This window comes from Actinokineospora auranticolor, assembly GCF_002934265.1.
GTDB lineage: Bacteria > Actinomycetota > Actinomycetes > Mycobacteriales > Pseudonocardiaceae > Actinokineospora > Actinokineospora auranticolor.
Genome location: NZ_PTIX01000003.1, coordinates 227,317 through 284,987 on the forward strand (window position 1 = coordinate 227,317; position 57,671 = coordinate 284,987).

A 57,671-nucleotide genomic window follows, 5' to 3' on the forward strand; every position below is an offset into this window, starting at 1 on the left:
CCAAGGGCGCCGCGCTCTCCGGCTGCTTCATCGGCACACCGGCGAACCTCAACCCGCTGCTGGAGCAGTTCACCAAGCAGGCGGGCAAACCCAAGAGCCGCTTGGTGCAGCAAAAGGGCTACCTGGAAGCCATGCGCTACTTCGCGGGCTGCACCCAGAAGGGCGGCGACTGCCCGCCACCCAACCAACCCCGCAACGCCTTCGTCGCGTCCTCGCGGGTCATCACCGCGCCCCTCGACGCCCAGGGCCTGGTCGCCACCCTCGACGGCAGGCCCGACATGACCCTGCTCCTCGACGCCCTCGGCGGCGCCGTGGCCAAGTTCGGGCCGGAGGAAACCGCCTTCCCGCACCGAAAAGCCCTCGGCACGGTGCAGATCTACCTGAACACCAAGGTCACCGACGTCGAGGCGGCCAACCGCTCGGTCGCCGAAGTCCGCGACGCCCTGGCCCGCCTCGGCGCCCGCGGCGGGTACGTGAACTACATCGAGGCGGCCATGCCGGACTGGGGTCCCGCCTACTACGGCCAGAACCTCAGCAGGCTCGACAGCGTGGTCCGGCGCTACGACCCGGACGCCGTCTTCACCTTCCCCCAGTCCATCCACCGCACCTGACCCTTGGTCGACCACCCCACCGAGAACAAGATCATCGGCAACCCGGTGGGCCCGGTGGTCCAAGCGGGCACGGTGGTCCTCACCACCCGACCCCCGTCCCGGCTGGAGGCCGCCCGCACCGAACTGGCCACCCTCGTCGCCGACCAGTGGCGCCGCGAAGCGGTCCGCCGCGGCCTCGACGACGTCACGGGCATCCCGATCCACTGGACTCCCTCAACCCCGCTCGGTGCTGACTGGGTGGCTGCCTTCCGCGCCGCCCCGCGCAAGCGCTGGGCCGTGCTGGGCGACGCGGGCACCGGCAAGACCTCGTTCGCCATCCAGTTCCTGCTCGCCCACCTCGCCCGCCGCGTGGACACCGACCCCGTACCGGTCCTGCTGCCGATCGCGGGCTGGAACCCGGAAACCCACCCCGACGTGCGTTCCTGGGTTGTCGACCAACTCGCCCGCACCTACGCCAAGAGCGCGCGACTCACCCCCGCCCTGCTCGCCGAGCTGGTCGCGGACAGGCACGTCTTCGTCATCTACGACGGTGTGGACGAACTGCGGCCGGCACTGCGCCGCCGAGCGCTGGCCGAACTCGCCCGCACCCACTCGTCGGCCGACCCGCTGCTGATCTGCTGCCGCACCGCCGACTTCCCCGACGCGGGCCGCGCTCTCGGCCCCCTGGTCACCATCCAGCCGGAACCCCTCACCCGCGCCGACGCCATCACCTACCTGCGCGGCATCCTCGGTACCCCCACCGACCCGTGGCGGCACTGCCTCGACGACCTGCGCTCCGGCCGCGCCCGGGGCCTCGCCGACCTGGCCCGCACCGCCTTCGGCCTCTGGCTGATCGGGGTGGCCGCCACCGATCCAGCGACCGACCCCGAGCGCCTCGCGAACACCCCGGATGAGGTGTCCACCCGATCCGCACTGCTCGACCTCGCGATCCCGGCGCTGGTCCGGCGCGGCGCACCCGACCGCGGCCGATCCGCCTGGCACCGCTTCCTGCGCCGCCGCGCCGCCCCACCCTCCACGACCCGTCGCGAGTACCACCCCGACCAGGTCACGGCCTGGCTAAGCGCAGTGGCCCGCCGGATGAACGCGGGCCACGCCTTCGCGTGGTGGGAGTTGGCCGCGGACGTCGACCGGACCCGCTCCAGCCGCCGGGTCGCCCTGGGCTTCGCGGTGAGCCTCGGCCTGCTCGGGCTGGCGGTGGGCTTGGGCTTCACGGTCCTCGCGGGAGCGGGGACGACGGAATTGGTGCTGGGTGTCCCGTTGTCCACCACCTGCGGAGCGGTGATGGGCCTGGTGATGGCGAGGGAGAGCCGGGCGGGGGAGTTCGACCGACCGCGGTACCTCGACACCAGCAAGCTGGACAAGGTCAACAAGACGGTGGGGACCGTGTTGTTCACCGCGACGATCGGTGTGCTCTACGTGATCACCGGGAGCGTGGCGTTGGTTGCGAGCGCTGCCATCGGAAGCGGGTCCGTCGCCGTCTTCTCGCTCTACGCGTGGTTGGACACGCCCGCGACCCAGCACGGGCCCGCGACCCCGATCGCCACGTGGTCGGCTGATCGCGGGATGAGCCTGTTCCGCTTGGCTGTGGGCGTCGGCGGGCTGGCGGCCCTCGCGGCCTACCTCGCCACGACGGTCACGCCAGGCAGCTCGTGGCTCGGCGCGGTGCTGTACGTGTTGAAGGTGGGGGTTGTGTGGGGAAGTTTCATCGCACCCCGGGGGGCGCGCGCGTGGTTCGCGTACAAGCTCGCCACCACCCGGCTCGCCATGGCCGGTGAGCTGCCCGGCGCGCTCGTGGCATTCCTCGACGACGCCCACCGCATGGGGCTACTGCGCGCCGTGGGGCCCGTCTACGAGTTCCGGCACGAGTTCCTCCGCCTGCACCTGGCCCGAGGGCGGGGACCAGGCGAACCCCCGCCCGGTCCCCGGCCGGTCACAGCTCCAGGCCCGACAGGACCATGATCTGCTCCTCGGTGAAGTCGTCCATGGCGGACTTCAGTCCCTCGCGGCCGGTGCCGGAGCCCTTCACGCCGCCGTAGGGCATCTGGTCCGCGCGGTACGACGGGACGTCGCCGATGACCACGCCGCCGACCTCCAGTTCCGCTGACGCGCGGAAGGCGATCTGCAGGTCGCGGGTGAACACGCCCGCCTGCAGGCCGTAGTCGGTGCCGTTGGCGATCTCGAAGGCCTCGTCCACGCTGTCGACCACGGTCACCACCAGCACCGGGCCGAACACCTCCTCGCACGACACCTTCGCCGACGCGGCCACGCCGGACAGGACCGTCGGCGCCACCGTCGCGCCCGTGCGGGTGCCGCCGGTCAGCAGGGTCGCGCCCGCGCCCACCGCCTCGTCGATCCAGTCCGCGACGCGCTCGGCGTTGCGCTCGTCGATCAGCGGGCCGACGTCGACCGACGGGTCGTGCGGGTCGCCGGTCTTGAGCGCCTCGACCGCGGTCACCAGCTTCGGGATGAACTCGTCGGCCAGCGAGCGGTGCACCACGACCCGCTGGACCGAGATGCAGGACTGGCCCGCCTGGTAGTTGCCGAAGGTGGCGATCCGGGTCGCCGCGAAGTCCAGATCCGTCCAGTCCGGACACAGGATCGCCGCGCTGTTGCTGCCCAGCTCCATCACCACGTGCTTGCGCGGGGCCGCCGCCGAGATGCCGTGGCCGACACCGGTCGACCCGGTGAACGAGATGACCGGCAGCCGCGGGTCCTCGATCAGCGTGGACATCGCCGAGCCGCGCACCGGCAGCACCGAGAACGCGCCCTCGGGCAGGTCGGTCTCGGCCAGGATCTCGCCGAGCAGCAGCGCCGAGAGCGGGGTCGCCGACGCGGGCTTGACGATCACCGGGGCGCCCACCGCCAGCGCCGGGGCGACCTTGTGCGCGACCAGGTTCAGCGGGAAGTTGAACGGCGCCACCGCCAGCACCGGACCGCGCGGGCGGCGGCGGATCAGACCCAGCCGACCCTCACCCGCGACGTCGGTGTCGAGCCGCTGGAGCTCACCGATGTGCCTGCGCGCCTCCTCGGCGGCGAAGCGGAAGACCGACACCGCGCGCCCGACCTCGGCGGTGGACCACTTCAGCGGCTTGCCGTTCTCCGCGGTGATCGTCTCGGCGATCTCCTCCTTGCGCTCGGCCAGCGTCAGCGACACGTGCTCGAGCGCGCTCGCCCGCAGGTGCGCCGGGGCGGACCGGAACGGCTTGGCCGCGGCGGCCGCCGCGGCGATGGCGTCCTCCACGTCCGCCGCCGTCGGCACCGACACCGTCGCCACGTCCGTGCCGTCGTACGGGTGGCGCACGTCGATGGTATCTACGCTGGTCCGCGGTCTGCCCGCCACCCAGAAGGGCCGCGGCTTGGCGACGATGGCCTCCTGGCCCGGCAATGGTTCATCGGTCATGGCTCAACGGTATGCCCGCTCCGGCCGAGAAGCTTGGCCAAGAAGGCCCCGGGTTAGGATGTGGGGGCTGACCGACGATGGTGACTAGGGTTCCGCCGCGGGTGAACATGAACGCGGGTCTGGTTCGAGCGTCACGGAAAGCCCGCGCGGACAGGCGAGCGGGCAGGCATCTCCGGGAGAGAAACCCAGGGAGGGACCGGTCGGCGCACGGTGCTGGGCACCGGTGCGCCGGGTCCGGAAACAGCCCTCGGCGTCCCCGTGGTCCGCAACACCCAGATGAGGTTCGACGATGACCGACACGCAGCGCCCCGTCCTCGTGGTGGACTACGGCGCGCAGTACGCCCAGCTCATCGCCCGCCGGGTGCGCGAGGCGCAGGTCTACTCCGAGGTCGTCCCGCACACGACGAGCGTTGCGGACATGCTGGCCAAGGACCCGGCCGCGATCGTGCTCTCCGGCGGCCCGGCCAGCGTCTACGCCGACGGCGCCCCCGCGGTCGACCCGGCCCTGTTCGACGCCGGTGTCCCCGTGTTCGGCATCTGCTACGGCTTCCAGGCCATGGCCCTGGCCCTCGGCGGCACGGTCGAGCACACCGGCACCCGCGAGTACGGCCGCACCGACCTCAGCCCCGCTGAGGGCGTCCTGCACGACGACCTGCCCGCCCGGCACCCGGTGTGGATGAGCCACGGCGACTGCGTCACCAAGGCACCCGAGGGCTTCACCGTCACCGCGACCAGCGAGGGCGCCCCGGTCGCGGCCTTCGAGGACACCGCGCGCCGGTTCGCGGGCGTGCAGTACCACCCCGAGGTGCACCACTCGCCGCACGGCCAGGAGGTGCTGCGCCGCTTCCTGCACGACGTGGCGGGCATCCGTCCGCAGTGGACCACCGCGTCGATTGTCGACGAGCAGGTCGCGCGGATCCGCGCGCAGGTCGGCGACGGCCGCGCGATCTGCGGCCTCTCCGGCGGCGTGGACTCCGCGGTCGCCGCCGCGCTCGTCCAGCGCGCCATCGGCGACCGGCTGACCTGCGTGTTCGTCGACCACGGCCTGCTGCGCTCCGGCGAGCGCGCCCAGGTCGAGCGCGACTACGTCAGCGCCACCGGCGTCCGCCTGGTCACCGTGGACGCCCGCGAGCGCTTCCTCGGCGCGCTGGCCGGGGTCACCGACCCCGAGCAGAAGCGCAAGATCATCGGCCGGGAGTTCATCCGGGTGTTCGAACAGGCCGAACTGGACCTGCAGGCCGAGGCGGGCGGCGACAAGTACCGCTTCCTCGTGCAGGGCACGCTCTACCCGGACGTGGTCGAGTCCGGTGGCGGCACCGGCGCCGCGAACATCAAGAGCCACCACAACGTCGGCGGCCTGCCGGACGACCTGGAGTTCGACCTCGTCGAGCCGCTGCGCGCGCTGTTCAAGGACGAGGTGCGCCGGGTCGGCGCGGAGCTGGGCCTGCCGGAGACGATCGTGCACCGCCAGCCGTTCCCCGGCCCCGGCCTGGGCATCCGGATCATCGGCGAGGTCACCGCGGACCGCCTGGAGACGCTGCGCGCGGCCGACGCGATCGCCCGCGAGGAGCTGACCGCGGCGGGCCTCGACCGCGACATCTGGCAGTGCCCGGTGGTGCTGCTCGCCGACGTCCGCAGCGTCGGGGTCCAAGGGGACGGTCGCACCTACGGCCACCCGGTGGTGCTGCGCCCGGTGTCCAGTGAGGACGCCATGACGGCCGACTGGACCCGGCTGCCCTACGACGTGCTGGAGCGGGTGTCCACCCGGATCACCAACGAGGTCCCGGAGGTCAACCGGGTCGTGCTCGACGTGACCAGCAAGCCGCCGGGCACCATTGAGTGGGAATAGCGACGAAAACGGCCCGGTCACCAGGTGACCGGGCCGTTTCGGCGTGTGAGTGGTGGTGGGGCTACTTCCGCTTCCCCTTGTTGCGCAACGAGGAGCCGAGCAGCAGCAGGCCGACGAGCACCGCGCCGCCCGCGAAGATCCAGCGCAGGTCCAGCTGCGGGAACCACAGCCGCCCGTCGCTGAGCACGTAGCCCGAGGCGAACAGGGTCAGCAGGCCCAGCACCAGGGTGATCGGGTCCAGCCGCCGCGAGGTCTGCCGGTTGTCAGCCACGGTTCACCGCCAAGCTCCCAGCTCCTGCCTCGACCTGCAGGAAGATCTTCAGTCCGCCCGGACCGTCCGGGCCGTTGTCGGTCAGGGTGGTCGACTTGTTCACGCCGTCCAGGTTGTCGTGCAGGCAGGTGATCTCACCGACCTTGCTCTCGCAGGACACCTCGACGTCGGCGTTCGCGGGCACGGTCACCGTGATCTCGCCCGCCCCGACCGAGGCCGACGTGCGGATCGACCCGGTGCCGGGCAGGTCGGACAGGTCCAGGGCGATGTTGCCGACCGACAGCGAGTAGTCCGGCTTCACCTGGTCCAGCGTCGTCGGGTGGGCGGTGAGCTCGCCGACGCCGCCGTGCGCGCCGTTCGGCCAGAACGTGGTCATCGCGACGCCGACCGCGGCCAGCGGCACGGCGAGCCCGATCAGGCCCCGGCCACCGCGGACGAACGAACCGGCCACCATGCCCAAGCCCAGGATGCCCAGCACGATCCCGATCACGTGCGGGACGCTGAGCCAGGCCGCTCCGTGCGACTCGGCCAGCACCGCCCCACCGATGGTCAGCAGCGACACCGCCACCGCGATCGGGCCCACCTTGGAGCGCCTGCGCGGCTCCGGCGGCTCGGGCTCGTAGTCGGGCACCAGCGAGCGGCCCGGCTCGGGCAGGTCCCAGGCGAACGGCGCCGCGCCCAGCGGGTCCCACGCGGGGGGCTCGGTGCGGAAACCGTCCTCGTCCACCGCGGGCTTCGGCACCTCCGCGGTCGCGTCCGCCGGGGCCCCGGCGGGGGTCTCGGTGGTGCTCGTCGGCATGGTCACCGGGGCCCCCTGGGGCGTCGGGTAGGGCTGGTACGGCGGGGGCACCGGCGGGCCGTGCTGCACCGGCACCCACATCGGCACCGGTCCCGCCTCGACGGGCGCCGGGCCGGTCGGCACGACACCCTGGTCGCGGCGGCCGCGGTGCAGCAGGAACACCAGCCCACCCACGATCGCCAGCCCGAGCCAGCCGTTGAAGGCGTGGTCGAACAGGAAGCTGAACGAGCCGAGCACGCCGAGGCACAGCAGCAGCGCGAACGGCGTCGAGCTGGAGCTGCGGCCCCGGCCCACCAGTCCCTCGGCGGGCGAGACCTCGTCGTCCTCAGCCGCGAAGAACAGCCAGCCGAGCAGGTAGAAGACGACGCCCGCGCCGCCGTAGAAGGTGGCGACCGCGAACGCCACGCGGATGATGACCGGGTCGAGCCCGTACCGGTTGGCGATGCCCGCCGCGACGCCCGCCACCTTGCGGCCGTACCTCGGCCGCCGTGGGCGGGTCGCCCAGAAGTCCTTGAGCGTGTCCTCCACGCCGGCGCCGTGCGCCTGGTTCGATGTGCCACTCACGTTGATGAGGATCGCTCCCCGACACCGCTCACGACATCGGGGAACGACCCTGACTTTGCGTTCAGGGTCCAACCCCGATGTGGCGCGGCGGCCCCCGTGTGAGCATTCTTGTCGTGGAAGCAGCTGTCCAGGAACGCCGGACCGCGGAGACGGACCCCATGTCGAGCCCGAGCGCGAGCCAGAGCACCGCGGTGGCCGAGCCCGCCGCGCCGCGCCTGCGCAGGCGCAGGCAGGGCCGCGCCATCGCGGGGGTCGCGGGCGGCCTCGCCGACCACGTCGGCGTGCCCGTCCTCTACGTCCGGGTCGCCTTCGCCGTGCTCTCCGCGCTCGGCGGCGCGGGGGCGATGGCCTACGGGCTGCTCTGGATCTTCGCCGCGCAGGCGTCGACCGACGACCCGGCCCCCGAGGTGTCCGCGCGCGAGCGCCAGCAGGCGTTCGGCCTGATCGCGCTGGGTGCCGGGCTGACCATCGGGGCGGGCACCCTCTCCGGCACGGTCAACGGCTGGTTCGCCGGGTCCATCGGCGTCACCCTGGTCGGCGCGGCCCTGGTCTGGCGCGAGGCCGACCAGTCGCAGCGCCGCCGGGTCAAGGGCGCCCTGCTCGGCGGCGGTGGCCGCTCCGCGCTGGTCCGGGTGCTCAGCGGCGGCGCGCTGGTGGTCACCGGCATCGTCATGGTGCTGATCAGCAGCATGGGCCTGGACCAGGTCCAGTTCACCCTGCTCGCGGTGGTCGCCGCGCTGGTCGGCGTGGCCATGCTGACCGTGCCGTGGTGGCTGCGCATGGTCCGCGACCTGGGTGACGAGCGGCGCGCCCGGATCCGCACCGAGGAGCGCGCCGAGATCGCCGCGCACCTGCACGACTCCGTGCTGCAGACGCTGGCGCTGATCCAGAAGCAGGCCGACGCCCCGCGCGAGGTGCTGCGGCTGGCCCGCGGCCAGGAGCGGCAGCTGCGCAGCTGGCTCTACGGCCCCGCGGGCTACGGCGGCGTCGGGGGCGCGGCGGGCGGCTCGCTGGCCGAGGCGCTGGCCCGGGCCTCCGGCGAGGTCGAGGACACCTTCGCGATCAAGGTCCAGCACGTCGTGGTCGGCGACTGCGAGCTCGACGCCAAGCTCACCGCCGTGGTGATGGCCGCCAGGGAGGCGATGGTCAACGCGGCCAAGCACGCCGGGGTCGCCGAGGTCTCGGTGTACGCCGAGGTCGAGCCGGAGACGGTCACGGTGTTCGTGCGCGACCGCGGCAAGGGCTTCGACCCCGAGGAGGTGCCGGAGGACCGGCACGGCCTGGCCGACTCGATCCGGGGTCGGATGGAGCGCAACGGCGGCGAGATCAAGCTGCGCACCGCGCCGGGGGACGGGACCGAGGTACAGCTGCACATGCCACGTGCGAAAGTGGCCGCATGAGCGAGCAAGCAGGCGAGCCGGAGGGCACCCCGGCCGAGAAGCGCCCGGTCCGGGTGTACCTGGTCGACGACCACAGCATGTTCCGCGCGGGCGTGCGCGCCGAACTGGACACGCTCACCGACGCCATCGAGGTCGTCGGCGAGGCGGGCACCGTGGGGGAGGCGGTGGCGGGCATCGGCCACCTGCGCCCCGACGTGGTGCTGCTCGACGTGCACATGCCCGACGGCGGCGGCGCCGAGGTGCTGCGCCAGTCGCGCAAGCCGCACCCCGAGGTGGTGTTCCTGGCGCTGTCGGTCTCCGACGCGGCCGAAGACGTCATCGCGGTCATCCGGGCCGGTGCCCGCGGCTACGTCACCAAGACGATCTCCAGCCAGGAGCTGGTCACGGCGGTGCTGCGGGTGTCCGAGGGCGACGCGGTGTTCTCGCCGCGGCTGGCGGGCTTCGTCCTCGACGCGTTCGCCGACCGGCCGGGCGCGGCCCCGATCAACGACCCCGAGCTGGACCTGCTGACCCCGCGCGAGCGGGACGTGCTGCGTTTACTGGCCCGCGGCTACGCCTACAAGGAGATCGCCTCGGAGCTGTTCATCTCGGTCAAGACCGTGGAGACGCACGTGTCCAGCGTCCTGCGCAAGACCCAGCTGTCCAACCGCTACGAGCTGTCCCGCTGGGCCTCCGACCGCAGGCTGGTCTGAGCTCGGCTCACCCCGCCGGGCTGGTCCAGCGGCTCACGCCGCCTTGGTGAGCACGCCGGTCGGGTCCTCGGCCACGACCGGCGACGGCGTGCGCCGCTGCCAGCGCGTCATGCCGACGCCGATGAGCACGACGACCATGCCGACGATCACCCGGGCGTTGATGCCCTCGTCGAGGAAGATGGCGCCGAGCAGCACCGACACGACCGGCAGCAGGTAGCCGACGGTGGTGGCGTTGGTCGCGCCCTCGTCGGCGATCAGCCGGTAGTTGATGGCGAAGGCGAACCCGGTGCCGAACACGCCCAGCACGCCGATCGCGATCAGCACGGTCGCGTTCAGGTGCACGGTCTGCAGACCGCTGACCGGCACCGCGACGGCGCTGAGCCCGGTCGCGGTGATCAGCTGCGCGGCGGACAGCGCGATCGGCGCGGTGCCGCGCCCGGCCAGGGTGCGGCCGATGTAGGTGTAGCTGACCGCGTAGCTCGCCGCGGCCGCGAGGATCGTCAGCGAGCCCCAGCTGGCCAGCCCGGCCTGCGCCCACGGCGCGAAGATCAGCAGGGTGCCCGCGAAGCCGAGCAGCAGCCCGCCGAGGCGCACCGGCTTGAGGCCGCGCTCGGTGCCGATCAGGATGCCGATGAGCAGCGCCCACAGCGGGGTGGTGGCGTTGAGCACCCCGGCCACGCCGGAGGAGACGGTCTGCTCGCCGACCGCGAACAGCGCGAACGGGATGGCGTTGCCGAACAGCGCGGCGACCACCAGGTGCCCCCAGGTGCGCCGGTCGCGCGGCAGCCGGTTGCGGCCGAGGTAGCAGAGCGTGACGACCACGACGGCGCCCAGCGCGCACCGGGCGACCGTGATCTGCACCGGGCTCAGCCCGGGGAGCGCCAGCTTGATCCACAGGAAGCTGGAACCCCAGAGCAGGGCGAGGATGCCCATCCGGACCAGCGTCCCCCGGTTCCCACTGATCACGGCCGTTCCTCCATCTCGGTGGTCTTCTGCCACTCACTCTCACCCGGCGCTACCTCAAGAACAAGTGAAATGTCCTTGAGGGACCATTAAGCTCAGCTACATGCTCGACGTCCGTCGCCTCCAGGTCCTGCGCGCCGTGGTCACCAGCGGCTCGATCACGGCCGCGGCGACCAACCTCGGCTACACGCCGTCGGCCATCAGCCAGCAGATCGCCGCCCTGGAGCGCGAGGCGGGCACCTCCCTGCTCGAACGCGTCGGCCGCGGCGTCCAGCCGACGGCGGCCGGGCTGCTGCTCACCGAGCACGCCGCCATCATCGGCAAGCACCTGGCCGAAGCTGAGACGGCGCTCGCCGACCTGCGCGCGGGGCGCACCGGCCGGATCGCCATCCGCTGCTTCGCCACCGCGGGCGCGGCCCTGGTGCCCCCGGCCCTGGCCCGGTTGCGCGCCGAGCACCCCGGTGTCCAGGTCGACCTCAAGCTGTTCGACCCGGAGGACCCGCTGCCGGAGGTGGTGGAAGGACGGGCCGACCTGGCCATCGTGGCCCGCTCACGGGACGTGATCCCGGACGGCATCCAGATGACCCACCTGCTCGACGACCCCTACCGGGTCGTCCTGCCCAAGGGCCACCGCCTCGCCGCGAAACGGGTCATCGACCTGGCCGACCTGGCCGAGGAACCCTGGGTCAACGAGTGGACCTCGGCCCCCTGCCGCCAGATCGTCTACGACGCCTGCGCGTCGGCGGGCTTCACGCCGAACGTGGTCGTGGAGAGCGAGGACTACACGAACTCGCAGGGCTTCGTCGCCGCGGGCCTGGGCATCAGCCTGATCCCGATGATGGGGCTGGGCAACCGGCACCCGGGGGTGGTCGTCCGCAAGGTCCGCCGCCCCGAACCGGCCCGCGCCATCCACGCCGCCGTCCGCGTCGCGTCCCTCGGCCAACCCGCCCTGGTGTTCCTCCTGGCCGCCCTCCGCGACGCCGCCGCGGCCCAGCTGGACGGCTGAGCAGCCACCGGTTCCGCGCTATTCCTCGCCGGGATCGCCTTGGAATCGCATCGGCAAGAACACCTTGGTGCGTTCGATGTTTCCGTGTTGCTCAACGGGTCCTCCCAGCTCAGGACCGCGTATTCGACTTGTGCCCGCTGGTGTCCATGACATCAGTCCGACGCCTGTCCAAGTGGACGTCCATCAGGGTGTCCTGGGTTCGGGACGCGGAGGGTGGTCGGCGGAGGCCGACCGGGGCTGGGTCGGAAGACGGTTCCGGGTCAGCCGTTCTGGGCGCGGGTGTAGCTGTCGATCTTGAGCTTGCCGTCCTGCTCGGCGAAGGTGAACGAGTAGGACTCGACGCTGGTCTCGCCCTTCTTCGTGACGAACTTGATCTTCGCCGCGACCTTGTCGTCCTTGGCCTTGGCCTCGGTCACCTCCACCGACTCCTGCCGCTTGTAGAAGTTCTCGAAGTCCTCGTAGCTCTTCGAGGCTTCCTGCGCCCGCGAGGTCAGCAGCTGCCACGCGGCAGGCGGGTTCGCGGGCAGCAGCTGGTAGTAGTTGCGCAGCGCGGCCTCGTAGTCATCCGGCGAGGGCTTGTCGTCGTCGGTCGTGGTGACCGCGGTCGTCGACGACGTGGTGGTCGGCGTCGTGGACTTCTTCGTCGTGGTGGTCGGCTTCGCGGACGTGGTGGTCTGCGGTGCCGCCGCGGTGGTCGTCGTCGACGGGTCGCCGCCGCCTGCCTGGGTGGAGTCCTTGGTCACCAGGCTGGCCACCAGGATGCCCAGCAGCGCGGCGGCCACGATCGCCAGCACGGTCAGCATGATCGACCGCGCGTCGCGCTTCTTCTTCGGCTCCGGCTGCGGCGGCGGGCGGCGGACGCCCTTCGCGGGCGTGTGGCTCATCCCGCCCGTCGGCTGGCGCGTCCCACCCGCGGGTGTGCGCATGCCCCCGGCGGGCGTCGGCGGGCCGAACCCGCCCGGCGGCGTGCCGGTGTAGCCCTGCGGCGGCATCCCGGGCCGCGGCGGGGTCTTGGGGCCGCTCTCGGCGAACGGGTTCATGTCCAGCCGCGTGCCCGGCTGCTGGGGGCGCGGCGGCGGGAGCGGGGCGGGCACCGTGCGCTGGTCCAGCACGGACGGCAGCGGCTTGCCCGCCGCGACCGCGGCCAGCGCCTCCTTCGCCGCGGTCATCGACGGCCGCTCCAGCGGATCGGCCCGCAGCAGCTGCATCAGCAGCGCGGTCAGCGGGCCCGCCTGCCGCGGCGGCGTCACCTTCCCGGCCGCCACCGCGTACAGCAGCGCCAGGGTGTTCTCGCTCAGCCCGAACGGCGAGTGCCCCTCGACGGCCGTGTACAGCGTCGACCCGAGGGAGAACACGTCCGCCGCGGGCGTCGGGGCCTCGCCCTTGGCCACCTCGGGCGCCAGGTACGCCGGGGTGCCCGCCAGCATGCCCGTCGCGGTGACGGTGATGTCGCCGGTGGCCCGGGAGATGCCGAAGTCGGTGATCTTGACCGTGCCGTCGTCGCCGAGCAGCACGTTCGCGGGCTTGACGTCGCGGTGCACGATCCCGGCCGCGTGCGCGGCGACCAGGGCGGCGGCCACCTGCGTACCGATCCGGGCGGCCTCGACCGGCGGCAGCACCTCGCGCTCGTTGAGCACCGCCGCCAGGCTCTTGGACGGCAGGTACTCCATGATCAGCCATGGCTCGTTCTCGTGCTCGGCCACGTCGTAGACGGTGATCGCGTTGGGGTGCGCCAGCCGGGCCGCGATCCGGCCCTCGCGCATCGCCCGCTGCCTGCCCTCCTCGGCCTGGTCCGCGGTGAGCCCGGGCTGGGACAGCAGCTGCTTGACCGCCACCGTCCGGTGCAGCCGCTCGTCGCGGGCCTGCCACACCACGCCCATCGCCCCGCTGCCGATGCGCGCGCCGAGCCGGTAGCGCCCGGCCACCAAGGTCTGCTCGCTGGTCATCGCTACTCCCGGCTTACTGGACGGGCGTCGCCGACGCGCTCGGCACACCCGTGGTCGTGGTCGTCGGTGCCACCGTGGTCGTCGTGGTGGGCGGCACCGTGGTGGTCGTCGTCTCCGCCGTGGTCGTGGTCGTCGGTGCCACCGTGGTCGTGGTGGTGGGCGGCACCGTAGTCGTGGGCTGGTTGGGCGGCGGCACCGCGGTCCGCGTGGTGGGCGCGGTGCTCTCCGGGCGCTCGGCGGTGGTGGTGGGTCGCACGAACGCGGTGGTCGTGGTGTCGGCCGGACCGGACGGGCCCTGCGGTTTCGCGTCGGTGTCCCGGTTGAAGATCATGATCGCGCCCGCGGCCAGGATCGCGGCCAACCCCACGCCCGCGACCACCAACGGCACCCGCGAGCGCGGTGGCAGCGGTTGTCGCGGTGGCGCGGTGCCCACCCGACTGCCGCCGCCGACCACGGTGGTCCGCGCGGCCGGGTTGGACGGCGTCGGGTCCGCGCCCGGCGCGGCGACCAGCCGGGTGTGCGCCTCGGCGACCGCGACCGGCACCGGCGGCACGTTCGGGTCCTCGCCGCGGGCCACCGCGTTGAGCATGTCCCGCGCCTTGGCGGTGGACGGCCGGTCCTCCGCCGTCGCGGCCAGCAGCGCCACCAACACGTCGGTCAGCGGGCCGGAGCGCTCCGGCGGGTTGATCTTGCCCGCGGCCACCGCGTGCAGCAGGGCCAGGGTGTTGTCGCTGAGCCCGAACGGCGGCTCGCCCTCGGTCGCGGCGTAGAGCGTGGAGCCGAGGGAGAACACGTCCGAGGCCGCGGACGGGTCGCGCCCGACGGCGACCTCGGGGGCCAGGTAGGCCGGGGTGCCCGCGATGAGCCCGGTCTTGGTGACCGTCACGTCGTCGGTGGCCCGGGAGATGCCGAAGTCGGTGATCTTCACCGAGCCGTCGTCGCCGAGCAGGATGTTGCCCGGCTTGATGTCGCGGTGCACGATCCCGGCGGCGTGCGCGGCGGCCAGCGCCGCGGCCACCTGGGTGCCGATCCTGGCCGTCTCGACCGGGTCCAGCGGCCCGCGCTCGGCGAGCGCGATGGCCAGGCTGACCGACGGCAGGTACTCCATGATCAGGCAGGGCACGCCGTCCTCGTCGACCACGTCGAAGACCGCGATGGCGTTCGGGTGGTGCAGCCGCGCGGCGATGCGCCCCTCGCGCATGCAGCGGGCGACGGCCTCTTCCGCCTCGTCCTCGGGCAGCCCCGGCGACAGCAGCAGCTTCTTCACCGCGACGGGCCGGTTCAGGCGCTCGTCCACGCCCTGCCAGACCACGCCCATGGCGCCGCTGCCGATCCGCCGCTCCAGCCGGTAGCGCCCGGCGACCAGCCGGCCATCGTCGCTCATCCCGACCGGAACCTCCCCTGCCCGCGTCAGGTGGTCGCGGGCATCGTCTAGGCGCACACCCCAGTCCGGCGCCTCGGTGACGCCGTGCTCTGGCCCGGGGTTGGCCGACCGTTCCAGGCTAGGCGTTCACTCAGTGCGCATGAACGCAAGTCCCACTTGTGCGGGCCCGGCCTGGCAACGGCTACATACTGTCACAATCGTCCCCCAATCGGGGGTCGGTCGAACTAGTCGCGGACTCCGGCGCGGTTCAGTCCAGTTGCGCGGAGACCAACTCCGCGCCGACGATGCGTTGCGGAGCGCTCACCGTCACCTTCAGTAGCTGCTGTACCCGCAAGTGGGCGCCGTCACCCAGGTGGATCCGGACCACCGCGAGCACCCCGTCCGGCCGCTCCACCACGTCCAGCACCTGGATCCAGCGCACCGTCTGCCACGAGCCGACGAACTCCGCCAGCGTGGTGCCCAGCCGCTCGCCCGCGACCAGGTCGAACGCGAGCCGCGGGTTGACCTCGACCAGGTGGTAGTACTCCAGCACCAGCTCCCGGCTGGAGGTGACCCCGCGCTCGGGCACCCGGGAGGACCCGGCCGGGCTGGTGTCGCTGTCCGAGCCGCGGCGGTGCCCGCTCGGGAGGGTCTGCTTGACCGCGCGCATCGACGAGTCCGGCCGCGTGTCCGGCGTCACGTTCCCGAACGCCGACCCGGTGGCGGGCACGTCCAGCAGCTGGGACGGTACGAACACCGTCGACGAGGTCACCGTGCGGTCCAGCTCGTGCGGCAGCAGCGCCTGTTCGCCGGTGATCTGCAGCGGGGCCCGCTCGGCACCCGCCGCGGCCTGGTTCGTCCGGTCCCGCGACACCACGGTCGCGGTGACGATCGCGCCGCACAGCGTGACCACGGCCACGCCGAGGCCCGCGAGCTTGGCCGCGTGCGCCACCCGCGAGCGGTCCGCGGGCACCGCCGCGGTCGCCTGCCGGGCCTCGCCGGGCTCCTCGGGTACCCAGGGCGCCTCGGTGGGTTCGGGGTCGATCCGGGGCAGGGTCTCGGTGGGCTCCGCGCACACCCGTTCCGGCTGGGGCGTTGCCGCTGCCGCAACGGGTGGGGTCGTGGTCGCGGGTTGCCTTCGGATCAGCTCGGCGACACGTACCGAGCCGGAGCGCACCCGCCGCCTGCCGGTCGTCGGACGATCCACTGCCGCTTTCCTCCGCCTGAGTCGCGCAACGGGGCAACTCGTACCGTGCTGCCGGGGGCCCACACCACTCTTTCTCGGCTCATCACCCGATCGAGGCGATGGATGGCGACGAGATTCACCTGAAAAGAGCAACATGTGCCATCGGCGGTGGCCGATATCCGCCGGGGCGGGTGCGATCGGCGCAACACGGCGGGTCAGGTGGTCCATCACGTCCGCCCACCTTGGTCATCACCCCGGTGGTCTCACGCGCACATCATTCACCACGCGGACGGCGAAGAGAATCCCCGCGCGGTGAGAATCGCGGCATTGGTATGGCCCCGCGCGCCGATCGGGTGATCGGCGCGGTCCGGCCTGGTCAGGGCGTCGCCCGCTCCGCGCTGATCCGCGGGTCGGCGCCGAAGGTGAAGGTCAGCTCGCGTTCCTCGGTGGTCACCGAGCCGTCCCGGCGGACCAGCCTCAGCAGCGCCTTGGTCCGCGCCCGGCTCGGGTCGACCACGATCCGCACCACGTCGACCCGCACCACGTCGGCGTAGTGGCGGCGCAGCTGCTCCTGGCCCTCGCGGCGCAGGTGCCCGGTGGTCAGCGCGTAGGCCGCGCCCGGGTCGCCCGGCATGGCCCGGTAGAAGGCCTCGGTCCGGTCACCCATCGTGTTCGGGTCGTTGGGCGGGACCACCAGCATCGGCGTCACGACGGTGCTGCGCGGCGCCGCGGTGACCTGGGGGGCGGGCACCGACCCACCGTTGAAGTAGTCACCCGGTCCAGCGGCCGCCACCCGGGTGGTGGTCACGGGGGAACCGTCCGCGGACGACTCGCTCGTCTGGTCGCCGTCCCCGGCGTCCGGGCCGGGGGACTCGGGCGCCGAGGTCGGCGCGGGCGCCCCGCTGCTCGGCGCCCCGCCGGGGCGCGGGGCGGCGGACGGGGTCCCGCCCTGGCCGTCGACCAGCGGCTCCGGCAGCCTGCTCGGCATCCCCGGCAGGCCGGGCAGCGCGTCGATCACGTCCGGCCTGCGCGGCCCGGTCATCAGCGTGACCGCCGCGTACGTCAGGCCGAACACCACCAGGATCGCCGAGGCCACCGCGAACCACGCGGCCCGCCGCCACGAGACCGGCGGGGTCACCGAGGCCGGGATGGTGCCCAGGTCGAACTTGGCCAGCCCGGTCGCGGGCCCGTCCACGTGCACGGTCGGGCCGACCACGGGCAGCACGTCGGTGTCGCCCGCCGCGCGCGCGGCGCCCTCCAGCGAGTGCGCGCCACCGCGCCGGGCGCGCCGCGGCCGCCCGTCCACCCGGTGCCTGCCCTGGTCGTCGGCCCCCGGGAACTCGGGGTCGGGGGAACTGGCCATCTGCTCCGGACTCCTCCTCCTGCGCGGCGGGCGCCTGGTCGGCGGGCTGGTCAAGCGGTGTCGACGAGCTGGAACTCCTCGGCCAGGCAGTCCCGCGGCAGGCCGTAGCGGGCCGCGGTGTCGGCGAAGTGGCCGCGCATCCCCGCCTCCAGGCCCGGGTTGCCGCCGACCTGGGACACGTGCGAGCGCAGCGCGGCCATCCGCCGGTCGAAGCGCTCGGTGATCTCCACCGCGTGGTTGCGCAGGTGCCGGGGCGCGTCGGCGATCCACAGCTCGCGCACGGTCCACGGCTCCAAGCCCTCCTCGCGCAGCAGCGCGGGGTGGGCGTTGGGGTTGCGCGCGTCCGGGTAGACCGCCGCGAAGGTGGCCGCGCCGGTCGCCCGGTGGTCGGGGTGCGCGGTGGGCACCATGTCCCAGTTGATCTCCGGCGACCAGGTCAGCACCCGGTCCGGCCGGAACCGGCGGATGACCCGGGTGATGTCGCGGCGCAGCGCGATGCTCGGCTCGACCGAGCCGTCCGGGTGGTCCAGGAAGGTGATCCCGCCGACGCCCAGCACGTCGGCCGCGGCCCGCTGCTCGGCCCGCCTGGTCGCGGCCACCTCGGCGGGCGGGCGGGAACCGTCACCGCTGGCCTCGCCCGAGGTGACCAGGCAGTAGGCGACCTCGATCCCGGCGTCGACCCAGCCCGCGACGGTGCCGGAGGCCCCGAAGTCGACGTCGTCGGGGTGCGCGCAGACCACGAGGGCCCGCCGCACGTCATCACGGGGAGTCGCACCGATCACGCGGAGAAGAGTAAGCGTTTCCGACCGGTTCGTACGCCCGAGCACGTTTATCGCGCGCAAACCACACTTTGGCGTGAAACCGCCACGCCGGATTCCCCGCTGGGTGCACCGGTCGCCGCGCGCCGGTGCGCTTCCCGCGCCCTACCGGTTGCCGCGGTAGCGCTCCACGGTCTTGGACAGCGAGCTGCCCGCGACCGCGCCGGAACCGGCGGCCAGCAGGATGGCCACGGTGTCGAGGAAGCCGCCGCCGCTGGTCAGCAGCAGGGCCAGCGCCGCACCGGCGGTGGTGACCCCGGCGACCGGCCAGCGACCGCGCACGTACTCGGCGACCGGGTTGCCGCTGACCCCCCGCTTGCGCGCCGCGGAGTTCAGCAGGGCCAGGTAGGCGGTGTGGCCGAGGGCGGCTACCAGGGCGACGACGGCGACGAGGACCGCGATGAGATCGAACATGCCCCAAGTCTGCCGGACGCGGGGCCACCCGTGATGGGGGAGAACCCGGAGTCGACCCTGGTCCGCGCGCCGCCACCCGCCGCGCCCCGGCGGTGGGCCGGGGCGGTCGGCGGTCGCGGGCTAGCGGCCGAGCTGGCCGCGGCCCAGGTCCAGCAGGGCCATGGCCAGCATCCGGCCCGCCGGGCCCAGCTCGCGGTAGCGGGCCAGCACGTCCATCTCGCGGTTGACCACGATCCGCGGCCCGCCCGCGGCCATCCGCGCGGCGCCGATCGTGCGGGAGACCTCCGCGCGGCGTTTGACCAGCCGCAGGATCTCCTGGTCGAGCACGTCGATCTCCTTGCGCAGCTCGGCGACCTCTTCGGGGGCGGGCAGCTCGAGACCCGCCTTGGTGTCCTCGGCGGTCGCGTTCTCGGTGGTCTGGCCTTGGGTGATCGGGCTCATCGTCATCCTCGCCTGGTTCTCGCGCCTGGTCCCCTGGTCCCCGTGAAGCGGCGAAGCCCCGGGGTCCGAGGACTCCGGGGCTTCGCTGTGGGTTCTTGACCTACGCCGCTGTAGGCGAGTCCACGGGAGCCGGAGTCCGGGTCCCGTAAAAAAACTCGTAGCAGCGCAGCACGCCCCGAGTCTGGCACAAACCGGCCGTGGCAGTCGAGTGCGTCAAGCGTGACCTGCATCCGGATTGTCGGTGCCCCCCGGTACCGTGGACGCCACGATGGAAGCTCTCTTCGACCTCCCCGCCGACCTGCCCGCCGAGCCCCCCGCGCGGGACCCCGCGCCGCATGCGGTTCCACACGGCGCCGCCGCGCTCGTGGCCGACCTCAACGACGCGCAGCGCCGGGCCGTGGAGCACGCCGGTACCCCGTTGCTGGTGGTCGCGGGCGCGGGCTCGGGCAAGACCCGCGTCCTCACCCGGCGCATCGCCTACCTGCTGGCCCAGCGGCACGTGCACCCCGGCCAGGTCATGGCCATCACCTTCACCAACAAGGCCGCGGCCGAGATGCGGGAGCGGGTCGCCGAGCTGGTCGGCCGCCGGGCCAACGCCATGTGGGTGTCGACCTTCCACTCGATGTGCGTGCGGGTGCTGCGCCGCGAGGCCAAGGCCCTGGGCATGACCTCCAGCTTCTCCATCTACGACGCCGACGACTCGCGCAGGCTGATCACCCTGGTCGCGCGCGACCTCGACCTCGACCCGAAGCGGTACCCGGCGCGCACCCTCTCGATCCACATCTCGAACCTGAAGAACGAGCTGCTCGACGCCGAGACTGCCGCGCAGAACGCGGGCAACGACCTCGAGCGCCGCGTCGCCGAGGTCTACGGGGAGTACCAGCGCCGCCTCGGCGAGGCGAACGCGATGGACTTCGACGACCTGATCATGCGCACGGTCGAGCTGCTGCAGGTCTTCCCGGACGTGGCGGAGTACTACCACCGGCGGTTCCGGCACGTGCTGGTCGACGAGTACCAGGACACCAACCACGCCCAGTACACCCTGGTCCGGGAGCTGGTCGGCAAGGGCACGGACGGCCTGCCGCCCGCCGAGCTGTGCGTGGTCGGCGACGCGGACCAGTCCATCTACGCCTTCCGCGGCGCGACCATCCGCAACATCGTCGAGTTCGAGCGCGACTACCCGGACGCCACCACGGTGCTGCTGGAGCAGAACTACCGCTCCACGCAGAACATCCTCACCGCGGCCAACGCGGTCATCGCCCGCAACACCGACCGCCGCGACAAGCGGCTGTGGACGGCCATGGGCGACGGCGAGAAGATCGTCGCCTACGTCGGCGACAACGAGCACGACGAGGCCAACTTCGTCGCGGGCGAGATCGACCGCCTGGTGGACAGCGGCGCGGCGAACAACAGCGACGTCGCCGTCTTCTACCGGACGAACAACCAGTCCCGCGTCTTCGAGGAGATCTTCATCCGGCTGGGCCTGCCCTACCGGGTGGTCGGCGGCGTCCGCTTCTACGAGCGCCGCGAGATCCGCGACGCGCTGGCCTACCTGCGCCTGCTGGCCAACCCCGACGACACGGTCAGCCTCCGCCGGGTGCTGAACGTGCCCAAGCGGGGCATCGGCGACCGCGCGGAGGCGTGCGTCGCCGCGTTCGCCGACCGCGAGCGGGTCTCCTTCGCCGCGGCCCTGCGCGCCGCCACCGAGGGCCGGGTGCCGATGCTGAACCCGCGCTCGCAGCGGGCCATCTCGGGCTTCGTCGAACTGGTCGACGGCCTCCGCCGGTTCGTCGAGGACGGGCAGGACGTCGCCGAGGTCCTCGACGCCGTGCTCGACCAGACCGGCTACCGCGCCGAACTCGAAGCCAGCGACGACCCGCAGGACGCGTCCCGGCTCGAGAACCTCAACGAGCTGATCACCGTCGCCCGCGAGTTCACCGAGCAGCCCGACGCCACCCCGGCCGACGACGCCCCGGGGGGCTCCGCCCCCATCGAGCCCACCGGCCCGGTGGCTGGTTCCCTGGACGCCTTCCTCGAACGCGTCTCCCTGGTCGCCGACGCCGACTCGATCCCCGACGCCGAGGACACCGGCGGTGTGGTCACCCTGATGACCCTGCACACCGCCAAGGGCCTCGAGTACCCGGTCGTCTTCGCGACGGGCTGGGAAGACGGCATCTTCCCCCACATGAGGGCCCTGAGCGACCCGGTGGAGCTGTCCGAAGAACGCCGCCTGGCGTACGTCGGCATCACCCGCGCCCGGGAACGCCTCTACCTCTCCCGAGCCCTGGTCCGCTCCGCCTGGGGCCAGCCCATGACCAACCCGGCCTCCCGCTTCTTCGACGAGATCCCCCCCGACCTCATCGACTGGCGCCGAGTCGGCCCGGAGCGCTCAAGCCCCACCCGGGCCACCACGTGGGGTGGCACCCGCTCCACCACCGCCACCCAGACGAACCGCCTGCGCTCGGCCCCGGGCAAGGGCTGGCAGGACACCCCGGCCCTGTCCCTGAACGTCGGCGACCGCGTCAACCATGACAAATACGGCCTGGGCACGGTGGTCGCCTCCGACGGCCAAGGCCCCCGTGCCACGGCCACCATCGACTTCGGCAGCTCGGGCACCATCCGCCTGATGCTGATCGGCAGCGTCCCGATGGTGAAGCTCTAACCCGATCCACAGACCGGGGCAGGCCGCGATTTGATCTTGCCTGCCCCGGCCATCCACATCCGCCGAAACCATCCACAGGATTTCGCGGCCCCTTCCGCACCACCCCACCGCCGATAGACTGGAGCAGGGCTGTCCCCCCAGAGGAGGGCGAGGGCTGCGCTCGATTCGGGCGGTGGGGTTCAAAAGGTCGTGGACCGGCCTGAACGCCGAGGGGCGAGCCGATGCCCACTCCCATGCTGAGGCCTGCCTTCATTGCTCGGCATCGGCACCAGATCCCAGCCCGTCATCTCCAAGGGCGCCTGATTTGGGCGACGTGGTGAACGGTCTGAGCGGCGATTCGCGTTGTGCCAACTGGTGGATTCGGCCTGCGCACCGCCCAAGCCGCGCTCGCCCACCCACCTCAGCCGCCCCCGCTACTTTCCCCACCCCGCCAAGCCGAACCCGCCGGCCCTCGACGTCTGCCAGCCCGACCTACCACTCAGTCCACCGCGCCCGTCTGAACTGCTCGATGGGTGTGGATTGTCTTTGTGTGGGGGGACGAGCCTGCCAAGCTCTCCCGCGGGTGGGGTGGCTTGCCCGCCCCACCGCAGGCTCGTAGGGGCCCCACACAAAGACAATTCACCCCATCGAGCAACGCTCGACAACTCGCGCCCAGACCACGAGAGAACCCCACCCCGCTGGAACGCCGAGCAACCGATCAATCGTCGATGGCCTGGTAGCTCGACGTGAGGAAGTCGGCGTAGACCTTGGGCCCGTCAGGCGACGTCCACGCCTGCTGCGTCAGCATGATCGCGACCAGATCCTCCGTCGGGTCCATCTGCGCCGTCGTACCCAGCCCACCGGTCCAGCCGAAGCGGCCGGGCACCATGTGGATGTCGGTGCGGCGGGTCACGACGCTCACCCCGAAGCCCCAGCCGGAGCTGTCGAAGAAACCGTCGCCCAGGCCCGCGCCCGCCTTCTGGGTGGGCAGCAGTTGGTCGGTGGTCATCGTGCGCACGGACAGCCGGGAGAGCAGGCGACCGTTCGGGCCTCGACCGTCGTCGAGCAGCATGCGGCCGAAGGTGAGGTAGTCGGCGGCCGTCGAGACCAGGCCGCCCCGGCCCGAGGCGAACGCGGGCGGGCTGCTCCACTGTCCCCCGACGGCGGGGTCGTACACGGTGAGCTGGTCGCCCTCCGTGGTGTACGCGGTGGCGAGTCGGTCGATCTTGTCCGCCGGTACGTGGAAGCCGGTGTCCACCATGCCCAGCGGCTCGAAGATCCGCTCGCGCAAGAACACATCGAACGGCTTGCCGGACGCCCGCGAGATCAGAATCCCCAGCACGTCATAAGCCGTGTCATACCACCATTTCTCGCCGGGCTGCGAGAGCAAAGGGACGGTCGCGAGTAGACTGATCCACTCGTCCTGGTCCGGTGTGGACGATGGCTGCGGCGGTCCGGGGGTGAGGCCGACCTCGGCAAGGGCGTCCTGGACGGGATAGGTGCCGGGCGGCGCCATGATGATCCCGTGCCCGAACGTGGAGTCCATCAGGTGGCGCACCGTGATCGGGCGCTCGGCCTGGACCGTCTCGTCCACCGGGCTGTCGAGCGCCCGGAGGACCCGCGGCTCCGCCAGTTCGGGCAGCAACTCGGCCACCGGGTCGTCCAGCCGGAGCCCGCACTCCTCCACGAGGATCATCGCCGCCACCGCGGCGACCGGCTTGGTCATCGAGGCGATCCGGAAGATTGTGTCCTCGGCCATCGCCGCGCCGCCGACCTCGCGGACGCCATGTGCGTGGACGTGGGTCTCGCCGCGCCTGCTGAGCAGGCCCACGATCCCGGGCACCGACCCGGACTCGACGTGCTCGGCCATCCGGGTGCGCCACCGGTCGAGCCGGGGCCGGGAGAGGTTGCTCACGGCTCCGAACCTAGCGCGGCCCCACGACAGCGCCCGGAATTGTCGTACCCCTGCTGTTGACTGTGCTCAGCGTCGGAAATGGCGCCTGACCTGGGGGTCGCTGAAGACTCGCGACTGGGGAAGCGACTGGGAGGTGGACACATGGACGACCGCGTGCGCCGGGCGCTGGACCTGGCCGTCGGGCTGCGCGCCGAAGCCGAGGGGGACTTCGCGGTGGGCGCGCCGAGCCGCTGTGCGGTGTCCTGCCGGTGCGTGGGGGCGCGCCCCTGCCTGGTGACCCGTGTGGGCGCGTTCGCGGGGGTGCGCGGCGCCGGAGCCGGGCCGCGCAGGACCAGGGCCGGTCCGGGCCGCTCCGCCCAGTGCACGGCGGGCCCGTCGGCCTGCGCGTGTAGTACCGCGCGCAACCAAATCGGGTGACGTGGGTTTACCGGGGGCCGATTTGGGTGAACTCTGGGGTCAGAACGAGATCCCGCGTGCGGCAAGCCACGGAAGGGGGTTCATCTTGCGTCCGCTGGTGTCCCAGATCTCGAAGTGCAGGTGCGGGCCGGTCGACTGGCCGCGGTTACCGATGTGCGCGATGAGCTGACCGGCCTTGACCTGCTGGCCCTCGCGCACCACGTAGTCGTTGACGTGGCCGTAGACCGAGACGGTGCCGTCCTCGTGCTGCACTCGCACCCACAGGCCGAACCCGCTGGCCGTGCCCGCCTCGATGACGGTGCCGTCGGCCACGGAGACGATCGGGGTGCCGATCCGGTTGGCGATGTCGATGCCGTAGTGCGTGACGCCCCAGCGGGCGCCGAAGCCCGAGGTGAAGGTGCCGACTGCGGGCTGCACGAACTTGGGCCGCGCGGCCTCTTCCTGCTTGGCCTTGAGCTGGGCGGCGCGGGCGTTGCGGGCCTCCGTGAGGCGCTGCGCCGTGGCGATCTTCTGGACCTCGGCCGAGCCGTCGGTCTCCTTGGAGAGGGTCAGCAGCTCGGGGGCCGCGGTGGTGCCACCGGTGTCACCACCGGAGCCCATCGACGCGGCGGCCTGCCGGACCCCGGCGAGCGGGGGCGCGACGTCGTCGGCGGCGGACGCACCGCCACTGGAGGCGGCCTGGATGGTCTGACCGGCGGCGGCAGCGGCGAAAGCGCCGACCGCGACCGCGGCGACCACGACCCGCCCACGCAGGGCGGAGGACGGGGGAGCGATCCGGTGCGCGCCCTTCACGCGGCGAGCACCGCGTTCGAGCGCTTCGTCCAGCGCGGCGAACTCGCGTTCACCACCGGTCGAGCGATGTCGGGACAAGACCCAGCCTTCCGCGTTCGGGGAGTTCGGTTCGAAACACCAGGCTCGCGGGGGACGAGCTTCGCGGTGCCGGACACCGGGCGGGGGACCCGGTTGGGAGGGCGGTGGAGCTTGGATGCCTTCCCTGTCCTATTCGTGACCGGACTGTGACAACGGACCCGGGGACAGTAACGGGGCGGCGGCGGGCAGGGCAACAGTCGTCACCCGATTCCGGTCGCGGGGGAATTTCGGGAAAGTGAACACCCTGGGGTTACTACGGAAAGTTAACCCGATGTCACACTCTTAGTGTGAGCTGTGTCTCGGTTCAATCGGCCATCCGGGTGGCAACTCGTTCGTGTCCGGCGCGTCACCCGCGCGGCCCCAGCCTTTCGCCCAGGTCACGGCTCTTCGTGAACCCACCGTTATCAACGGCATCACCCACACGCGCGTCTCCGTCCTCACGCATCACGGAGAAGTGGCGATCCTTCGGTCACGCACCGAAACCACCGCCACTCGTCCCGATCCGGACGACCAGGACGTCTCGGATGCCTCACCCCGCTCAGTGTCCCCACCGCCAACCAACCCGCCACGAGTCCACTCGCCACTCCGCGTGACCTGCGCCGACGTGAGCCTCCTGCGGCTCACGCCTGGTCGCACTGCGCCAGTCCGGCCGAAGCGCGCCCGCCGGCCACCTGCTCTCAAGCAGGCTCGCCCGACTCCGGTCACCCCGGAGTGGCGCGCGGGCCACACGCAAACGTCGCTCTCGCCTGCTTCGAATCTCTCGGTAGGGCTTACCTGCCCACCGGCTCCACCTGTACGGCCTATCTCCGGCCCGCTTTGCCCTACATCATCCGTTCTGGCTGCTTTATCGGGCGCTGCCCGTCTCTCGGCTCCTGAACCGCTGTGCCTGCGTCGCGCCGCTCTGCCTCGCCCGTTCCCGGCTCCGCCCCGTCCTTCGCCTGCCCGCCTCCGCCCCCGCCTCGCTGCCTCTCGCTCCGTCTCGTTCTGCCCGTTCTGTCCTTCCACTTCGTCTCACCCTGCTTGTCCTACTTGGCTGTTTCGTCTGGTCCGTCTCGCCCCGTCCTTTCCCTGCCCGCTCCTCGGGCCGCTCTGCCTGCTCGCCTCGCGCTGCTCTGCCTCGCCGCGCCCGGTTTCACCGCGCCCTTTCTCCGCCTGCCGGTCTCCGCCTCGCCGCCCCACCTCTGTGCGGCGTCGCACTCGGGTGAGCCACCACTTCACGGCCTCGCCACTCCCGCGTCGGCTTGTCTCGTTCGGCACGCTCTGATCAGCTCGCCTGCGTGCCTGCGTGCCTGCGTGCCTGCGTGCCTGCGTGCCTGCGTGCCTGCGTGCCTGCGTGCCTGCGTGCCTGCGTGCCTGCGTGCCTGCGTGCCCGGCTGGCTCCGCCGTCCCGCTCGCCATGCCTGGCCGACTCGGCTCGCCGTCTGTCTCGTCCCGCTCCACCAGCCCGCCTCGCCCGCCCGCCCCCGCGCCGAAAATCCAGCAAGATCACGAGTTATCCACATCCCCGCGAACCATCCACAGCTCCGTCAAACCCCCTTCCGGCCCTCTGAGCTGCGGCGATAGGGTTGCCTCAAGGGCCTGCCCCCGGGCGGGAGGGGCTTGTGCTCGGGGTGGTCGGGGGGTGGAAAAGGAGCCCGAAGGGCGGCATAGGGGGTGCGAGGGGGGAGGGTCACCGGTTGAGGGGGATTGGGGTGGGTGTGGGGATCTCACCCGGCGTGGGGCCGCGCGGAGCGATCTCAGTTGCTAGCGTTGCTCGCGATGACTTCGCGGACCAGTACCCCGTCTGCCCGTGACCTGCCGGGGCCGATTCCCCTGCCCGAGCAGCGGATCCGCTGGGGGGACAGCCCACCGAGACTGCGCGTCGGGTTTGGGGTGGCGGTTGGTGGGGCGGTGCTCCAGTGCCTTGGGCTCGCTGTCGGGCTTGTCGGTGGTCAGGCGCCTGCCGGGTTTGCGGGGCTTCCCCTTCTGATCGGCCTCGCGCTCGTTCCGCCGCTTCTCGCGGTTGCCTTCGCCGTCAGGGGGCAGCCGGTGATCGGTGCGGGGCTCCTGCTCGGTTCCGCTCTCCTCGTCCCCGGTCGCGCGCTCCTCGACGCCCAGTTCGCCGTTGACGCCACCGCCGTGTCGCGCCCCGAGTTGATGGTTCCGACCTCCCTCGCCCCCCTCACCCCCGCGCTCGGGCTGTGGGCACTGCTCGCGGGGCACCTGCTCGCTGCCGCCGCCGGGGTGCTCGCCGTCGGGCGGGCGGGGGCCGTTCCCGGGTCCCCGTACGACGCCGAGTTCGACGCCTCCCCCGACGACCGCTCCCAGCGCACCCGGGGCACCGCGTTGCTCGTCGCGTTGGTGACCGGGGCCGCGGCGGCCATCGGGCTCCTCCTCGCCCCGTTCTCCTCGGCCGAGGCGTTCCTGCCCGCCGACGACGTCTTCACCGCCTCCGGCTTCCTCCGCTACGGCCTGCTCGCCCTGGCCGTCGCGACCGGTGTCGCCGCGGCCGCCGGCGCCGGGTCCACGCGCCCCGCCGTCGCGCGTGGGGTGCTGCTCGGCGCGACCCTCGGGGTCCTCGCCGTGACGGCGCCGCAGATCGTCGCGGGCCTCGTCGTGCCGCGGCTCTCCCTCGCCCCGGGACCGCTGCTCGCCCTCCTGGCCATGACGGTGCTCACCGTCGTCGTCTGGGTTTCCAACCGGCCGGAGACCGACGAGGCCGACGCCGAGGTCAGCCTCGAGTCCGGTGGTCTGCACCGGGCCGCCGGTGTGCTCGGGTTGCTGGCCGGTGTCGCGGCCCTGGTCGCCGCGTTCGCCGCGAACCTCGTCTACACCGAGACCGGCGACCGGTTCGGCACCTACGGCAACCGGTTGTTCATCCCCTGCGGACTCCTCGTCCTCGCGCTCGCGGCCCCGCTGCTCTTCCGGCGCGCCGCCGACGGGGTTCGCCCGGCGTTCACCGTCGTGCTCGCCGCCGTTCCGCTGGTCGCCGCGTCCACTTTGGACGACGCGTTCACCGCGACCGCCGCCACCGGGGCCGTGCGGGTCGGCACGGGGGTCTGGTTCGCCGGGCTCTCCGTCCTGTTGGCCGCGGCCGCCGCCGTCGCGGCCGGGTTGGCGGGTGCGGCCGAGCGCGACGACGTCGACGTCTCCGAGAGGGAGATCAACCTCGCGCTGGTCGGTCCACTCGCCGCCGCCGGGTTGTTCGCCATCGGCGCCTTCGGGTTGCCCGCCGTCAAGGCGCCGGGGCTCGTGCCGCCGGGGATCTGGACCGAGTTCCGCCTTGCCTCCTGGGGACTCCTCCTCGCCGCCCTGGCCGTCGTCGCGGCGGTCGCGCTCGCGGCGCTGTCCCGGCCCGGGCGAGCGGGCGCGCTCCTCCTGGGCGCGGCCGGTCTGGTCGGTGTGCGGGTGCTGGAGTTCCCCCTGACGTCCGGTCGCGTCGACGGTGCGACCCCCGGTCAGGCGATGTGGGTGGCGCTGGCCTGCGTGGCCGCGCTCGTCGTCGCGACCATGGTCGCCGTGGGGCGCGCTCGCGCGTAAGAGATGCGAATCGTCCTCACGGGTGCCGACGACCTCGCCCGCGCACTACGCGACGCGGGGGCGGAGGTGGTCTACCTGACCGACACCGACCCGGCCCGTGTCGCCGCGACCGCGGTCCAAGAGGACGCCGACGCGGTGGTCGCGGCCACCGCTCTCCCGGCGATCACCGCGTTGTTGGCCGACAATGGCGCGGAGGACATCGCCGTGGTCGCCGCCGACGGGGCTCTCGCCTGGCTGGCCGACACGGCCGGTGAGTGAACTCACCACCGGTCGTGACGGACCTCACCGGGTGCGAAGTGTCAACCCCAATCCCACGTCGCTAGGGTTCCGTGACGTCCGGCCGCGCGAATCCAGCGCACGACGTCCGACAGCAGCACGTCGACACCGTAGTCAGGAGACTGTCGAGTGGACCTGTACGAGTACCAGGCGAAGGATCTCTTCGCCGCCCACGGGGTCCCGGTCCTGCCGGGCGACGTGGCAAGCACCCCCGAGGAAGCCCGCGCCATCGCGGAGCGCCTCGCCCAGACCGTCGTCATCAAGGCGCAGGTGAAGACCGGCGGCCGCGGCAAGGCGGGCGGCGTGAAGCTCGCCGACGACCCCGCCGGGGCGCAGGAGAAGGCCGAGGCCATCCTCGGCCTCGACATCAAGGGCCACATCACCCGCAAGGTGCTCGTGACCGTCGCGTCCGACATCGCCGAGGAGTACTACTTCTCGTTCCTGCTCGACCGCACCAACCGCACCTTCCTGGCGATGGCGTCGGCCGAGGGCGGCATGGAGATCGAGCAGCTCGCCGTCGAACGCCCCGAGGCCCTGGCCAAGGTGCCGGTCGACGCGATCAAGGGCGTGGACCTGGCCACCGCCAAGGAGATCGCGGCCCAGGCCAAGATCCCGGCCGCAGTCGCCGACCAGGCCGCCGAGGTCATCGTCAAGCTGTGGGAGACCTTCGTCGCCGAGGACGCCACCCTGGTCGAGGTCAACCCGCTGGTCCGCGACCCGCAGGACAAGATCATCGCCCTGGACGGCAAGGTCACCCTCGACGAGAACGCGGGTTTCCGCCACCCGGCGCACGCCGACCTGGTCGACCAGGAGGCGGAGGACCCGCTGGAGGCCGCGGCCAAGGCCAAGGACCTCAACTACGTCAAGCTCGACGGCCAGGTCGGCATCATCGGCAACGGCGCGGGCCTGGTCATGTCCACCCTGGACGTCGTGGCCTACGCCGGTGAGAAGCACAAGGGCGTCAAGCCCGCGAACTTCCTCGACATCGGCGGCGGCGCGTCGGCCGAGGTGATGGCCAACGGACTGCACATCATCCTGGGCGACCCGGACGTGAAGTCGGTCTTCGTCAACGTCTTCGGCGGCATCACCGCCTGCGACGCGGTCGCCAACGGCATCGTGTCCGCGCTCGGCATCCTCGGCGACGAGGCCACCAAGCCGCTGGTCGTCCGCCTGGACGGCAACAACGTCGAAGAGGGTCGGCGCATCCTCGCCGAGGCCAACCACCCGTTGGTGACCGTCGTCGACACCATGGACAACGCCGCCGACAAGGCTGCTGAGCTCGCGGCTGCGGGGGTCTGATCATGGCTATCTTCCTGACCGAGAACAGCAAGGTCATCGTCCAGGGCATGACCGGCTCCGAGGGCACCAAGCACACCGCGCGGATGCTCAAGTCCGGCACCAACATCGTCGGCGGGGTGAACCCGCGCAAGGCGGGCACCAAGGTCGAGATCGAGGGCCAGTCGCTGCCGGTGTTCGCCACCGTGGCCGAGGCCATCGCCGAGACCGGCGCGGACGTGTCGGTCATCTTCGTGCCGCCGAAGTTCGCCAAGGACGCCGTCCTCGAGGCGATCGACGCGGAGATCGGCCTGGCCGTCGTCATCACCGAGGGCATCCCGGTGCACGACACCGCCTACTTCTGGGCGCACGCGGTCGCGACGGGCAACAAGACCCGGATCGTCGGCCCGAACTGCCCCGGCCTGATCAGCCCCGGGAAGTCGAACGCGGGCATCATCCCCGCCGACATCACCGGCCCCGGCAAGATCGGCCTGGTGTCGAAGTCCGGCACGCTGACCTACCAGATGATGTACGAGCTGCGCGACATCGGCTTCTCGTCCGCGGTCGGCATCGGCGGCGACCCGATCATCGGCACCACGCACATCGACGCGCTCGCCGCGTTCGAGGCCGACCCCGAGACCGAGCTGATCGTGATGATCGGCGAGATCGGTGGCGACGCCGAGGAGCGGGCCGCGGCCTACATCCAGGCGAACGTGACCAAGCCGGTCGTCGGCTACGTCGCGGGCTTCACCGCCCCCGAGGGCAAGACCATGGGCCACGCGGGCGCCATCGTCTCCGGCTCGGCGGGCACCGCGCAGGCCAAGAAGGAGGCCCTCGAGGCCGCCGGGGTCAAGGTCGGCAAGACGCCGTCGGAGACCGCCGCGCTGGCCCGCGAGCTGTACCAGGCCCGCGGCTAGGGCCGGTCGCCGTGACCACGTGGGGCCGGACGCTGGTAGCGTCCGGCCCCACGTTCGTCTTCCCCCGGCGTGCTTTTCCGGGGGGAACCGGCTCCGGCCCCCGAGCGTCCGATGTCGTGGACGGGCTAGTGTCCTAGGTCGTCCCGGGGCGTTGTACAGGGCTCCTAGAAGTAACTTTCGTCGCTGAGGAGAGCACGCGATGACCTACCCAGGCGGTGCACCGGGCGGATATCCGGGGCCAGGACCGCAGCAGCCACCGCAGGGTTTCGGGCCACCGCCCGCGGCGAGCAAGTTCTCGCTGGCGCAGATCCTGCACCTCGCCGTCGCCGGGATCGGCACGCTCAACCTGTTCCTCGGCTTCGCCCCGCTGTCCGGCTCGTACAGCTTCTACGAGGGCGGCGGCGGTTGGGTGCCCGCGCTGTTCTTCGTCGGCGGCCTGCTCGCGCTGCCCGCCGTGCTGCCGGGTGAGCGCAAGGTCGGCATCCACTCCGTCGCGGTGGTCCTCGGCATCGCGCTGGCGTTCCTGTTCACCGTCTTCGCCTCCGGTGGCGAGATGAAGGCGGGCGGGATCATGATCCTGATCTTCGGCCTGCTGCAGGCCATCGCGGCCGTCGCCGCGTTCCTGTTCGACGCCGGTTTCGTCAAGCCGCCGCAGCCCCAGCAGCACCACGGCCACTTCGGCCAGCCGGGTGGCTACAACCCGCCGTCGGGCCAGTTCCAGCAGCCCTACGGCCAGCCGCAGCCGCCCCAGCAGGGCCAGCAGACCACCTACGCGCCGCAGCAGGGCCAGTTCGGCCAGCCGCAGCAGCCGCCGCCGGGGGCGCCCGGCACCCCGCCCGGCGGGTACCCGCAGCAGGGCTGATCGACCTCGGAAGGGGCGGTACCGATTCGTCGGTGCCGCCCCTTCTCGCGTCCGGGGACCCTCGTCACCGGATCGGCTGACGGCGGCGTGGCTGCTCCGAACGGAGCAACGCGGCTGCGAGAGTGGACGCCATGTCGCTGGTGGACACCGACCTGGTGGAGGACGACGAGGAGCCGGTGCCCGTCACCGCGGGCCTCCGGGTGAAGGTGCTCGCGGTGGCCGCGGTGGGTCCGCTGCTCACCGGGTACGCGGCGGTGGCGGCGGTGCTCGCCCTGGTCACCGCGACGGCCGCGCGTTCGTCGTTCACCACCGGCGGTGTGCTGGCCTCGGCGGTGCCCGGCTGGCTGGCCGCCTACCAGGTGCCGGTCCGGATCGAGGGCCACGAGCTGGGCGTGCTGCCGCTGCTGTCGACGGTCCTGGTCGCGGTCCTGGTCTGGCGGACGGCGGCGGGCGCGGCCGAGCGGCTGGAGGTCGAGACCCCGCGCGAGGCCGCGCAGGTCGTGCTGTCGGTGGTCGGCGCGCACGCGGCGGTCGGGTTGACGCTGGGGTTGTTGTGCACCGGTCGGGTGGTGGTCGACCCGCTGGCGGGGCTGTACTACCCGGCGCTGGTCGCGGGGCTCGCCGCGGTGGTGGGGGTGTTGCCGCAGTCCGGGGTGTGGTCGCTGGTCACGGCCCGCGTCGACCCGCTCGCGCTGCGCGGGCTGTCGGCGGGGCTGCTGGCGGTGGTCGCGATGGTGGCGACGGGCGCGTTCGTGCTGACGTTGTCGCTGGTGCTGTCCGGCGGCACGGTCACCCGGCTGTTCGCGGCGGAGGGGCCGGGCGGCGGGCTGGGGATGCTGCTGCTGTCGGCGGGCTACCTGCCGAACGCGGTGATCGCGGCGGCCGGGTTCGCGGCCGGACCCGGGTTCGCGCTGGGGCCGGTCGTGGTGTCCCCGGTGGACTTCGCCGGGGGCGCGGTGCCGCCGCTGCCGCTGCTGGGGGCGCTGCCGGAGACCGCGGCGCCGTGGTGGGTGCTGCTGTTCGCGTTCCCGGGGGCGGTGGGCACGCTGGTCGGGTGGCTGCTGCGGGAGTGCGCGGAGGAGCCGAGGGACCGGTTGCGCGCGGTCGCCGTGGCGGCGGTGGCGGCCGGGATGGTGTTCGCGGTGCTGGCCGGGTGCGCGGGCGGGGCGCTCGCCGGTGGGCCGTTCGACCCGCTGGACCTGCGGGCGCCGTGGTTGTCGCTGGCGCTGGTGGCGTGGATCGCGGCGCCCGGCGGGGTGGTGGCGTGGCTGATGGGGCCGCGACCGCTGCCCGAGGTCGAGTTGCCCGAGTTCGAGTTCGATGAGCCGGACGAACTCGATGAGCCGGACGAATCCGCCTTGGCCGAGGAGCTCGACGGTGCAGATGACGTCGTCGACGAAGATGCCGGTGACGTTGCCGACTCCGACGAGGAACCCGACGACGAAGGCGCCGAGGTGGAGTCCGACGAGGAGCCGGAAGAGGCCGGTGACGTCGGGGAACCCGAGGACGAGCCGGGTGCGGAGGAGCCGCCGGGGCGCTGAGCAAGATCGACTTCGCACGGCCTACGCTGGGCGTGTTCCGTCCGGCCGTCGCAGGAGTCCACGCTGAGCGCCCAGTACCCGCCCGCCGCGCCTGCCAGGGTCGTCGTCCTGGTCTCGGGGTCGGGCACCCTGCTGCAGGCCCTGCTCGACGAGGCCGCCGCCCCCGGTTTCCCGGCGCGCGTGGTGGCCGTCGGCGCGGACCGCGCGGGCATCGAGGGACTGGCCCGGGCCGAGCGCGCGGGCGTACCGGGCTTCACCGTCCGGGTCCGCGACCACGCCGGCCGCGCCGCCTGGAACGCCGCGCTGGCCGACGCCGTCGCCGCGCACGAGCCCGACCTGGTGGTCTCCGCCGGGTTCATGAAGATCCTCGGCCCGGCCTTCCTCGACCGCTTCGGCGGCCGGGTGATCAACACCCACCCCGCGCTGCTGCCGTCGTTCCCCGGCGCGCACGCGGTCCGCGACGCGCTGGCTTACGGCGTCCAGGTCACCGGCAGCACGGTGCACCTGGTCGACGGCGGCGTCGACTCCGGCCCGATCATCGCCCAGGAAGCGGTCCCCGTGATCGACGGCGACGACGAACCCGGGCTGCACGAACGCATCAAGGCGGTGGAGCGGCGGCTGCTGGTGGACGTGGTGGCCAGGATGTCCCGCGACGGCTACACCGTGGACGGACGAAAGGTGAGCATCCCGTGACCGAAACCGCTGAGCGCAGGCCGATCCGCCGCGCGCTGGTCGGCGTGTCGGACAAGACCGGCCTGCTGGAGCTGGCCACCGGCCTGCACGCGGCAGGCGTGGAGATCGTCTCCACCGGCGGCACCGCGAAGACCATCGCCGACGCCGGGGTGCCGGTGACGCCGGTCGAGGAGGTCACCGGGTTCCCCGAGTCGCTGGGCGGCCGGGTCAAGACCCTGCACCCGCGGGTGCACGCCGGGCTGCTGGCCGACATGCGCGACCCGGCGCACGTCGCGCAGCTCGACCAGTTGGAGATCGCGCCGTTCGACCTGCTGGTGGTCAACCTGTACCCGTTCGTCAAGACGGTGGCCTCGGGCGCCTCGCCGGACGAGTGCGTCGAGCAGATCGACATCGGCGGCCCGGCGATGGTGCGCGCGGCGGCGAAGAACCACGCCAGCGTGGCCGTGGTGGTCGAGCCGTCGCGGTACGGCTGGCTGCTGGAGCAGGTGGCGGCGGGCGGGTTCACCCTGGCCGACCGGCAGCTGCTGGCGGCGGCGGCGTACCGGCACACCGCGAGCTACGACGTGGCGGTGGCGTCCTGGATCGGCAACGCGCTGGCGCCGGACGACGAGGGCTCCGGCTTCCCCGGCTGGGTCGGCGCGACCTGGGAGCGCGAGAACGTGCTGCGGTACGGGGAGAACCCGCACCAGAAGGCGGCGCTGTACGTGCGGGGTGACGGCACGTCCGGGCTGGCGACGGCGAAGCAGTTGCACGGCAAGGAGATGTCGTACAACAACTACGTCGACGCGGACGCCGCGTGGCGGGCCGCGCACGACCACACCGCGGCCTGCGTGGCGATCATCAAGCACGCCAACCCGTGCGGTATCGCGGTGTCCGATGTGGACATCGCGGAGGCGCACCGGCTGGCGCACGCGTGCGACTCGCTGAGCGCCTTCGGCGGCGTGATCGCGGCCAACCGCGAGGTCAGCGTGGTGCTGGCCGAGCAGATCGCGGAGATCTTCACCGAGGTCGTCATCGCGCCGTCGTACGCCGACGGGGCGGTGGAGGTGCTGGCGCGCAAGAAGAACGTCCGCATCCTGGTCGCCGAGCCGCCCCAGCGCGGCGGCGTGGAGTTGCGCCCGGTGTCGGGCGGCCTGCTGCTGCAAACGGCCGACACCATCTCCGCCGAGGGTGACGACCCGGCCAACTGGACCCTGGCCACCGGCCCGGCCGTGGACGAGGCCACCCTGGCCGACCTGACCTTCGCCTGGCGCGCGATCCGCGCGGTCAAGTCCAACGCCATCCTCATCGCCAGCGGCGGCGCCACCATCGGCGTCGGCATGGGCCAGGTCAACCGCGTGGACTCCTCGCGGCTGGCGGTCGCTCGGGGCGGGGACCGCGTCAAGGGCGCCGTCGCCGCGTCGGACGCCTTCTTCCCGTTCCCGGACGGCCTGGAGGTCCTCGCGGAGGCGGGGGTGAAGGCGATCGTGCACCCCGGTGGTTCGGTGGGTGACGCGAAGGTGATCGCCGCGGCGGAGGCCGCGGGCATCTCCCTCTACCTCACGGGCACCCGGCACTTCGCCCACTGAGCCGAACAGCTCCGAACAGCGACACGGGCCCGCGGTCACCAGACCGCGGGCCCGTGTGCTTGCCTGACCTCGCTGCCTCGCTGCCTCGCTGCCTCGCTGCCTCGCTGCCTCGCTGCCTCGCTGCCTCGCTGCCTCGCTGCCTCGCTGCCTCGCTGCCTCGCTGCCTCGCTGCCTCGCTGCCTCGCTGCCTCGCTGCCTCGTCCCGCTCCGTCTCGTCTGTTCTGCCTGCTCCTGCCCACCTTGCTCAGCCTGTCTGTCTGCCGCCTAGCCCCTCTTGGCACCGCCACCCCGCCGCGCGCGCCGCTCCCCGAGTTGTCCACAGGCTTGATCATCTTCACCCGAAACCGTCGGTGCGCGCCGGTAGAATGGATACCGGGGGCGGAGGCACGCTTTGATCATCTCCGCCGTGGCGCACCCACCCTTCCGCCTGGCGCATCCCCTTCTCGTCCGGGCGAGATGTCGACGCCTGGCCCGCCGTGTTCCGCGATCGCGGCTGCGCCCGACTCGCTCGACTCGAACCGGCCTTTCCCTTGTCGCAGGGCCATTTCTCAAACCTGTCCTCTTTGGCTTGTCGCCGCGCCGGGCGTGGGGTAGTCTCGCTCATGTCGAACAGACGTTCGATGCAATACCCAGGGGTGCGGTCGGAGTCGAGGCCGTTCGTTCCCCGGCCGCCGCCTCCCCGCGGTTGCCAGCGCGTATTGAGCGGTACGCGCGAGCGTCCAGGGAGGTAGTGCGGTGTGGTCGCTGCCCGCTCCCGGCGCGGGGAAGTACTCGGAAGCGGGCGGCGACCGCGTCCCCGCTCGCAGGCGCCCCTTGCGCGCGGTCTGCCCGCGCCGGGCCGACGCGCGGCCTGAGCACGCCGTCTCCCTCGCCGAGAACCTGGCCCTCGCCGCCGCCCTGGAAGTCGACTTCCCCGCGCACGCGGCATCCTGGCTCCCCGCCGTCGAAGAACCCGTTGTCCTGCAACGGGAACCCGCGCTCATCGGCGCCCGAGCCGCCTTCTCCGAAGAGTTCCGGACAACCGGGAACACCGGCCCGAGCCTGCTGCCCGTGCACCCCGGCCTGACCGCGGCGTTCCCCTGGGGCGGACTCCGCCGCGGCGGCACGGTTTCGGTGCGCGGCAACACCTCCCTCCTGCTGAACCTGCTCGCCGGCCCCAGCGCGGCGGGCGCGTGGGCCGCTGTCGTCGGCCTGCCCGACCTGGGTCTCGCCGCCGCCGCCGAGATGGGGGTCGACGTCGACCGGCTGGCCCTGGTGCCCGAGCCGGGGCCGGAGGTCGCCAAGGTCGTCGCCGCGCTGATGGACGGGTTCGACGTGGTCGCCGTGGCCGCGGGCCGGATCGGCGAGTCCCTGGCCCGCAGGCTGTCCGCGCGGGCGCGCAACCGGGGCGCCGCGCTCGTCGCGTTCGGCGCTTGGCCGGGCGCGGAGGTGGAACTCACAGCCGCCCGCGGCCGCTGGGCCGGGCTCGGCGACGGATTCGGCCATCTGCGTGCTCACCAGGCCGAGGTCCGCACCCGCGGCCGGGGCGCCGCCGCTCGCCCCGCCCGGCTCCCGTTCACCCTCCAGGGTAGTGGGCCCTTGACTGTCGAACAGACTGAACATATGTTCGAAAACGACAGCGAACAGCGCCGTGCGCACCCATCCTGACCTCGGAGAAAGCCGTGACCAGACTGCTCGTCCTCTGGTGCCCCGACTGGCCCGTAGTGGCCGCGGGCGCCGCCGCGGGGCTCGCCGTCGACGCGCCGGCCGCGGTGGTCGCGGCGAATCGCGTGGTCGCGGTCAACGCCTTCGCCAGGGGTGAGGGCGTGCGGCGCGACATGCGCCGCCGCGAGGCCCAGCAGCGCTGCCCCGACCTCGCGGTGCTGCCCGCCGACGCCGACCGCGACGCCCGGGTGTTCGAACCGGTCGCCGCCGCGGTCGAGGAGCTGGCCGTGGGGGTGGAGGTCGTCCGCGCGGGGGTGGTCGCCGTGCCCGCCAAGGGCCCGTCGGGCTACTTCGGCTCGGAGGCGGCGGCCGCCGAGCGGTTGATCGACCAGGTGGCGGCCCGCACCGGCGCCGAATCGCAGGTCGGCATCGCCGACGGGCTCTTCGCCGCCACCCTCGCCGCGTACCGCGGCCTCGTCGTCCCGCCGGGCGGCAGCGCGGAGTTCCTGGCCCCGCTGGGCGTGCACGAGCTGCCGGACCGGGCCGAACTGGTCGACCTGTTGCGCCGACTGGGTTTGCGCACCCTCGGCGCCTTCGCCGCGCTCGAACCGGCGGACGTCGCGTCCCGCTTCGGCGCCGACGCGGGCTACGCCCACCGGCTGGCCCGCGGCCTGGAGCAGCGCCCGCCGTCGCGCAGGCGGCCCCCGGTCGACCTGTCGGTCTCGCACGTCCCCGACCCGCCGATCGACCGCGTCGACGCCGCAGCTTTCGCCGCCCGCACCCTCGGCGAGCGGCTGCACGACCACCTGGCCACCCACGGTCTGGCCTGCACCCGCCTGGCCATCCACGCGGCCACCGGCACCGGCGAGGAACTCCTGCGCCTGTGGCGCTGCGCGGACCCGCTGACCCCGTCGGGCATCGCCGACCGCGTCCGCTGGCAACTCGACGGCTGGTTGCGCGGCCCCCACCGCCCCACCTCCGGCATCACCCTGCTGCGGTTGGAGCCGGAGGAGGTCGTCGACGGCCACGCCCTGCAACTGGGCCTGTGGCAGGGCGGCCACGACGAGGGCGCCGAACGCGCGGGCCGCGCCATGGTCCACGTCCAGGGACTCCTCGGCCCGGAAGCCGTGGTAACCCCCACCGTTGGCGGCGGCCGGTCCCCGGCGGACCGCGTCACGCTCACGCCGTGGGGGGAGGAGAGACCGGAGCCGGAGGCCCCGGAACCCCCGTGGCCGGGCCGATTACCCACGCCCTCCCCGGCGACCGTCCCCGCCATCCCGGTCCAGGTCTCGGTCACCGACCGCAACGGCCAAGAGGTCGGCGTCACCGGCCGCTTCGCCCTCACCGCCAACCCCGACGAGGTGCGAACCCCCGACGGCACCACCCACCGCGTCATCGCCTGGGCAGGCCCCTGGCCCGCCGACGAACGCTGGTGGGACCCGAAAACCGCCCACCGACGAGCCCGGCTGCAGGTCCTGCTGGCGGAAAGGTCCGAAGAGGACGGACAGGGCGCCCTGCTCCTGGTCCGCGAAAACGAGAAATGGTCTGTAGAAGGAATATACGACTGATGCTCCCCCACGAAGACCGCCACGTCCCCGTCGACCTCCCGGACCTGATCGACCTCGCGGCCCTCATCCCGGAACCCCGCCGCTCCCCGGAGAACCACCACCCCCGAACCCCCGACCCCAACCCCTGACCGCACTCCGGGCCCACACCGGCCTTGGACTGGACCAAGCCCGGACTCGGGTCGAGCCGGACGGATCCGGACCTGAGTCGAAGCCGTCGCTCCGGAGCCGAACCGCTGGGCCTGAGCCTGAATCGAGCCGGAACCCTGAGCCAGGACCGGATCCGGACCCGAGCCGATCCAGCCCACGTCGCAAGCCTGCTCGACCGGGGTCGAGCCGATCCGGTGGGGTGGTCTCAGCCTGAGCCGGTTCGAATCACGGGAGCCCGCCCAAGCCCGAGTTGGATCCGGGCCCGTCCAAGGCAAGTCCGACTCACCCAGGGTCGATCCCTGCCTGGCGAGCGTTGGTCCAGTCCGAGTCGGGGCCGAATCGAGCGGATCCGGTCCCGGCCCGACTCCGACCCGGATCCGGTCGACCTGCCCGGATCGAAGTCCGCCCGGCTTGAGTTGATCGGGGGCGGACTCGGACCGCGCGCGGATCTGATCGAGTCCGCCCCGATCCGCCTGAGCCGACTCGACCCGATTCGGTGGGCCGACCAAGCCAGGTCCGGCTCGACCCCAGCCGTGCCAACCGGATCCGAAGCCGAGTCGGAGCTTTGACCCGCCAACCGAATTCCGGCGCCGCGCGGGCACCTTGCTTCGGTCTGCCCTGCCGCTTCCGGGTTTCCTCGCCCAGCCGATCGTCCGCCGGTCGTGCGGAGGTTGCTGGTCCTGCCGCGATTCCCCAGACCCGATACCAGCCCAAGTCCTGTCGCACCCGGAGGTTCTGCCCGCCACTCGCCCACCCGGCTACGCGGCCACTCGACGGCGGTTTCCCTGAACGGCTCCACCGCGGTGGAGTCCCGAACCCGGGTCCGCCGCCATCCGCCCGCACCAACTCGGTGAGCCGAGTCAACCCGGAGGTCGTTCGACATGGGGTGGAACAACCCGCCGGTGCGGTGGTCGGAGTTGGAGCGGATCCTCTCCGGTCGCGCGCCCGAGACCGGTGACGGTGGGGACAGCCCGGCCTGGACCCGGCACCGGGAGCGGTACCTCGCCCCAGCGGGCGCCCAGTCCTCCGGTGTCACCGACAAAGCCGACGGCGACGACCGCGTCCCCTACGCGGAACTGCACTGCCACACCAACTTCAGCTTCCTCGACGGCGCTAGCCACCCCGAGGAGCTGATCGAGGCCGCCGCCCTGCTCGGCCTCGACGCCCTGGCCATCACCGACCACGACGGCATGTACGGGGTCGTCCGCTTCGCTGAGGCGGCCAGGGAAGTCGGCATGCGGACGATCTTCGGCACCGAACTCAGCCTCGGTCTCACCGCCCCCCAGAACGGTGTGGCCGACCCCGAGGGCGAACACCTTCTCCTCCTCGCCGACGGCCAAGAGGGCTACCACCGCCTCTGCCGCGTCCTCACCTCCGCCCACCTGCGTGGCGAGGAGAAAGGCAAACCCGCGTACGACCTGCAGGAGGTCGTCGAGGAGACCCGCGACAACTGCGTCGTCCTCACCGGCTGCCGCAAAGGCGCCGTCCGCCGGGCACTCGCGGCCGGTGGCCCGGCGGCCGCCGCCGAGCAGCTCAGGTTGCTCACCGTCGCCTACGGCAAAGACCGCGTCTTCGTCGAGCTGGTCGACCACGGCTTCCCCGACGACACCACCCGCAACGACCTCCTCCACAAAATGGCCACCGACCTCGGGCTTCCCACCGTCGCCACCAACGCCGTGCACTACGCCCACCCCGGCCGCGGTCACCTGGCCGCCGCGATGGCCGCGGTCCGCGCCCGGCGCAGCCTCGACGACCTCGCCGGGTGGCTGCCGCCCGCCCCCACCGCGCACCTGCGCACCGGCGCCGAGATGCACCTGCGGTTCGCCCGCTACCCCGGGTCCGTGCAGCGCGCCGCCGTGCTCGGCGTGGGACTCGCGTTCGACCTCGAAGTCGTCGCCCCCAAGTTGCCGCCGTTCGACGTCGAGCCCGGCCACACCGAAACCACCTACCTGCGCGAACTCGTCTACACCGGCGCCGCCCGCAAGTACGGCTCGGCCGCCGAGGCGCCCCGGGCGCACGCGCAGATCGCGCACGAGCTGGCCGTCATCGAGGAGTTGGGCTTTCCCGGCTACTTCCTCGTGGTGTGGGACATCGTCGAGTTCTGCCGGAAGAACGGCATCCTCTGCCAGGGCCGGGGCTCGGCGGCCAACTCGGCGGTCTGCTACGCCCTGGGCATCACCAACGTCGACGCCGTGCGCTGGGAGCTGCTCTTCGAGCGGTTCCTCGCCCCCGCCCGCGACGGCCCGCCGGACATCGACCTCGACATCGAGTCCGACCGCCGCGAGGAGGCCATCCAGTACGTCTACCAGAAGCACGGCAGGCGCCACGCCGCGCAGGTCGCCAACGTCATCACCTACCGGGCCAAGTCGACCGTGCGGGACATGGCGAAGGCGCTGGGCTACTCGCCGGGGCAGCAGGACGCGTGGAGCAAGCAGATCGACCGCTGGGGGCCGCTGGCGGGCACGGTCGGCGACAACCACCTCGACGTCCCGCCCGCCGTCCTGGAGCTGGCCGGGCAGCTGGAGGACTTCCCGCGCCACCTGGGCATCCACTCCGGCGGCATGGTCATCTGCGACCGCCCGGTCAGCGAGGTCTGCCCGGTGGAGCCCGCCCGGATGGCCGACCGCACCGTCCTGCAGTGGGACAAGGACGACTGCGCGGCCGTCGGCCTGGTCAAGTTCGACCTGCTCGGCCTCGGCATGCTCTCCGCGCTGCGGTACATGGTCGAGATGGTCCGCGACCACGAGGGCAAGCTCGTCGACCTCGGCGCGCTGGACCTGGCCGACAAGGCCGTCTACGACATGCTGTGCCGCGCCGACTCGGTCGGGGTGTTCCAAGTGGAGAGCCGGGCGCAGATGGCGACCCTGCCCCGGCTGCGGCCCCGGGAGTTCTACGACCTGGTCGTGGAGGTCGCCCTCATCCGGCCCGGCCCCATCCAGGGCGGCTCCGTGCACCCGTACATCCGCCGCAAGAACGGCAAGGAGGACGTCACCTACGAGCACGACCTGCTCAAGGGCGCCCTGGAGAAGACCAAGGGCGTGCCGCTGTTCCAGGAGCAGCTCATGCAGATGGCCGTCGACGTCGCCGACTTCACCCCCACCGAGGCCGACGAACTGCGCCGCGCCATGGGCGCCAAGCGCTCCACCCGCCGCATGGAACGCCTGCGCGACCGCTTCCACCAAGGCGCTGCCCGGCACGGCATCGGGGCGGAACTGGCGGGCCGGATCTACGAGAAGTTGCTGGCCTTCGCCAACTTCGGCTTCCCGGAGAGCCACGCCCTCAGCTTCGCCCACCTGGTCTTCGCCAGCGCGTGGTTCAAGCTCTACCACCCGGCCGCGTTCTGCGCAGGCCTGCTGCGCGCCCAGCCGATGGGCTTCTACTCACCGCAGTCCCTCATCGCCGACGCCCGCCGCCACGGCGTCACCATCCTCGGCCCGGACGTCAACGCCAGCGCCGCACACCCCGACCTGGAAGGCGACGGCCCGGCGGTGCGGCTCGGGTTGGCGTCCGTGCGGTCCATCGGCGACACCCTGGCGGCCGAGATCGTGACCGCCAGGGGAAGCACCCCGTTCCACGACATGGTCGACCTGGCGCGTCGGGTCGACCTCACCCGGCCGCAACTGGAGGCCCTGGCCACCGCCGGGGCGTTCGACTGCTTCACCAGCCGCCGCCGGGAGGCGCTGTGGGCGGCCGGGGCGGTGGCCGCCGAGACACCCGGGCACCTGCCCGGGACCGCGGTCGGCGTCCACGCTCCCGCGCTGCCCGAGATGGACCAGTTGGAACTGGCCGTTGCGGATGTCTGGGCCACGGGGATGTCGCCGACCAGCTTTCCGACCCAGTTCATCCGTGATCACCTTGCGTCCCTTGGTGCGGTCACCGCCGCGGAGTTGCCGAAGGTCAAGAACGGGACCCGTGTGCTGCTCGGGGGTGCGGTCACCCACCGGCAGCGGCCGCAGACCGCGGGTGGGGTGACGTTCCTCAACATCGAGGACGAAACCGGCATGGTGAACGTGGTCTGCTCGCCCGGCCTGTGGGCGCGGTACCGGAAGGTGGCGCGCGCGAGCGCGGCCCTGCTGATCCGCGGCACCGTGGAGAACGCGGACGGCGTCACCAGCCTCTACGCCGACCACTTGCAACACCTGGCCATGCGAATCCCGTCCAAGTCCCGCGACTTCCGCTGACCCAGGGCGATTCCTGCCCTGTCGTCCAGACAGTCCGGGTCTCCTCGAACGGTCCTCCGAGCCTCCTTGCTCATGGCCGACTTTGGCTGCGCGGCTGGAGCCGGGATCGCCTTGCCCCGCACCCGGTTGGTTTCGGGTGCCGAGGTTCGCCGGGCAGGCCCAGTTGCCTGCTCGACTCGGACCGCTGGAACCCGAGGTTCGCCGGGCAGGTGCCGGAGTCGCCTTGCGCGACTCCCGGGCCGCCCGACTGGAACACGACGTCACCAGGCAGACCCGATCCTCCTTGCCCGATTCCCGGCCTGCCCGCGCCGCCGTCAATTCAAGTCCGGCCGACTTATCCACATCCTCGGCACCCATCCACAGAGGCTTATTCACGCCCCGGGATGATTACCCCGATGTAAGAGGCGGCGGCCCGTTTGAGAGAATTCAGTTACCACACCAAGTGCTCGAAAACGGACCGCCTCCATGTATCATACCGCCGGCCTCACTCGGGGCCGTGTCGAGGAATTATGTGCCCTGATCGGCGAAGCGACCGGGGAGTCGGTTCGCCGATGGCCGCCGGTTCTGGGTTTGTCTCGCTCCGTGGTGGTCACGCTGGCGTATTTGCGCCGAAATCGAGTGCAAGCGGAGTTGGCGGAAACCTTTGAGGTATCGCAGTCGACGATCAGTCGGGCGATCGCCGCGGTGACGCCACTGTTGGCCGACATCCTCGAACACCGCATTCCCACAGCCGACGATCTCGACGACCGCAGCTCCCACATGGTGGATGGAACCCTGCTGCCATGCTGGTCGTGGTCCTCCCGCCCGGAGTTGTTCTCCGGGAAACACCGGACCACCGGCTTCAACGTCCAGGTCGTGTGCACGCTGGACGGTCGCCTGAGATGGGTGTCCGATCCGATGCCGGGAGCCCGGAACGACATCGTCGGCCTGAAAGCCTCACGGATTCTCGACGGCCGAGACCCCAGCACGTGGCTCGGCGACAAGGGCTATATCGGGAGTGGCATTCTGACCCCGATCAGAAAACCCAGGAACCGTGAACAGCCCGACTGGGAAAAAGAGTTCAACCGGCACCACAACTCCATCCGTGTCGTGGTCGAACGCGCCATCGCCTGCCTCAAGACCTGGCGGATTCTCCACACCGACTACCGGCGCCCCATCGACACTTTCGCAGACGCCATCTCCGCAGTTGTCGGCCTCTATTTCTACGCCGCTGAATAAGCCTCACAGGATTTCCGCGACTCTTCCAACGAACCCCACCACCGATAGACTGGAGCAGGACTGTCCCCCAGGGGAAGGGCGGGGGCTGTGCTCGCGGGGCTCGGGGAAATTGATCAACGAAACTCGCTGAGGGCGTCGCTCCGCTGCTGCCTCTGTCGACCTTGAACGTGGCTTGAGCGCGATCTTGCCTGGGGCATGGACTAGCGGCCGATGCATATGGAACCGCCACGGGCGGTCTGCGCGTGTCGCCGTGGTCTTTGTGGTCGAGGTGATCGAAGCCCGCCGTGGCCAGCCGGTCCGGTGAGCTTCATCAAGGCTTTTGCACGACTGCCGGGCCTGGGCTCTCGGTCGAGCTCGGGTGTTCGTTGCGATTGGCTGGCGTTAGGCGGATTTGAGGTCGTCCGGCCTACCATCATGGGCGTGCCGGGTGCGAAGGACGGGGTGGCGGTTGTCGTCGTCGGGATCGACGGCAGCCAGTCCGCCATGAACGCTTTCGCCTGGGCTACGGGGCTTGCGCGTCGTGAGCAGGCGCGGTTGGTGTTGGTGTTCGTCGAGGCGCTCACCAACCCGGCCTACTGGACCGGTGTCAGCGTCGCGGGCGCGCAGGAGGCCGCTGCCGCGTACGTCGACGAGTTGCGCTTGGACGCGACCCGCTACCTGGACCCGATCGGTGTCCCGTGGGACGTGGTCCACCTGCGCGGCGACCCGGCGCGCGGGTTGGAGTCGGTGGCCGAGGAGGTGGCGGCCGACTGCGTCGTCATCGGCCGCTCCCACCACGGCGGCCGGGTGGCGCGGTCCCTGATCGCCGAAGCCGCGCGGCCGGTCGTCGTGGTGCCGTGACAAGCTGGCCCGGTGGAGACGACGACCGACGAGGACTTCAGCGAAACCGACCTGCACGGCCGGGAGTTCGCCCAGCACACGTTCACCGACTGCGACTTCAGCGGCGCCGACCTGCGCACCGCGACCACCACGGGCTGCACCTTCATCGACTGCCGCTTCACCCGCGCCGACCTCGGCGAGTCCCGCCACACCACCACCGCGTTCCGCACGTGCTCGTTCGACCGGGCCACGCTCACCGACAGCACCTTCACGGGGTGCTCGCTGATCGGGTCGACGTTCACCGACGTCCGCTTCCGGCCGATCACCATCACCGACACGGACCTCACCCTGGTCAGCCTCGCGGGCGCCGCCCTGCGCAAGACCGACCTGCGCGGCCTGCGGCTCCGCGAGGCCAACCTCCTCGACGCCGACCTGCGCGAGTGCGACCTGCGCGAAGCCGACCTGTCCGGTGCCCGCCTGCACGGCGCCCGGCTGGACGGCACCGACCTGCGCGGCACCCGCCTGGACGCCAACGGCTTGGTGGCCGCGAACCTCCGCGGCGCCCGGGTCGACGTCGACCTGGCCCTTTCCTTCGCGGCGGCCCAAGGTCTGGTCATCGGCTAACTGAGTCGCGAGTGGACCGGTGGGGCCACTCGCGAGTGGCCCCACCGGGTCAGCGGCCGGTCCTGGGCGGGCCGGGCGGCTGCCGGTCGTCCAGCGGCACCAGGTTCCCGTTCGCCACCAGCTCGTCCACCGACGCCTTGAGCAGGTACGCGACGCCGCCGCCGGGCTGGTCGAACCACGGGATCGCGACACCGGTCAACGCCTGGGTGGGCTTGACCACGCGGTACGCGCGGTAGGGCCGGTTGATCCAGTCCGGCACCAGCGACCGCCGCTCGAACGGCGTGCCCGACGCGTAGGTCAGGTTGCCGGTGGGATCGCCGAACCGGTCCACTTCGGTCCCCGGGGGCAGCTCCATCAACTGCTTGCCGCGGAACAACGTCAGCGGCGGCTCGCCCGCGCAGGGCTGGATGGGCCAGTCCTGCGGCCTGCGCGAGGTCGGCTCCGTCCGGTTCAACCGCGACGCCGCGGGCTCCGGCTTGCGCGGCGCCCGCGGCTGCGGCCGCTGGGCGACCTCGTCGTCGTCATCGTCGAACACCGGCGCGGGCGCGACCGCGGTCGGCGCGGGCTCGGCGCGGCGCGGCGGGGTGAACAGGTTGTCGACCGCCTGCCGTGGCCGCTCGTCCCGGCTCGGCCTGCGCTCGGCCCGCGGCGGGCGCGGCGTGATGTCGAGGACCAGCTTGCCGATCAGGAACGCCGACGCGTCGGCGACGTCCTCGAACACGGCGGGCGCGACGAACCGCTCGTCGAACCACCCGACGCGCCAACCCTCACCGGTCTGCTCCATCGTCCACGCGGGACCGGAAGGCGAGCCGATCCGGTACCGCGACTCGGGAATCCCCAACGCCGTCAGCCGGACCCGCAGGCGCTCCACCATCTCGGCGGGCGAGTTCTGCGACGGCAACGCCGCGGCGGGCGGCTGCCGGTCCGGAGTGGACGGTTGCGGGGGCGCGCTCGACGCCCGGTTCGTGAAGTCCCCGACGGCCGCCCGCAGCGGCTGGACCTCGCTCTCCGCGACGACGCTGGGCGCCCGCTCCCACGGCGCGCTGCCGGATGCGCCCGGCTCCGCCGCGGGCTGCTCGAACCGCCACAGCGGCTCGCCCTCGGTGGGCTGCGCGGTCTCCGCGTGCAGGGCCCGCCGTCCTCGACGGGGCTCGACGGGTTCGTCGGCGTCGAGTTCGCCGTGCCCTCGTTTGTCCACAGTGGACTCACTCGGGTGTTCGTCGCGCGTCGCGGAATCCGGAGCCCAAGGCGAACCCGCCCAGTCCTGAACCGGGGTCTCCGTGGTCGCAGGCGTCTGCGGAGCCGCCGCCGCCTCGCTCGGCGCCCACGGGGAGGTCGCGTCCTTGTCGTCATCGGCGAAGGGCGACCACGGCGCGGTCGACTCCGCACTCGGCTCGGCGCTTTCCGGCGAGCCCGCCCGACGCGCTGCCCGCCCACCGTCGACCGGCGCCCGCGAAGTCGGGACCTCCGCGGTCTGCTCGCCCGCATCCGGTGCGGGCGAAGCGGTCGTGGCCTCGGAAGTCGTGCGCGACTCGGCCGGTGTGTCGGTGGTCCGGTCGCTCGACGCGGACTGGTCGGGGGCCGCCGCGCGTGTGGTCGGGGCCTGGCCGGTGACGGCCGGTGCGTCGGTCGTTGCCCACGACGTGGCCTGGCCGGTGTCAGCGTTCGCGCTGGGGGTCGCCTCGGCGGTCCGAGCGGGCTGGTCGCCGGACGGTGCGTCCGGCTGGGCTGCCCAGGGCGCGGTCTGGCTGGAGGGCGACGGCTCTGCCGGTGTGTTGGTGGTGGCCCAGGGCTGATCGTCGGACTGGGCTGCCCAAGGCGCGGTTTCGCCGAGAACCGTGTCGGCAGTCGTCGACTGCGGCTCTGCCGGTGTGTTGGTGACCGAGGGCTCAGCAGGTGCGCCGATGGTGGCGCGCGTGGCTGGGGCCTGGTCGTCCGGCTGAGTCGCCCAGGGAGCCGCCTGACCGGTAGTCGTCCAGGTGGAGGCCGGTGCGTCCGGCTGGGTGGTGGCCCAAGGGGTCGCTGCCGAGACCAGGGTGCCCGCGGGCGAGTCCGGCTCAGGTGTCCACGACGCCTGACCGGCGGTGTCGGAGGAGCCTGCTCCCGCGCTGGTCGTTGCCCAGGTGGTCGAGGTCTGGTCGCCCGGCTGCTCGGGTGCCCAGGACGGTGCCCGGCCCGCGGTGTCGGAGGCCGCCGAGTCCGGCTCGGTCGCGGCGCCGGAAGCGGCCGCGGTCTGATCGCCGGGCAGTGAGTCCGGCCGCGAGGCCCAGGACGGTGCCTGGCCTGCCGCTTCGGCGGCTGCCGAGTCCTGCTGCGTCGAGGTGCCGGTAGTGGCCCAGGTGGCAGAAGGTTGGTCGGTCGAGGGGGAGTCGGCAGGTGCCCGGTGGGACGCTTGCGCGGTCGCGGAGTCCGACTCGGCCGGGGCACCGGCCCACGCGGTCGAGGTCTGGTCGCCTGGCTGCTCGGGGGACCAAGACGGTGCCTGGCCGGTGGCGCCGGACGAGTCAGGTATTGCTGAGGCCTCGGTCGGTGCCCAAGTCGACGTCTGGCCGCTGGGCAGTGCATCGGGCTGTTCAGGTGTCCAGGACGGTGCCTGATCGGTGGTGGCGGACGAGTCGGGTCCTGCTGGGGCGCTGGCCGTCGCCCAGGTGCTCGACGTCTGGCCGCTGGGCAGTGCGCCGGGCTGTTCTGGGGTCCAGGACGGTGCCTGGTCGGTGGTGGCGGTGGAGTCGGGACTCGTTGCGGCGTTGGTGGTTGCCCAGGTGCCCGAGGTCTGGTCGCTGGGCACCTGCTCGGGGGTCCACGGCGGCGCCTGGCTGGTGGAGTCGGAACCAGCCGGGGCGTTGGTGGTCGCCCAGGTGCTCGCGGTCTGGTCGCCGGTCAGTGAGTCCGGCTGCTCGGGAGACCACGACGGGGCCTGACCGGCAGTGTCGGAGCTAGTCGTGTCCGGGGTGCTGGTGGTCGTCCAAGACAGCGGCTGGGCGGCGGTGGCCGAGTCCGGCTGTGCAGGCGCCCAAGGCTGGTTGCCCGCTGGTGAGTCGGCTGGCGCCCAGGACGGTGCCTGGTCGGCGGGCTCGGCGGTTCCGGACTGTGCCTGGGTGTCGGTAGCGGGAGTCTGGTTGCTCGGCTGCGGGGCCCACGACGATGCCTGACCGGCGGCGTCGGAGGTCGCCGAGTTCGGCTCCGCCGGGGCGTTGGTGCCCCAGGGAGTCGAGGCCTGACCTGCGCCAAGCCGCTCGGGAGTCCACGACGGTGCCTGGCCCGCGGTGTCGGCGGAGTCGGGTTCTGCCTGCGATTCGGCAGGTTCCCAGGACGGTGCCCGGCCAGGCTCGGCGGTACCCGAGTCCGGCTGCGCTGGAGTGCTGGCGGCCCAGGTGTCGGAGGTCTGGCTGCTGGGCAGTGCGCCCGGCTGGTCGGTGGCCCAGGACGGTGTCTGGCCGATGGGTTCCGCGCCACCCGAGTCCGGCTGCGCCGGAGTGCTGGTGGAGGCCGTTTGGCTGCTCGGCAGTGCGCCGGGCTGCTCTGGGGTCCACGACGGTGCCTGGCCGGCGAGTTCGGAGGTCCCCGCGCCAGGCTCTGCCGCGGCCTTGGTGGCCCAGGTAGCCGAGGCTTGGCCGCTCGCCGGTGAGTCGGGCTGGTCGGTGGCCCAGGGCGGTGTTTGACCGGCGGATTCCGGGTGGGCTTGCGCCGGGGTGCCGTTGGCGGCCCAAGTGGTCGACGGCTGGTCGGACAGCCCCCAGGGCGGCGTCTGAGCGGCGGTTTCGGCCGCGGTGCCTTCCGGTGCCCAGGTGCTCGAGGGCTGGTCGCTCGGCTGCGCCGGGAGCGGCTCCGATGCGGTACCGGCCCACGAGGCCTTGTCGGCGGTCGGCGCGTCCGGCTGGGTGGTCCACGGCTTGGCGGTCGCCCACGACGGGGTCTCGGCCTCGGCGGTCTTGCCGGACGCGCCCCACGCACCCGGCTGGCCTGCAGACCACGGCGTGCTCTCGCCCGTGGCCTGGTCGGGGGTGTCCGACTCGGGCGCCCAAGTGGAGGCGTGGCGGGACTCCGCCGGGTCGGCGGCGGGTGCGTCCTGGCCGGGCTTGTCGGACGCTCCCCAGGTCACCGAGCTGAAGTCGCTCGACGGCGCCTCGGTTGCCGGGTCGGTCTCGGGCTTGGCCGGTGCCCACGTGCTGGACTCGGCGCGGTCGTCGGTCTCGACCGCGGCACTGTCCTCCGTCGACTCCTCCGCGGCATCGGTGGTCGCGTGGCGGGACTGGGTGACCTCGGCCGGTGCCCGGGTCGACGAGTCCTCGGTGGTGCCGTCGGCGACCGGGGTGCTCGGCTCGAACGGCGACCACGGCGAGGCGGCCACGGGCTCCGCGCCGTTGCGGGTACCCGGCTCGGCCTGGGCGGCGGACGGAGTCCAGAGGTCCGCGGCGGCGCTGTCCGGCTGGACCGCGGGCTCGAACGGCGACCACGGCTTGGTCTCGTCCGCCCGCGCACCCGGCTCCGATGGGCTCGTCCGGCTCCACGGCGGCGCCGCGGCCTCGGACGCGGGGGTGAACGCGTCGAACGGGGTGCCGTAGGCGCTGGCCTCGGTCTTGCTCGGGGCCACGCGCTCGGCGGACGTCACGAAAGCGCTGGCGATGTCGATCGGGCCCGGTGTCGGGCGGTCGTCGGCGCCGGGGGCGGACTCCTCGGCGGGCAGCCACGGGGCCTCGGCCGGGCTCGCGGGGAGGACTTCCTCACCGGCTCGGGCCGTCAGGCCCGCCCCGACCTTCGGCTGGGACGCGCGCGGATCGGGCAGCCTCGGCGACGAACCGCCGTCGCCACCCGGCTCGGATTCACCCGAACGAGACCTTCCGCGCCCGGTGTCCGGACCGCCGAACTCGCGGGAACCACCGGTCGACCCACGGCGGTGCGGCGCGGTTTCGGACTCGGCACCGCCGAACCCGCCGTTGCCGGGCTCGCCTGCCGAGTCGTCCGGACGAGGCTCGACCCGCCCGGCCTCCGGACCGCCGAAGTCGCCGCCCTGGTCGCCCGGGGATTCACCCCTACGAGTGCCGCGGCGGGTCGCCTCCGGGCCGCCGAACCCGGGTTCTCCGGTGGCGCCTCGGGTGCCCTCAAGGCCACCGGGCTCCTCGCTGCCCTGGTCCCCGTCTGCGCGGGTGCTGTCGGGGATGCCGAAGGCCGCAGGTCCGTTGCCGAACCCGCCAGGCTCACCGCCGGATCCGCCCGGGCGAGCGCCGCCGCGGGCCGTCTCACGGCCGCCGACCACGTGTTCTCCGGGGCCACCGAACCCACCCGGCTCACGGCTGCCCTGGTCACCGCCGGATCCGCCCGTGCGGGCGCCGCCGCCGAACCCGTGCTCGCCTGCCGCGCCCCGAGTGCCCTCGGGCATACCGGACCCTGCCGGTCCGTTGCCGAACTCGCCGTTGCCCTGGTCGCCTGTGGATTCGCCCGTGCGGGCGCCACCGCGAGTGCCCTCACGACCGCCGAATCCGCCAGGTCCGCCACCGAACCCACCCGGCTCGCCGTTGCCCTGGTCCCGCGCCGAATCACCCGCACGAGAACCGCCGCTGCCGCGCACTCCGGCCGGGGAGCCGTTCAGGGGCACGTCCGGGCCGCCGGGGCCACTGCGGAACCCACCCGGCTTGCCGTCCTGCTCCCCGACCGAATCGCCCGGGCGAGCGCCACGCGCTGCCTCCGGGTGGTGGCCGTTGACCGCTTCGGCACCGTCGAAACCACGAGCCTGGTCGGCCGGCGATTCACCCGGACGGGGAGCGAAACCCGCCAGACCGGGCTCCGCCGACCCGTTGCGACCCGGGCCGGTCGGGGGGTGGCCGTTCACCCGCGGCGGCATCGGCCGTCCGCGGTTGAGGAACGCCGCCGCGTTGGCTCTGGCCTGGTCGTCCACCTCGGGGAGCGCGAACCCGGCCCGCCGGACGTGTTCCACCAGGTCGGGCTCCGGGGGCACGCCGTGCGCCCGCAGGTAGTAGTTGACCGCCGCGGGCCAGATCCAGGCCCCGTCGGTGTGGAACGCGACCGGCACCGTCTGCCGACCCTCGTCGTCGAGGTGGTCGGTGTCCAGCCCCCGGCTCGGCAGCGCCAGCGGCGCCTCGTCCAGGTAGCGCAGCAGCGCCTCCGGGTCGTCCACCGGCGGCCGGTTGATCATCGGGCGGCCCGACGGGCCCTTGCCGTCGAAGATGCGCGCGACCCGGAACGGCGGCTTCAGCGCGGCCATCCTGCGGACCATCCACTCCGGGACGTTCTCGTCGTCGCGGGGGAAGGCGCGCAGGTCGTCGGTGTAGGCGGGCAGCGGCGGCGGGTTCAGCCACTTCGGCTCGTCGCGGTCGTATTCCAGGTTGTACGCCGACGGCTGTTCCAGCAGGTAGCGGGCGTTGAACCAGGTCCCGCGCCCCTCCCGGTACATGCCCGCGCGCAGCCTGCTCAGGAGCATGGCGATGTCCGAGGACACCTTGATGTCCTCGGTCGTCTCGTCCGCCAGCGTCACCCGGGCGCTGGTCTCCAGGTAGCGGCCGAGGGCCCGGTACTCGACGACGATGGACGCCCACCGCGCCGGGGCGGCCCGCAGCAGCGCCAGCCCGATCTGCTTGACCAGGGCGTCCTGTTCGGTCGGGTTCAGCTGCGTCGGTAGTGCCACGGTGACATCTTCTCCTGATGGCATGCCTTCGGCATACGGTGGATCGATCGGTGCCGGTCTGCCTGCGACGATGACATATCGTTATCAGCCGGTCGGGTAAGTGGGGCACAGTGACCGGGTGCTGGGTCCTTATCGCCAATTACTCGCGACCCGCGGTCTCGCCGGTCTGCTGACCTGGTCCCTGCTCGGCAGGCTGCACCTGCCGGGTACCCCGCTGGCCATCACCTTCCTGGTCGCGGGCTGGACCGACTCCTACCTCGCCTCCGGTGTCGTGGGTGGTCTGTACACCGTGGGTGTCGCCGTGGGTGGGCCACTCCGTGGACGGTCCGCCGACACGGGTGACCCCGTCAAGCTCCTCGTCGCGCTCTCCCTGGCCTACGCGACGGGGATCACGCTCCTAGCCTTCCTGCCAACCCTCCTCCCCGCCACCCTCTGGCCGGTAGCCGCCGCCGTCGCCTGCGCGGCGGGCCTGGTCCAGCCGCCCGTGACGCAGATCGCCCGGGCGAGCTACCCGCGACTGGCCGCCGACCCGGCAGTCCGGCAGTCCGTCTACGCGGTCGAGGCCACACTGCAGGAACTGCTGTGGGTCGTCGGCCCGGTCCTCATCGCCGCCGTGGCCACCGCGGTCAACCCGCTGGCGGGCATGCTGACCTGCGGTTTCCTCGCGCCGGTCTGCACCGCCGGGTTCGCCGTGGCGGTTCACCGGGCCGGGCTGCGCACGCCGGTGCCGCGCGCGGACACCGCCGCCGGGTCGGTCCTGCGCCTGCCCGGCATCCCCGCGGCGCTGCTGACCTGCATGTTCCTCATCGCCCCGCTGATCGTCCTGGACATGACGATCGTGGCCTGGGCCCGCGACTTCGGCTCCGCCTCCGCCGCCGGTCTGCTGCTCGCGGTCTGGTCCGTCGGCTCGGCCGTCGGGGGGCTCGTCGCCGGGGCGCGGACCGCGCCACCCGTGCTGACCAGGCGGATCCTGCTGATGGCGGTGGGCATCCTGGCCCTGGTCGTGGTGCTGCCGCCGGTGGTGGACGGCTCGGTCTGGCTGCTCGGCGCCGTCCTCGCGGTGGGTGGCGCGGCCGTCGCGCCCGCACTGGCCGCGGCCAACAACCGGGTCGGCGACCTGGCGCCCGAGGGCCGCGCGTCGGAGGTGTTCGGCTGGGTCATGATGGCCGCCACCCTGGGCGGGTCGCTGGTGCTGCCGGTCGCGGGCTGGCTGCTCGACCACGTGGGCCCGGCCGCCGCGGCGGGCGCCTCCGCCGCGTTCGCGCTGGCCGCCGCGCTGTGCGCGCAGACCGTGCCGGACCCGGCCGGGCGGGTGCGCGCGACCGGATAGTGGGCGGTTTGGTGTCAGCGTCACAACTGTGCCAGCCTGCTGCCGCCCCACCCGAAGGAGGAGCATGTCCGACGGCGACCTCGCGCCGCACCTGAGCAGGCTGGGTCTGCCCGACGACGACATCCGGGCCTACCTCTACCTCCTGCGCACCGGCCCCGCCACGGCCGAGGAGGTCGCGGCGGGCCTGCCCGGGCCGGTCGACGGCGTGCGCCGGTCGGTGCGCACCCTCGTCGACGCGGGCCTGCTCGGCGCGGGCGGCCCCGACGGGCTGGTCATCACCCCCGTCCCACCCGGCTCCGGGCTGCAGATCCTCAGCCGCCGCCGCGAGTCGGAGCTGGAGCAGGCCAGGGTCGCCACGCTCAACGCCTACGACACCTTCCGCCGCGCGGTCTCCCCGCAGCGCACCGACGACCTGATCGAGGTCGTCACCGGCACCGCCATCGCCCAGCGCATCCAGCAGATGGAGCTGAGCGCGCGCACCGAGATCCGCAGGCTGGAGTCGCCGCCGTACTTCGCCGAGGGACACGTCAACAACGCGGAGCTGGAGCAGCTGGGACGCGGTGAGGTGACCTACCGCGTGGTCTACGCGCGCGCCGCGATCGAGGACCCCGGCCGCTACGCGCAGAACATCCAGCCGTGCGTGGCGGCGGGGGAGCAGGCCAGGGTGCTGCCCGAGGTGCCGGTGAAGCTGACCATCGTCGACCAGCAGTTCGCCACGGTGTCGCTGCCCGTGGCGGAGGCCGACGTCAACCGGTCGCTGCTGGTGGTCCGGCCGTCCAGTCTGCTCTCGGCGCTGATCGGGCTGTTCGAGGCGTCCTGGCGGCTGGCCGTGCCGCTGCACGCGGGCGCCCGCGCGCCGTCGCCGGTGCAGCCGATCGAGCAGCGGCTGCTGGGTCTGCTCGCCGCGGGCGCCAACGACGACTCGATCGCCCGCCAGCTCGGCGTGAGCAGGCGCACGGTGTTCCGCCACCTCCAGCGGCTGATGGACCACGCGGGCGCCACTTCCCGCTTCCAACTCGCCGTGCACGCCGTCCGACACCGGTGGATCTGACCGTGCGCCTCTTAGCCGTAGCGGCCTCCCTGCTCGCGGGGCTCGCGTTGGCGGTGCAGAGCAAGGTCAACGGCGCCTTGGGCCACGCGTTCGGCGACGGGCTCTTCGCCGCGTTGACGTCCTTCGGCGTCGGACTGGTCCTCTTGGTCGTCATCGTCGTCGCGACACCGTCGTGGCGGTCGGCCGCACCGCGGTTCACCGCCGCGTTGCGCTCGGGGGAAATCCGCCCGTGGCAGTGCCTCGGCGGCGCGGCGGGCGCCTGCTACGTCACCTCCCAAGGCCTCACCGTGACCCTGCTCGGCGTGGCCATGTTCACCGTGGCAGGCGTCGCGGGCCAGGTCGTCAGCAGCCTGCTGGTCGACCGCGCGGGCTTCGGCCCCGGCGACCCGCGCCCGGTGACCCCGACGCGCGCGCTCGGCGCCCTGCTCACCGTCGTCGCCGTCGGCATCGCCGTCTCCGACGAACTGTCCACACCGGACCACCTGTGGCTCTCGCTGGTCCCGGCGCTGGCGGGCGCGGGCATCGGCTGGGCGCAGGCGGCCAACGGGCTGGTCGGCGCGGCCACCCGCAGCGTCGGGTTCGCCGCGCTGGTCAACTTCGCCGTGGGCACGGTGTTCCTCGTCATCGCCTGCCTGGTCGACGTGCTCGCGACCGGGCTGCCCGCCGCGCCGCCGTCCGACCCGCGCCTCTACCTCGGCGGGACGTTGGGGGTCGTGCTGCTGCTGACCACCGTGTTCGCCGTCCGGCAGATCGGCGCCCTGCTGGTGGGCCTGTGCGCGGTCGCGGCGCAGGTCGCAGGCGCCGTGCTGCTCGACGTCCTGGCCTCCGGCGGCATCGAGGTGACCACCCTCGTCGGCACGGTCGTCACGCTGCTCGCCGCCGGGCTCGCCGCGGTCCCGAGCGGACGGGCACGGGTCGCGGTGCGTGGATAAGAGGCAATGCCAGAATGGGGTACGTGACCGCGAAGATCCTTGACGGCAAAGCCACCCGCAACGCCATCCTCGCCGAACTGCGCACCCGGGTCGAGGCGCTGGCCGCGCGCGGTGTCGTGCCCGGGCTGGGCACCGTGCTCGTCGGCGACGACCCCGGCTCACACGCCTACGTGCGCAGCAAGCACAACTTCTGCCAGAAGATCGGCCTGAACTCGATCCGCCGCGACCTGCCCGCGCACACCACGCAGGCCGAGCTCGAAGCGGTCATCGACGAGCTCAACGCCAACCCCGAGTGCACCGGCTACCTCATCCAGCTGCCGCTGCCCGGCCACCTCGACGCGGGCCGCGCGCTGGAGCGGGTCGACCCGGCCAAGGACTCCGACGGCCTGCACCCGACCAACCTCGGCAAGCTCGTGCTGGGCGACGCCGGTCCGCTGCCGTGCACCCCGGTCGGCATCGTGGAGATCCTGCGCCGCTACGAGATCCCGCTGGCGGGCGCGCACGTCACCGTGGTCGGCCGCGGCGTCACCGTGGGCCGCCCGCTGGGCCTGCTGCTGACCCGGCGCAGCGAGAACGCCACCGTCACCCTGTGCCACACCGGCACCAAGGACCTGGCCACCGAGGTGCGGCGCGCGGACATCGTGGTGGCCGCCGCGGGCAACGCGGGCCTGATCACCGCGGACATGGTCAAGCCGGGCGCGGTCGTGCTCGACGTGGGCGTCACCCGCACCGAGGCGGGCCTGGTCGGCGACGTGCACCCGGACGTGCGCGAGGTCGCCGGGTACCTCGCGCCGATGCCCGGCGGGATCGGGCCGATGACCGTGGCCATGCTGCTGAGCAACACCGTCGACGCCGCCGAGCGGGGCTTGCCCGCGTGAGTTCCCCACCGCAGCGCGGCGGCGGGCGGCACCCGGTCCTGGTGCACCTGCCGTTCGCCATGGTCATGGCGGTCGTGGTGCTCGGCCTGGTGCGCATCATGCAGTACTACTGGCGCGAGGGCTCGCTCTGGATCGGGCTCGCGCTGCTGCTCGCGGGCGGGCTGCGGGTGCTGCTGCGCGACGAGCAGGCCGGGCTGCTCGCGATCCGCAGCCGGGCCATCGACCTGCTGCTCTACGGGCTGTTCGGGGTGCTGGTCATCGCCGTCGCGGTGACCATCGAACCCGGGCCGATCAGCCACTGAGCTCCGTGATCAGCCGGGCCGAGGCCGCCTCGTCCAACGCCACGCTGAGCAGCTCGACCACCACCTGGTCGTAGCGCTTGACCTCGGCGGTGTCCTCCACGAACAGGCTCGACGTGCGGTTCTCCAGCAGCACCAGCGCGCCGCGGCGGTGGAACTGCATGCGCCGGAACGACCCGCGCAGCCCGGGGTGCCCGTGGTGCAACCGGGGGACGACCCGGATCGTGACGTTCTGCTTCTGACCCGCCTCGGTCAGGTAGCGCAGCTGACCGCGCATCACGTCGCTCCCGCCGACCACCGTGCGCAGCGCGGCCTCGGTGAGGATCGCGTAGTAGCGCGGCGGCTGCGCCTTGCGCAGCACGGCCTGGCGGCGGATGCGGTCCGTGGTGCGGTCCTCGATCGCGCGCTCCTCGACCATGTCCACCTCGCGCAGCACGGCCTGCGCGTACGGCACGGTCTGCAGCAGCGCGGGCACCAGCGCCGCCTGGAAGTCGACCAGCATCTCGGCCTTGGACTCCAGCACCCGCAGCGTCGCCGACGGCCGCTGCTCCGGCCACGCCGTGGGCTCCGCGGCGTCGCGGGCCAGGGCGAGCAGGTCGTCGCGGTGGGCCTCGCGCACGCCGTAGAGGACGAGCAGCGCGGTGACGTCGTCCACCTTGTGCGGCCTGCGCCCGTTCTCCAACCGGCTCAGCTTGGACGTGCTGATGCCGGTCTTGGCGGTCACGTCGGCCAGGCTCAGCCCGGCGGTCTCGCGGTG

Annotated in this window: 43 protein-coding genes (2 of these 43 only partly in view); 28 read left to right on the forward strand and 15 right to left on the reverse strand. The window is 72.7% G+C overall.

All coding sequences use genetic code 11. From position 1 onward, the window contains the following. On the forward strand, positions 1 to 611 hold the end of the coding sequence (locus CLV40_RS07195) for an FAD-binding oxidoreductase (protein ID WP_245931149.1). 871 nt of this gene lie to the left of the window's left edge; only the last 611 of its 1,482 coding nucleotides appear in the window; its start codon lies off the left edge, out of view; its stop codon occupies positions 609 to 611. 3 nt (positions 612 to 614) lie between these two features. Then, entirely contained in the window at positions 615 to 2,570 is a 1,956-nt protein-coding gene (locus tag CLV40_RS07200) for an NACHT domain-containing protein (RefSeq protein ID WP_104478048.1), read from the forward strand. Here the strand turns inward: CLV40_RS07200 and CLV40_RS07205 are convergent. Further along, complete coding sequence (locus CLV40_RS07205; RefSeq protein WP_104478049.1) at positions 2,542 to 4,011, reverse strand: aldehyde dehydrogenase family protein; 1,470 nt, start codon at positions 4,009 to 4,011, stop codon at positions 2,542 to 2,544. The genes CLV40_RS07200 and CLV40_RS07205 overlap by 29 nt on opposite strands. Positions 4,012 to 4,300: 289 nt before the next feature. Here CLV40_RS07205 and guaA point away from each other — a divergent pair, with 289 nt between their 5' ends. After that, entirely contained in the window at positions 4,301 to 5,860 is a 1,560-nt protein-coding gene (gene guaA, locus CLV40_RS07210; protein ID WP_104478050.1) for a glutamine-hydrolyzing GMP synthase, read from the forward strand. A gap of 61 nt (positions 5,861 to 5,921) precedes the next feature. Here guaA and CLV40_RS07215 read toward each other — a convergent pair whose 3' ends face one another. Next, positions 5,922 to 6,131 carry a hypothetical protein gene (locus CLV40_RS07215; RefSeq protein WP_104478051.1) on the reverse strand — a complete coding sequence of 70 codons (210 nt, stop codon included), beginning with the start codon at positions 6,129 to 6,131 and terminating at the stop codon, positions 5,922 to 5,924. After that, positions 6,124 to 7,494, reverse strand: coding sequence for a PspC domain-containing protein (locus tag CLV40_RS07220; RefSeq protein ID WP_104478052.1), 1,371 nt, complete (start codon positions 7,492 to 7,494; stop codon positions 6,124 to 6,126). The genes CLV40_RS07215 and CLV40_RS07220 overlap by 8 nt, the downstream gene beginning before the upstream one ends. 158 nt (positions 7,495 to 7,652) lie before the next feature. On the opposite strand from CLV40_RS07220, the gene CLV40_RS07225 reads away from it, so the two are divergent. After that, positions 7,653 to 8,894 (forward strand): ATP-binding protein, encoded by a 1,242-nt coding sequence (locus tag CLV40_RS07225; protein ID WP_104478053.1) that lies wholly within the window; start codon positions 7,653 to 7,655, stop codon positions 8,892 to 8,894. After that, the gene (locus CLV40_RS07230) at positions 8,891 to 9,586 is read left to right on the forward strand and encodes a response regulator (protein ID WP_104478054.1); all 696 of its coding nucleotides are present in this window, start codon (positions 8,891 to 8,893) and stop codon (positions 9,584 to 9,586) included. Before CLV40_RS07225 ends, CLV40_RS07230 begins: the two co-directional genes overlap by 4 nt. Positions 9,587 to 9,619: 33 nt before the next feature. Here CLV40_RS07230 and CLV40_RS07235 read toward each other — a convergent pair whose 3' ends face one another. Then, positions 9,620 to 10,552 carry a DMT family transporter gene (locus CLV40_RS07235; RefSeq protein ID WP_374065121.1) on the reverse strand — a complete coding sequence of 311 codons (933 nt, stop codon included), beginning with the start codon at positions 10,550 to 10,552 and terminating at the stop codon, positions 9,620 to 9,622. 100 nt (positions 10,553 to 10,652) lie between these two features. Here CLV40_RS07235 and CLV40_RS07240 point away from each other — a divergent pair, with 100 nt between their 5' ends. Further along, entirely contained in the window at positions 10,653 to 11,555 is a 903-nt protein-coding gene (locus CLV40_RS07240) for a LysR family transcriptional regulator (protein ID WP_104478055.1), read from the forward strand. 260 nt (positions 11,556 to 11,815) lie between these two features. Here the strand turns inward: CLV40_RS07240 and CLV40_RS07245 are convergent, their stop codons facing one another. From CLV40_RS07245 to CLV40_RS07275, 7 genes are all read right to left on the reverse strand, one after another. After that, positions 11,816 to 13,501, reverse strand: coding sequence for a serine/threonine-protein kinase (locus CLV40_RS07245; RefSeq protein ID WP_104478056.1), 1,686 nt, complete (start codon positions 13,499 to 13,501; stop codon positions 11,816 to 11,818). 13 nt (positions 13,502 to 13,514) lie between these two features. Further along, positions 13,515 to 14,885 carry a serine/threonine-protein kinase gene (locus CLV40_RS07250; protein WP_104478057.1) on the reverse strand — a complete coding sequence of 457 codons (1,371 nt, stop codon included), beginning with the start codon at positions 14,883 to 14,885 and terminating at the stop codon, positions 13,515 to 13,517. Positions 14,886 to 15,132: 247 nt separating this feature from the next. Continuing rightward, positions 15,133 to 16,071, reverse strand: coding sequence for a hypothetical protein (locus tag CLV40_RS07255; RefSeq protein ID WP_146107957.1), 939 nt, complete (start codon positions 16,069 to 16,071; stop codon positions 15,133 to 15,135). A 355-nt stretch (positions 16,072 to 16,426) separates the two neighbouring features. Beyond that, positions 16,427 to 17,413: a hypothetical protein gene (locus CLV40_RS07260; protein ID WP_104478059.1), complete on the reverse strand. Its 987-nt coding sequence runs from the start codon at positions 17,411 to 17,413 to the stop codon at positions 16,427 to 16,429. A gap of 50 nt (positions 17,414 to 17,463) precedes the next feature. Continuing rightward, a complete protein-coding gene (locus CLV40_RS07265) occupies positions 17,464 to 18,195 on the reverse strand; it encodes a PIG-L deacetylase family protein (RefSeq protein WP_104478060.1) in 732 nt (243 codons plus the stop codon). 141 nt (positions 18,196 to 18,336) lie between these two features. After that, complete coding sequence (locus CLV40_RS07270; RefSeq protein ID WP_104478061.1) at positions 18,337 to 18,645, reverse strand: hypothetical protein; 309 nt, start codon at positions 18,643 to 18,645, stop codon at positions 18,337 to 18,339. Positions 18,646 to 18,765: 120 nt separating this feature from the next. Further along, complete coding sequence (locus CLV40_RS07275) at positions 18,766 to 19,092, reverse strand: chorismate mutase (RefSeq protein ID WP_374065120.1); 327 nt, start codon at positions 19,090 to 19,092, stop codon at positions 18,766 to 18,768. Between the two features lie 262 nt (positions 19,093 to 19,354). Between CLV40_RS07275 and pcrA the strand changes: the two genes are divergently transcribed. Continuing rightward, positions 19,355 to 21,748, forward strand: coding sequence for a DNA helicase PcrA (pcrA, locus tag CLV40_RS07280; protein WP_104478062.1), 2,394 nt, complete (start codon positions 19,355 to 19,357; stop codon positions 21,746 to 21,748). Between the two features lie 697 nt (positions 21,749 to 22,445). On the opposite strand, the gene CLV40_RS07285 is transcribed toward pcrA, so the two are convergent. After that, positions 22,446 to 23,642 carry a serine hydrolase domain-containing protein gene (locus tag CLV40_RS07285; RefSeq protein WP_219823924.1) on the reverse strand — a complete coding sequence of 399 codons (1,197 nt, stop codon included), beginning with the start codon at positions 23,640 to 23,642 and terminating at the stop codon, positions 22,446 to 22,448. Positions 23,643 to 23,783: 141 nt separating this feature from the next. Here CLV40_RS07285 and CLV40_RS07290 point away from each other — a divergent pair, with 141 nt between their 5' ends. Then, positions 23,784 to 24,059, forward strand: a complete 276-nt coding sequence (locus CLV40_RS07290) for a hypothetical protein (RefSeq protein ID WP_104478063.1) — start codon at positions 23,784 to 23,786, stop codon at positions 24,057 to 24,059. A gap of 39 nt (positions 24,060 to 24,098) precedes the next feature. Here CLV40_RS07290 and CLV40_RS07295 read toward each other — a convergent pair whose 3' ends face one another. Continuing rightward, entirely contained in the window at positions 24,099 to 24,929 is an 831-nt protein-coding gene (locus CLV40_RS07295) for a M23 family metallopeptidase (protein WP_104478064.1), read from the reverse strand. Positions 24,930 to 26,957: 2,028 nt separating this feature from the next. On the opposite strand from CLV40_RS07295, the gene CLV40_RS07305 reads away from it, so the two are divergent. The 15 genes from CLV40_RS07305 to CLV40_RS07370 all read left to right on the forward strand — a co-directional run bounded on the left by CLV40_RS07305 (position 26,958) and on the right by CLV40_RS07370 (position 45,781). After that, positions 26,958 to 28,448 (forward strand): hypothetical protein, encoded by a 1,491-nt coding sequence (locus CLV40_RS07305; protein WP_104478066.1) that lies wholly within the window; start codon positions 26,958 to 26,960, stop codon positions 28,446 to 28,448. 3 nt (positions 28,449 to 28,451) lie between these two features. Then, positions 28,452 to 28,706 (forward strand): hypothetical protein, encoded by a 255-nt coding sequence (locus CLV40_RS07310; protein WP_104478067.1) that lies wholly within the window; start codon positions 28,452 to 28,454, stop codon positions 28,704 to 28,706. Between the two features lie 147 nt (positions 28,707 to 28,853). After that, positions 28,854 to 30,023: an ADP-forming succinate--CoA ligase subunit beta gene (gene sucC, locus CLV40_RS07315; RefSeq protein ID WP_104478068.1), complete on the forward strand. Its 1,170-nt coding sequence runs from the start codon at positions 28,854 to 28,856 to the stop codon at positions 30,021 to 30,023. A 2-nt stretch (positions 30,024 to 30,025) separates the two neighbouring features. Next, positions 30,026 to 30,916 (forward strand): succinate--CoA ligase subunit alpha, encoded by an 891-nt coding sequence (gene sucD / locus CLV40_RS07320; protein ID WP_104478069.1) that lies wholly within the window; start codon positions 30,026 to 30,028, stop codon positions 30,914 to 30,916. A 199-nt stretch (positions 30,917 to 31,115) separates the two neighbouring features. Further along, a complete protein-coding gene (locus tag CLV40_RS07325; RefSeq protein ID WP_104478070.1) occupies positions 31,116 to 31,778 on the forward strand; it encodes a DUF5336 domain-containing protein in 663 nt (220 codons plus the stop codon). Between the two features lie 131 nt (positions 31,779 to 31,909). After that, positions 31,910 to 33,319 (forward strand): cell division protein PerM, encoded by a 1,410-nt coding sequence (locus CLV40_RS07330; protein WP_104478071.1) that lies wholly within the window; start codon positions 31,910 to 31,912, stop codon positions 33,317 to 33,319. Between the two features lie 63 nt (positions 33,320 to 33,382). Further along, positions 33,383 to 34,012: a phosphoribosylglycinamide formyltransferase gene (purN, locus tag CLV40_RS07335; RefSeq protein ID WP_104478072.1), complete on the forward strand. Its 630-nt coding sequence runs from the start codon at positions 33,383 to 33,385 to the stop codon at positions 34,010 to 34,012. Continuing rightward, positions 34,009 to 35,580 (forward strand): bifunctional phosphoribosylaminoimidazolecarboxamide formyltransferase/IMP cyclohydrolase, encoded by a 1,572-nt coding sequence (gene purH, locus CLV40_RS07340; RefSeq protein WP_104478073.1) that lies wholly within the window; start codon positions 34,009 to 34,011, stop codon positions 35,578 to 35,580. Before purN ends, purH begins: the two co-directional genes overlap by 4 nt. Before the next feature lie 735 nt (positions 35,581 to 36,315). Further along, positions 36,316 to 37,227 carry a hypothetical protein gene (locus CLV40_RS40520; protein WP_104478074.1) on the forward strand — a complete coding sequence of 304 codons (912 nt, stop codon included), beginning with the start codon at positions 36,316 to 36,318 and terminating at the stop codon, positions 37,225 to 37,227. Between the two features lie 23 nt (positions 37,228 to 37,250). Continuing rightward, on the forward strand, positions 37,251 to 38,792 hold the full coding sequence (locus tag CLV40_RS07350; RefSeq protein ID WP_104478316.1) for a DNA polymerase Y family protein: 1,542 nt from the start codon (positions 37,251 to 37,253) through the stop codon (positions 38,790 to 38,792). Then, positions 38,792 to 38,920, forward strand: coding sequence for a hypothetical protein (locus tag CLV40_RS40220; RefSeq protein ID WP_281261647.1), 129 nt, complete (start codon positions 38,792 to 38,794; stop codon positions 38,918 to 38,920). Before CLV40_RS07350 ends, CLV40_RS40220 begins: the two co-directional genes overlap by 1 nt. A gap of 900 nt (positions 38,921 to 39,820) precedes the next feature. Continuing rightward, positions 39,821 to 43,120, forward strand: coding sequence for an error-prone DNA polymerase (locus CLV40_RS07355; protein ID WP_104478075.1), 3,300 nt, complete (start codon positions 39,821 to 39,823; stop codon positions 43,118 to 43,120). A gap of 465 nt (positions 43,121 to 43,585) precedes the next feature. Beyond that, entirely contained in the window at positions 43,586 to 44,338 is a 753-nt protein-coding gene (locus CLV40_RS07360) for a transposase family protein (RefSeq protein WP_104478076.1), read from the forward strand. A 420-nt stretch (positions 44,339 to 44,758) separates the two neighbouring features. After that, positions 44,759 to 45,178 (forward strand): universal stress protein, encoded by a 420-nt coding sequence (locus tag CLV40_RS07365; protein WP_181043362.1) that lies wholly within the window; start codon positions 44,759 to 44,761, stop codon positions 45,176 to 45,178. A gap of 12 nt (positions 45,179 to 45,190) precedes the next feature. Then, positions 45,191 to 45,781 (forward strand): pentapeptide repeat-containing protein, encoded by a 591-nt coding sequence (locus CLV40_RS07370; protein WP_104478078.1) that lies wholly within the window; start codon positions 45,191 to 45,193, stop codon positions 45,779 to 45,781. A gap of 49 nt (positions 45,782 to 45,830) precedes the next feature. On the opposite strand, the gene CLV40_RS07375 is transcribed toward CLV40_RS07370, so the two are convergent. Next, the gene (locus CLV40_RS07375) at positions 45,831 to 52,424 is read right to left on the reverse strand and encodes a glycohydrolase toxin TNT-related protein (RefSeq protein WP_104478079.1); all 6,594 of its coding nucleotides are present in this window, start codon (positions 52,422 to 52,424) and stop codon (positions 45,831 to 45,833) included. Between the two features lie 118 nt (positions 52,425 to 52,542). On the opposite strand from CLV40_RS07375, the gene CLV40_RS07380 reads away from it, so the two are divergent. The 5 genes from CLV40_RS07380 (at position 52,543) to CLV40_RS07400 (ending at position 56,917) form a co-directional block, all read left to right on the forward strand. Beyond that, positions 52,543 to 53,754 (forward strand): MFS transporter, encoded by a 1,212-nt coding sequence (locus tag CLV40_RS07380; protein WP_245931151.1) that lies wholly within the window; start codon positions 52,543 to 52,545, stop codon positions 53,752 to 53,754. Positions 53,755 to 53,818: 64 nt separating this feature from the next. Next, positions 53,819 to 54,805, forward strand: a complete 987-nt coding sequence (locus CLV40_RS07385; protein WP_104478080.1) for a helix-turn-helix transcriptional regulator — start codon at positions 53,819 to 53,821, stop codon at positions 54,803 to 54,805. A 2-nt stretch (positions 54,806 to 54,807) separates the two neighbouring features. Continuing rightward, entirely contained in the window at positions 54,808 to 55,737 is a 930-nt protein-coding gene (locus tag CLV40_RS07390; protein ID WP_104478081.1) for a DMT family transporter, read from the forward strand. 23 nt (positions 55,738 to 55,760) lie between these two features. Next, the gene (locus CLV40_RS07395; protein WP_181043363.1) at positions 55,761 to 56,615 is read left to right on the forward strand and encodes a bifunctional methylenetetrahydrofolate dehydrogenase/methenyltetrahydrofolate cyclohydrolase; all 855 of its coding nucleotides are present in this window, start codon (positions 55,761 to 55,763) and stop codon (positions 56,613 to 56,615) included. Further along, positions 56,612 to 56,917: a DUF3017 domain-containing protein gene (locus CLV40_RS07400; RefSeq protein WP_245931152.1), complete on the forward strand. Its 306-nt coding sequence runs from the start codon at positions 56,612 to 56,614 to the stop codon at positions 56,915 to 56,917. The genes CLV40_RS07395 and CLV40_RS07400 overlap by 4 nt, the downstream gene beginning before the upstream one ends. Here the strand turns inward: CLV40_RS07400 and CLV40_RS07405 are convergent. Next, on the reverse strand, positions 56,907 to 57,671 hold the 3' portion of the coding sequence (locus CLV40_RS07405; RefSeq protein ID WP_181043364.1) for a helix-turn-helix domain-containing protein. 63 nt of this gene lie beyond the right edge of the window; the window shows 765 of its 828 coding nt (coding positions 64-828); the start codon falls outside the window, past its right edge; the stop codon is at positions 56,907 to 56,909. The two genes, CLV40_RS07400 and CLV40_RS07405, sit on opposite strands and share 11 nt — an antisense overlap.

Excerpts from the sequence above, each read along its gene's own strand:
- CLV40_RS07205 (WP_104478049.1), bottom strand. The coding sequence starts at position 4,011 with ATGACCGATGAACCATTGCCGGGCCAGGAGGCCATCGTCGCCAAGCCG.
- guaA (WP_104478050.1), top strand. The coding sequence starts at position 4,301 with ATGACCGACACGCAGCGCCCCGTCCTCGTGGTGGACTACGGCGCGCAG.
- CLV40_RS07225 (WP_104478053.1), top strand. The coding sequence starts at position 7,653 with ATGTCGAGCCCGAGCGCGAGCCAGAGCACCGCGGTGGCCGAGCCCGCC.
- CLV40_RS07230 (WP_104478054.1), top strand. The coding sequence starts at position 8,891 with ATGAGCGAGCAAGCAGGCGAGCCGGAGGGCACCCCGGCCGAGAAGCGC.
- CLV40_RS07240 (WP_104478055.1), top strand. The coding sequence starts at position 10,653 with ATGCTCGACGTCCGTCGCCTCCAGGTCCTGCGCGCCGTGGTCACCAGC.
- CLV40_RS07245 (WP_104478056.1), bottom strand. The coding sequence starts at position 13,501 with ATGACCAGCGAGCAGACCTTGGTGGCCGGGCGCTACCGGCTCGGCGCG.
- CLV40_RS07250 (WP_104478057.1), bottom strand. The coding sequence starts at position 14,885 with ATGAGCGACGATGGCCGGCTGGTCGCCGGGCGCTACCGGCTGGAGCGG.
- CLV40_RS07260 (WP_104478059.1), bottom strand. The coding sequence starts at position 17,413 with ATGGCCAGTTCCCCCGACCCCGAGTTCCCGGGGGCCGACGACCAGGGC.
- CLV40_RS07270 (WP_104478061.1), bottom strand. The coding sequence starts at position 18,645 with ATGTTCGATCTCATCGCGGTCCTCGTCGCCGTCGTCGCCCTGGTAGCC.
- CLV40_RS07275 (WP_374065120.1), bottom strand. The coding sequence starts at position 19,092 with ATGACGATGAGCCCGATCACCCAAGGCCAGACCACCGAGAACGCGACC.
- pcrA (WP_104478062.1), top strand. The coding sequence starts at position 19,355 with ATGGAAGCTCTCTTCGACCTCCCCGCCGACCTGCCCGCCGAGCCCCCC.
- CLV40_RS07290 (WP_104478063.1), top strand. The coding sequence starts at position 23,784 with ATGGACGACCGCGTGCGCCGGGCGCTGGACCTGGCCGTCGGGCTGCGC.
- CLV40_RS07310 (WP_104478067.1), top strand. The coding sequence starts at position 28,452 with ATGCGAATCGTCCTCACGGGTGCCGACGACCTCGCCCGCGCACTACGC.
- sucD (WP_104478069.1), top strand. The coding sequence starts at position 30,026 with ATGGCTATCTTCCTGACCGAGAACAGCAAGGTCATCGTCCAGGGCATG.
- CLV40_RS07325 (WP_104478070.1), top strand. The coding sequence starts at position 31,116 with ATGACCTACCCAGGCGGTGCACCGGGCGGATATCCGGGGCCAGGACCG.
- CLV40_RS07330 (WP_104478071.1), top strand. The coding sequence starts at position 31,910 with ATGTCGCTGGTGGACACCGACCTGGTGGAGGACGACGAGGAGCCGGTG.
- CLV40_RS40220 (WP_281261647.1), top strand. The coding sequence starts at position 38,792 with ATGCTCCCCCACGAAGACCGCCACGTCCCCGTCGACCTCCCGGACCTG.
- CLV40_RS07355 (WP_104478075.1), top strand. The coding sequence starts at position 39,821 with ATGGGGTGGAACAACCCGCCGGTGCGGTGGTCGGAGTTGGAGCGGATC.
- CLV40_RS07360 (WP_104478076.1), top strand. The coding sequence starts at position 43,586 with ATGTATCATACCGCCGGCCTCACTCGGGGCCGTGTCGAGGAATTATGT.
- CLV40_RS07385 (WP_104478080.1), top strand. The coding sequence starts at position 53,819 with ATGTCCGACGGCGACCTCGCGCCGCACCTGAGCAGGCTGGGTCTGCCC.